At 69.4% G+C, this 55,464-nt stretch carries 49 protein-coding genes and 1 pseudogene (2 of these 50 only partly in view); 19 read left to right on the forward strand and 31 right to left on the reverse strand.

Annotated elements, in window-relative coordinates:
• Together R1Z03_RS13500 and R1Z03_RS13505 are read left to right on the forward strand one after the other, a co-directional pair.
• Window positions 1–54: the 3' portion of a MurR/RpiR family transcriptional regulator gene (locus tag R1Z03_RS13500; protein WP_284405827.1), read on the forward strand. The gene continues 852 nt to the left of window position 1, outside the view; 54 of the gene's 906 nt are visible here — the last part of the coding sequence; its start codon lies beyond the left edge, outside the window; it ends in the stop codon at window positions 52–54.
• A gap of 54 nt (window positions 55–108) precedes the next feature.
• Window positions 109–2,571 carry a UvrD-helicase domain-containing protein gene (locus tag R1Z03_RS13505; RefSeq protein WP_317351679.1) on the forward strand — a complete coding sequence of 821 codons (2,463 nt, stop codon included), beginning with the start codon at window positions 109–111 and terminating at the stop codon, window positions 2,569–2,571.
• A gap of 46 nt (window positions 2,572–2,617) precedes the next feature.
• On the opposite strand, the gene R1Z03_RS13510 is transcribed toward R1Z03_RS13505, so the two are convergent.
• From R1Z03_RS13510 to R1Z03_RS13570, 13 genes are all read right to left on the reverse strand, one after another.
• Window positions 2,618–3,148, reverse strand: a complete 531-nt coding sequence (locus R1Z03_RS13510; protein WP_317351680.1) for a tail fiber protein — start codon at window positions 3,146–3,148, stop codon at window positions 2,618–2,620.
• Window positions 3,149–3,160: 12 nt separating this feature from the next.
• A complete protein-coding gene (locus R1Z03_RS13515) occupies window positions 3,161–4,414 on the reverse strand; it encodes an ABC transporter substrate-binding protein (RefSeq protein WP_317351683.1) in 1,254 nt (417 codons plus the stop codon).
• Window positions 4,415–4,421: 7 nt separating this feature from the next.
• Entirely contained in the window at window positions 4,422–5,471 is a 1,050-nt protein-coding gene (locus tag R1Z03_RS13520; protein WP_317351686.1) for a sulfotransferase family protein, read from the reverse strand.
• On the reverse strand, window positions 5,459–6,304 hold the full coding sequence (locus R1Z03_RS13525; protein ID WP_317351689.1) for an aspartyl/asparaginyl beta-hydroxylase domain-containing protein: 846 nt from the start codon (window positions 6,302–6,304) through the stop codon (window positions 5,459–5,461). The genes R1Z03_RS13520 and R1Z03_RS13525 overlap by 13 nt, the downstream gene beginning before the upstream one ends.
• A gap of 34 nt (window positions 6,305–6,338) precedes the next feature.
• The gene (locus R1Z03_RS13530) at window positions 6,339–7,154 is read right to left on the reverse strand and encodes a hypothetical protein (RefSeq protein WP_284429049.1); all 816 of its coding nucleotides are present in this window, start codon (window positions 7,152–7,154) and stop codon (window positions 6,339–6,341) included.
• A gap of 127 nt (window positions 7,155–7,281) precedes the next feature.
• Window positions 7,282–8,484 (reverse strand): DUF1513 domain-containing protein, encoded by a 1,203-nt coding sequence (locus tag R1Z03_RS13535; RefSeq protein WP_317351692.1) that lies wholly within the window; start codon window positions 8,482–8,484, stop codon window positions 7,282–7,284.
• A 4-nt stretch (window positions 8,485–8,488) separates the two neighbouring features.
• Window positions 8,489–9,595 (reverse strand): imelysin family protein, encoded by a 1,107-nt coding sequence (locus tag R1Z03_RS13540; protein WP_317351695.1) that lies wholly within the window; start codon window positions 9,593–9,595, stop codon window positions 8,489–8,491.
• Complete coding sequence (locus R1Z03_RS13545) at window positions 9,592–11,061, reverse strand: di-heme oxidoredictase family protein (RefSeq protein ID WP_317351698.1); 1,470 nt, start codon at window positions 11,059–11,061, stop codon at window positions 9,592–9,594. Before R1Z03_RS13545 ends, R1Z03_RS13540 begins: the two co-directional genes overlap by 4 nt.
• Window positions 11,062–11,068: 7 nt before the next feature.
• On the reverse strand, window positions 11,069–12,268 hold the full coding sequence (locus tag R1Z03_RS13550) for an imelysin family protein (RefSeq protein ID WP_317351700.1): 1,200 nt from the start codon (window positions 12,266–12,268) through the stop codon (window positions 11,069–11,071).
• 496 nt (window positions 12,269–12,764) lie between these two features.
• Window positions 12,765–14,708, reverse strand: a complete 1,944-nt coding sequence (locus R1Z03_RS13555) for a PhoX family phosphatase (RefSeq protein WP_272564549.1) — start codon at window positions 14,706–14,708, stop codon at window positions 12,765–12,767.
• A gap of 324 nt (window positions 14,709–15,032) precedes the next feature.
• Window positions 15,033–15,866: a BPSS1780 family membrane protein gene (locus R1Z03_RS13560; protein WP_284429044.1), complete on the reverse strand. Its 834-nt coding sequence runs from the start codon at window positions 15,864–15,866 to the stop codon at window positions 15,033–15,035.
• Window positions 15,867–15,944: 78 nt separating this feature from the next.
• Complete coding sequence (locus R1Z03_RS13565) at window positions 15,945–16,895, reverse strand: homoserine kinase (protein ID WP_284429043.1); 951 nt, start codon at window positions 16,893–16,895, stop codon at window positions 15,945–15,947.
• A gap of 134 nt (window positions 16,896–17,029) precedes the next feature.
• Complete coding sequence (locus tag R1Z03_RS13570; protein WP_284395038.1) at window positions 17,030–17,383, reverse strand: hypothetical protein; 354 nt, start codon at window positions 17,381–17,383, stop codon at window positions 17,030–17,032.
• Between the two features lie 60 nt (window positions 17,384–17,443).
• On the opposite strand from R1Z03_RS13570, the gene polA reads away from it, so the two are divergent.
• A complete protein-coding gene (polA, locus tag R1Z03_RS13575; protein ID WP_317351706.1) occupies window positions 17,444–20,254 on the forward strand; it encodes a DNA polymerase I in 2,811 nt (936 codons plus the stop codon).
• A 43-nt stretch (window positions 20,255–20,297) separates the two neighbouring features.
• Here polA and R1Z03_RS13580 read toward each other — a convergent pair whose 3' ends face one another.
• The 3 genes from R1Z03_RS13580 to R1Z03_RS13590 form a co-directional block, all read right to left on the reverse strand.
• Complete coding sequence (locus R1Z03_RS13580) at window positions 20,298–20,618, reverse strand: hypothetical protein (RefSeq protein ID WP_317351708.1); 321 nt, start codon at window positions 20,616–20,618, stop codon at window positions 20,298–20,300.
• Window positions 20,619–20,775: 157 nt separating this feature from the next.
• Entirely contained in the window at window positions 20,776–21,399 is a 624-nt protein-coding gene (locus R1Z03_RS13585) for a hypothetical protein (protein ID WP_317351710.1), read from the reverse strand.
• A gap of 22 nt (window positions 21,400–21,421) precedes the next feature.
• A complete protein-coding gene (locus tag R1Z03_RS13590) occupies window positions 21,422–21,964 on the reverse strand; it encodes a hypothetical protein (protein WP_272564540.1) in 543 nt (180 codons plus the stop codon).
• Window positions 21,965–22,229: 265 nt separating this feature from the next.
• Between R1Z03_RS13590 and R1Z03_RS13595 the strand changes: the two genes are divergently transcribed.
• Window positions 22,230–23,156 (forward strand): LysR substrate-binding domain-containing protein, encoded by a 927-nt coding sequence (locus R1Z03_RS13595; protein WP_317351714.1) that lies wholly within the window; start codon window positions 22,230–22,232, stop codon window positions 23,154–23,156.
• Window positions 23,157–23,204: 48 nt separating this feature from the next.
• Here R1Z03_RS13595 and R1Z03_RS13600 read toward each other — a convergent pair whose 3' ends face one another.
• The gene (locus tag R1Z03_RS13600; RefSeq protein ID WP_317351717.1) at window positions 23,205–24,428 is read right to left on the reverse strand and encodes a D-amino acid dehydrogenase; all 1,224 of its coding nucleotides are present in this window, start codon (window positions 24,426–24,428) and stop codon (window positions 23,205–23,207) included.
• Window positions 24,429–24,702: 274 nt separating this feature from the next.
• On the opposite strand from R1Z03_RS13600, the gene R1Z03_RS13605 reads away from it, so the two are divergent.
• Complete coding sequence (locus R1Z03_RS13605; RefSeq protein WP_317351720.1) at window positions 24,703–25,590, forward strand: amino acid ABC transporter substrate-binding protein; 888 nt, start codon at window positions 24,703–24,705, stop codon at window positions 25,588–25,590.
• 35 nt (window positions 25,591–25,625) lie between these two features.
• The gene (locus R1Z03_RS13610) at window positions 25,626–26,426 is read left to right on the forward strand and encodes an amino acid racemase (RefSeq protein ID WP_317351722.1); all 801 of its coding nucleotides are present in this window, start codon (window positions 25,626–25,628) and stop codon (window positions 26,424–26,426) included.
• A 7-nt stretch (window positions 26,427–26,433) separates the two neighbouring features.
• Here R1Z03_RS13610 and R1Z03_RS13615 read toward each other — a convergent pair whose 3' ends face one another.
• Genes R1Z03_RS13615 through R1Z03_RS13635 form a run of 5 tightly spaced genes read right to left on the reverse strand, consistent with a single transcriptional unit; the run spans window position 26,434 to window position 29,282 of the window.
• A complete protein-coding gene (locus tag R1Z03_RS13615) occupies window positions 26,434–26,910 on the reverse strand; it encodes a DUF2269 domain-containing protein (protein WP_317351724.1) in 477 nt (158 codons plus the stop codon).
• The gene (locus tag R1Z03_RS13620; protein ID WP_317351727.1) at window positions 26,907–27,275 is read right to left on the reverse strand and encodes a DoxX-like family protein; all 369 of its coding nucleotides are present in this window, start codon (window positions 27,273–27,275) and stop codon (window positions 26,907–26,909) included. The genes R1Z03_RS13615 and R1Z03_RS13620 overlap by 4 nt, the downstream gene beginning before the upstream one ends.
• The gene (locus R1Z03_RS13625) at window positions 27,272–28,174 is read right to left on the reverse strand and encodes an NAD-dependent epimerase/dehydratase family protein (protein WP_317351730.1); all 903 of its coding nucleotides are present in this window, start codon (window positions 28,172–28,174) and stop codon (window positions 27,272–27,274) included. Before R1Z03_RS13625 ends, R1Z03_RS13620 begins: the two co-directional genes overlap by 4 nt.
• A 33-nt stretch (window positions 28,175–28,207) precedes the next feature.
• Window positions 28,208–28,675 carry a DUF393 domain-containing protein gene (locus tag R1Z03_RS13630; RefSeq protein ID WP_317351732.1) on the reverse strand — a complete coding sequence of 156 codons (468 nt, stop codon included), beginning with the start codon at window positions 28,673–28,675 and terminating at the stop codon, window positions 28,208–28,210.
• A 58-nt stretch (window positions 28,676–28,733) separates the two neighbouring features.
• The gene (locus tag R1Z03_RS13635) at window positions 28,734–29,282 is read right to left on the reverse strand and encodes a GbsR/MarR family transcriptional regulator (protein ID WP_284405848.1); all 549 of its coding nucleotides are present in this window, start codon (window positions 29,280–29,282) and stop codon (window positions 28,734–28,736) included.
• A gap of 189 nt (window positions 29,283–29,471) precedes the next feature.
• On the opposite strand from R1Z03_RS13635, the gene R1Z03_RS13640 reads away from it, so the two are divergent.
• A complete protein-coding gene (locus R1Z03_RS13640; RefSeq protein WP_272564527.1) occupies window positions 29,472–30,380 on the forward strand; it encodes a dienelactone hydrolase family protein in 909 nt (302 codons plus the stop codon).
• 133 nt (window positions 30,381–30,513) lie between these two features.
• Window positions 30,514–31,392: a ZIP family metal transporter gene (locus tag R1Z03_RS13645; RefSeq protein ID WP_317351736.1), complete on the forward strand. Its 879-nt coding sequence runs from the start codon at window positions 30,514–30,516 to the stop codon at window positions 31,390–31,392.
• Between the two features lie 111 nt (window positions 31,393–31,503).
• Here the strand turns inward: R1Z03_RS13645 and R1Z03_RS13650 are convergent, their stop codons facing one another.
• Both R1Z03_RS13650 and R1Z03_RS13655 read right to left on the reverse strand, forming a co-directional pair.
• Window positions 31,504–32,250 (reverse strand): LytTR family DNA-binding domain-containing protein, encoded by a 747-nt coding sequence (locus tag R1Z03_RS13650; RefSeq protein WP_317351738.1) that lies wholly within the window; start codon window positions 32,248–32,250, stop codon window positions 31,504–31,506.
• 23 nt (window positions 32,251–32,273) lie between these two features.
• Window positions 32,274–33,335, reverse strand: a complete 1,062-nt coding sequence (locus tag R1Z03_RS13655; protein WP_317351740.1) for a histidine kinase — start codon at window positions 33,333–33,335, stop codon at window positions 32,274–32,276.
• A gap of 50 nt (window positions 33,336–33,385) precedes the next feature.
• Here R1Z03_RS13655 and argH point away from each other — a divergent pair, with 50 nt between their 5' ends.
• The 3 genes from argH to R1Z03_RS13670 all read left to right on the forward strand — a co-directional run bounded on the left by argH (window position 33,386) and on the right by R1Z03_RS13670 (window position 37,464).
• Window positions 33,386–34,855 (forward strand): argininosuccinate lyase, encoded by a 1,470-nt coding sequence (gene argH / locus R1Z03_RS13660; protein ID WP_284395004.1) that lies wholly within the window; start codon window positions 33,386–33,388, stop codon window positions 34,853–34,855.
• 84 nt (window positions 34,856–34,939) lie between these two features.
• Window positions 34,940–35,905: a Bug family tripartite tricarboxylate transporter substrate binding protein gene (locus R1Z03_RS13665; RefSeq protein WP_372588277.1), complete on the forward strand. Its 966-nt coding sequence runs from the start codon at window positions 34,940–34,942 to the stop codon at window positions 35,903–35,905.
• 83 nt (window positions 35,906–35,988) lie between these two features.
• Window positions 35,989–37,464, forward strand: a complete 1,476-nt coding sequence (locus tag R1Z03_RS13670) for a rhomboid family intramembrane serine protease (protein ID WP_317351745.1) — start codon at window positions 35,989–35,991, stop codon at window positions 37,462–37,464.
• 118 nt (window positions 37,465–37,582) lie between these two features.
• On the opposite strand, the gene R1Z03_RS13675 is transcribed toward R1Z03_RS13670, so the two are convergent.
• A complete protein-coding gene (locus tag R1Z03_RS13675) occupies window positions 37,583–38,923 on the reverse strand; it encodes a hypothetical protein (protein WP_317351747.1) in 1,341 nt (446 codons plus the stop codon).
• 113 nt (window positions 38,924–39,036) lie between these two features.
• Between R1Z03_RS13675 and R1Z03_RS13680 the strand changes: the two genes are divergently transcribed.
• Entirely contained in the window at window positions 39,037–39,867 is an 831-nt protein-coding gene (locus tag R1Z03_RS13680; protein ID WP_317351749.1) for an SGNH/GDSL hydrolase family protein, read from the forward strand.
• Between the two features lie 77 nt (window positions 39,868–39,944).
• On the opposite strand, the pseudogene R1Z03_RS13685 reads toward R1Z03_RS13680, so the two are convergent.
• A pseudogene (locus R1Z03_RS13685) lies at window positions 39,945–41,087 on the reverse strand (OpgC domain-containing protein); the annotation flags it as partial.
• A gap of 176 nt (window positions 41,088–41,263) precedes the next feature.
• Here R1Z03_RS13685 and R1Z03_RS13690 point away from each other — a divergent pair.
• The 3 genes from R1Z03_RS13690 (at window position 41,264) to R1Z03_RS13700 (ending at window position 48,863) form a co-directional block, all read left to right on the forward strand.
• A complete protein-coding gene (locus R1Z03_RS13690; RefSeq protein WP_317351751.1) occupies window positions 41,264–47,245 on the forward strand; it encodes an MG2 domain-containing protein in 5,982 nt (1,993 codons plus the stop codon).
• A gap of 30 nt (window positions 47,246–47,275) precedes the next feature.
• Entirely contained in the window at window positions 47,276–47,623 is a 348-nt protein-coding gene (locus R1Z03_RS13695; protein ID WP_317351753.1) for an STY0301 family protein, read from the forward strand.
• A gap of 265 nt (window positions 47,624–47,888) precedes the next feature.
• Window positions 47,889–48,863, forward strand: a complete 975-nt coding sequence (locus tag R1Z03_RS13700) for a TRAP transporter substrate-binding protein (RefSeq protein ID WP_317351755.1) — start codon at window positions 47,889–47,891, stop codon at window positions 48,861–48,863.
• A 49-nt stretch (window positions 48,864–48,912) separates the two neighbouring features.
• Here the strand turns inward: R1Z03_RS13700 and R1Z03_RS13705 are convergent, their stop codons facing one another.
• Complete coding sequence (locus tag R1Z03_RS13705) at window positions 48,913–49,323, reverse strand: hypothetical protein (protein WP_317351757.1); 411 nt, start codon at window positions 49,321–49,323, stop codon at window positions 48,913–48,915.
• A 108-nt stretch (window positions 49,324–49,431) separates the two neighbouring features.
• Here R1Z03_RS13705 and R1Z03_RS13710 point away from each other — a divergent pair, with 108 nt between their 5' ends.
• The gene (locus R1Z03_RS13710; RefSeq protein WP_284429025.1) at window positions 49,432–50,325 is read left to right on the forward strand and encodes a LysR substrate-binding domain-containing protein; all 894 of its coding nucleotides are present in this window, start codon (window positions 49,432–49,434) and stop codon (window positions 50,323–50,325) included.
• Between the two features lie 28 nt (window positions 50,326–50,353).
• Here the strand turns inward: R1Z03_RS13710 and R1Z03_RS13715 are convergent, their stop codons facing one another.
• Entirely contained in the window at window positions 50,354–50,785 is a 432-nt protein-coding gene (locus tag R1Z03_RS13715) for a TerB family tellurite resistance protein (RefSeq protein WP_284408449.1), read from the reverse strand.
• 58 nt (window positions 50,786–50,843) lie between these two features.
• A complete protein-coding gene (locus R1Z03_RS13720; RefSeq protein ID WP_284429024.1) occupies window positions 50,844–51,020 on the reverse strand; it encodes a hypothetical protein in 177 nt (58 codons plus the stop codon).
• 230 nt (window positions 51,021–51,250) lie between these two features.
• Between R1Z03_RS13720 and R1Z03_RS13725 the strand changes: the two genes are divergently transcribed.
• Entirely contained in the window at window positions 51,251–51,592 is a 342-nt protein-coding gene (locus R1Z03_RS13725; RefSeq protein ID WP_317351761.1) for an HPF/RaiA family ribosome-associated protein, read from the forward strand.
• A 172-nt stretch (window positions 51,593–51,764) separates the two neighbouring features.
• The gene (locus R1Z03_RS13730) at window positions 51,765–52,253 is read left to right on the forward strand and encodes a nuclear transport factor 2 family protein (RefSeq protein ID WP_272564504.1); all 489 of its coding nucleotides are present in this window, start codon (window positions 51,765–51,767) and stop codon (window positions 52,251–52,253) included.
• A gap of 69 nt (window positions 52,254–52,322) precedes the next feature.
• On the opposite strand, the gene R1Z03_RS13735 is transcribed toward R1Z03_RS13730, so the two are convergent.
• Window positions 52,323–52,817: a T6SS effector amidase Tae4 family protein gene (locus R1Z03_RS13735; RefSeq protein WP_284429022.1), complete on the reverse strand. Its 495-nt coding sequence runs from the start codon at window positions 52,815–52,817 to the stop codon at window positions 52,323–52,325.
• Window positions 52,814–53,185 carry a Rap1a/Tai family immunity protein gene (locus R1Z03_RS13740; RefSeq protein WP_284408452.1) on the reverse strand — a complete coding sequence of 124 codons (372 nt, stop codon included), beginning with the start codon at window positions 53,183–53,185 and terminating at the stop codon, window positions 52,814–52,816. Before R1Z03_RS13740 ends, R1Z03_RS13735 begins: the two co-directional genes overlap by 4 nt.
• Window positions 53,186–53,809: 624 nt before the next feature.
• Between R1Z03_RS13740 and pbpC the strand changes: the two genes are divergently transcribed.
• Window positions 53,810–55,464 carry the 5' portion of a penicillin-binding protein 1C gene (gene pbpC / locus R1Z03_RS13745; protein ID WP_317360369.1) on the forward strand. It continues 655 nt past the right edge of the window, so 1,655 of the gene's 2,310 nt are visible here — the first part of the coding sequence; the start codon lies at window positions 53,810–53,812; its stop codon lies beyond the right edge, outside the window.

A 55,464-nucleotide genomic window follows, 5' to 3' on the forward strand; every position in this document is an offset into this window, starting at 1 on the left:
GACGGCCTGCGCCGCATGCCCCCGCTGCCGGCCCGCCCGCGCAGTGGGGGGTAGCGCCGAGCAGCCCCACGGCGGAGGGCGGCCGGTGGAGGTTCCTACAATGGCGCCATGCTCCCACACGACCTGTTTTCCGGCGCGCCAGCGCCTTTCGGTGCTGGCGACGCCGGCCCCGCGCCCCAGTCCGATGCCGCCTCGCCCCTGCTGCAGAACCTGAACGACGAGCAACTGGCCGCGGTCACGCTGCCGGCTGGGCACGCCCTGATCCTCGCGGGCGCGGGCTCGGGCAAGACCCGGGTGCTCACCACCCGCATCGCCTGGCTGCTGCAAAACGGCTACGCCACGCCCGGCGGCATCCTGGCCGTCACCTTCACCAACAAGGCCGCCAAGGAGATGGTCCTGCGCCTGTCGGCCATGCTGCCGGTGAACGTGCGCGGCATGTGGATCGGCACCTTCCACGGGCTGTGCAACCGCCTGCTGCGGGCGCACTACAAGCTGGCCGGCCTGCCTCAGGCCTTCCAGATCCTGGACACGCAGGACCAGCTTTCGGCCGTCAAGCGGCTGTGCAAGCAGTTCAACATCGACGAGGAGCGCTTTCCCCCGAAGCAGGTGCAGTACTTCATCAGCGGCTGCAAGGAAGAGGGCCTGCGCCCGGGCGACGTGGACGCACGCGATGCCGATGCCCGCAAGAAGGTCGAGCTGTACCAGCTGTACGAAGAGCAGTGCCAGCGCGAGGGCGTGGTCGATTTCGGCGAACTGATGCTGCGCAGCTACGAATTGCTGCGCGACAACGACCCGGTGCGCGCGCATTACCAGCGGCGCTTTCAGCACATCCTGGTGGACGAGTTCCAAGACACCAACAAGCTGCAGTACGCTTGGCTCAAGCAGCTCGCGGGTGACGTGGCGGACGGCCAGTTCCAGGCGCGCGGCAGCGTGATCGCCGTGGGCGACGACGACCAGAGCATCTATGCCTTTCGCGGTGCGCGCGTGGGCAACATGGCCGACTTCGTGCGCGAGTTCGACGTGCAGCGCCAGATCAAGCTGGAGCAGAACTACCGCAGTTACAGCAACATCCTCGATTCGGCCAACGCCCTCATCAGCCACAACAGCAAGCGCCTGGGCAAGAACCTGCGCACCACGCAGGGCCCTGGCGAGCCGGTGCGCGTGTTCGAGGCCACCACCGACCTGGCCGAGGCGCAGTGGATGGTGGAGGAGATCCGCCAGCTCGTGCGCAGCGACGGTTTCGAGCGCAAGGAAGTGGCCGTGCTCTACCGCAGCAATGCGCAGAGCCGGGTGATCGAGTCGGCCCTGTTCAATGCCGCGGTGCCTTACCGCGTGTATGGCGGCCTGCGCTTCTTCGAGCGGGCCGAAATCAAGCACGCGCTGGCCTACCTGCGCGTGCTGGAGAACCCGCACGACGACACGAGCTTTCTGCGCGTGGTCAATTTCCCGCCGCGCGGCATCGGCGCGCGCACGGTCGAGGTGCTGCAGGACGCGGCGCGCAGCGCGGGCTGCTCGCTGCACGATGCCGTCACCGCGGTGCCGGGCAAGGCCGGCGCCAACCTGGGCAGCTTCGTCGCCCTGGTCGACGTGCTGCGCGAGCAGACGCAGGGCATGACCCTGCGCGGCATCATCGAGCAGATGCTGGAGTCGAGCGGCCTGCTGGAGCACTTCCGCTCTGAAAAGGAAGGCGCCGACCGCATCGAGAACCTGCAGGAGCTGGTGAACGCGGCCGAGAGCTTCGTCACGCAGGAAGGCTTCGGGCGCGACGCCATCGCGCTGCCGGTGGATGAGCACGGCACGCCGCTCACGCAAAGCCCGGCGAGCCAGGGCCTGGACCCGTCGCTGCCCACGACCGACGAGCCGCTGCCCGGCGGCGTGGCGGGCATCGTGGACACCGATACCGGCGAGACACTCTCGCCCCTGGCCGCCTTCCTGACCCATGCGGCGCTGGAGGCGGGCGACAACCAGGCGCAGGCCGGGCAGGATGCCGTGCAGCTCATGACCGTGCACGCCTCCAAGGGCCTGGAATTCGACGCCGTGTTCATCGGCGGCATGGAAGAGGGCCTGTTCCCCCACGAGAACGCGATGAGCGACCGCGAAGGGCTGGAGGAAGAGCGCCGCCTGATGTACGTGGCCATCACCCGCGCGCGAAAGCGCCTGTACCTGAGCCATTCGCAGACCCGGCTGCTGCACGGCCAGACGCGCTACAACATCAAGAGCCGGTTCTTCGACGAACTGCCTGAAGCCGCGTTGAAATGGATCACGCCCAAGCAGCAGGGGTTCGGCACGTTCGCTCCTAATTCAGGAGCGGGCGGTGCATATGGATCTAGCGCGAGAGGCGGATTCGGGTCCAGGTCGGAATCGTTCGCCAGCCCGCCGGTTCCGGTGCAGAAGGCCGCCCCATCGCACGGGTTGCGCGTGGGACTGGGCGTGTTCCACACCAAATTCGGCGAGGGCAAGGTGCTGGCGCTGGAGGGCACCGGCGACGATGCGCGCGCACAGGTGAACTTTCCCCGGCATGGCACCAAATGGCTGGCGCTGTCGGTGGCCAAGCTGACCGTGGTGGACTGATTGGACACCGCGGGGCGGGGTGGCATGCGCCGCCCCGCGGCGTGCCTCAATTTCGGGACGGAAAGGTCCCTGCGAGCGCGATGATGAAGTTGAGGGAGAGATAGGGCTGCATGTTGTCGTGTGGCTGGCTGCTCCCGGCCAGCCCCGTCGTGACGCCGGCCAGGTTGCCGTCGGGGGCCTGGTTGGTGTATTGGTTATCGCGCCGGTCGGAAGCGGCCAGGTAGCGGCCGTTGGGCGCTGCCGAGTTGCCCGCGCCGCTGCTCACCGCCACGGAAGTGGTGTGGTTGTGCATCGGCATGTTGTTGATGTTGAGCGTGACGCTTTCCTGTCCAGCCATCTGCCCCAGCACGTAATTGCTTCCGCCGGGCGACATTCCCATGCCCAGCGGTACACGGCCGCGCAGATCGGGCAGCGCGAAGGTGGTCTGGCCATTGCCTCCGTAGGTGGTGCCCAGCAACGAGAACAAGGCGGCATTACTGGAAATCGCCATCAATTGGCCCCAGCAAAAAGCCCAGTTTCGGGGCGCGTAGTTGCCTGCGAACACAGAGATTTCACCGATGAATGGGTCTGCAGCCATGATGTTCTTCCATTAAGTCACGAGATAAGGGGTGGTCCAGCCGCTGCAGCCGGGGGCTCCGAGCGGCGCACCGGGGCCGCGCGTGGCCCATGCCATTTCGGTGCTCCCCCCCGTTGCGGGTGTGCCGGCGCGAAGCCAGTGGGTGCCGTTGCGATCGCCGCTCGCCAAGCCATGGGGCGGGTTTCCACGGGGGCCGCTCTCCGAAGGCGTTCGCAGGATGGCCAGTTGCTCGAACCCCGCGCCGTTGCTTTGCCACTGCGCGAAGCGCTGCCCGGCCTCGAAGCCGAGCAGGGCCGGGCCGCTCAGCTCCGCCAGCGAATCCGAGCCCCGAAGCGCGCAACGGGCGGCGATCGACCGGCAGGCGTCGGACCCGGCGTTCCAGGAGGCCACGCTGGTCCAGCCTCTCGGCCGCGACCCGACGGCTTCCGCCGGCCCCCGCGAAAAGAGGGTGCCCACCACGGGGGTCTGGCTGTGCGGCTGCAATTGGCCCCACTGCCGCTGAAAGCGCAAGGCCTGCGCGCCGGAATACAGGGCCACCACGAAGTCTGCGCGGGCGGCATGCCAGGCCGAACGCAAGCCGGCGAACTCGTCGGAGCCGTCGGGCAGGCCGGAGATGTGCATTGCCGACACCGTGCCGCCTGCGGCCTCGAACGCGCGGCGAAATTCATGCGGAAAGTCGTAGCCGCTTTCCAGAAAGCCCATGCACAGCAACGCGCGTGTGCCCCAGCGCCGTGGCGCTTCCCGCCCCAGGACCGCGCAGGACTGCCACAGATCCAGCGAGTGGGCAATCAGCCAGGGCGAACGGTCGGCCAGGCGCGTGGGCAACTGGTCGGCCCCCGTGTCGCTGGCCAGAAAAGGGATCTGGTTCGCTTCCAGGAGCGGCACCAGGTCGCGGGCCGACTGCATCGGCAGCCATCCTGCCAGCGCGTCGACCGCGCCGGAGCCGACGGCGGCACGCGCCTGCCGCAACGCGGCCTGGGGACTGCGCCCGTAGGGCAGCGGCAGCCAACGCGGGGGGTGTTCCGAGGCCTCGGCGCCCACTTGCAGGCCGGCCAGGAATTCGGCGGAGAGGGTGGGGTAGCGTGACGATTCCGGCAGCAGCACGCCGACCGTCCGCGGGGTGTCATGTCGCGCCGGGCCCTGCCGGTCCGTCGGCGCTGCCAGGGCCGGCGCAGCGGCGCAGGCCATGGTCGCTGCCGTGGACACGGAGGCGCCCAGGAAGCCGCGTCGGCCGAGTCGCGCAGGAGAAGGGAGCGAAGAAGTCATTGCGTGGTCAACCGGCTTCAAGGGCTTCGGAAGGGGTTCCGCCGGCGTGCATGGAGGCCTTGCCTGCCGCCGCGCGCATGGCTTCCAGGGCGCGGTAGTGGGGATCGATCCATTGCATGGCCAGTTCGTGCAGGCGAGGCGAAGCCTGGCTGCGCTTGCGCTGCGCGTCGGGAGCGAACGGGTGGTTGGGGTGCTTCGCATGGACAGCGAAGGTGAGTTCGGCCTGCTCGGTGGCCGCAGCGTCGAGCGCCATGCCGAAATGCGGCACGACCTCCGTGAGGATGGCAGATGGAAGCTGCCGGTAGTCGAGCAGCCGCGTGCGCTCCGGCCGGAACTGCTGCACCATGCTTTCGTAGAGGGCGCCCAGGCTGCGGGCGCAATAGGCTTCGAGGCCCATCTGCAGCGCATCGTCGAACGCGATGCCAGCCAGGTTGACCCCCAGAGGCCCGCCGGGGATCAGGTAGGCCGCGCGCTGCTGCCACTGGGACACCAGCACTTCCAGCGGGTCCCGGTACAGGAAAAGCCACGGGGTGTCGGGCCAGGCTTGCGCGATCTGGTCCGCATAGCCTGTGGCCCAGCAATCGCATTTGATGACGAGGTGGCTGCGCCTTGCCCCGTGGCCCGGCCGCAGCGGTTGCGACCATGCGCTGGCCACCGCCCTGGCCGCGGGAACCGCCAGTGCCCGATCCATGCCGGGCAGCCGGGCGTTCGCGCGCATCAGATCGTCCAGCAGCGGAGGCTCCGAGAGGGTGACGTGGCTGTCCAGCGCCGCGAAGGCCTGCGTCACGAGCGTCGAGCCGCAGCGCGACACGTGAAAGACGATGCCCGATGGCGCCAGGCCCGGCGAGTCCTGCGCCCAGTCGAGCAGATCGGACAGCGGCGTCTGCCGGCGAAACCCCTGGTGGAAGGGGCGATGCATCGCATCCTGCACCCCGTCCGAAAAGAACGGTGCGCGCGTGACCTCGGGCGGCGCGCGCATCCAGTCCACCAGCGTCTCGCCGCCAGCCCCGGAATAGATGCGGATGGGCGACCAGCCCTCGAAATTCAGACGACCCATTGCTGCATCCATGCCTGCCGCCCCGAGGCCATGGCGGACAGGACTTCCGCCTCGGTGAAGGCCCATCCGCGGGCTTGGCCCATTTCCATGCAGGCCTGCGCGAATGCCTCCCGCGAGTGGATGCCCAGCAGGCGGTCCTGCAGCGCCGGTTCGTCGAAGACTTGGTCCCGAAACCGCGCGAACCGCCACTGCGGGTCCTGTTCGGGCGGGTAGGGTCGCCCGGCATCGCCCGCAGCGATGGCCTGGCGCAGGCGGGGCGTCGCCTCGCAATCCACCACCAGGTGCAGCCGCTCGACCGTGCCCCGGTTGCAAACCCGGTGCGGCAGGGAGAAATCGGCATACCACCACTCGCCCGTGCGCATGGGCACCCGCTGGCCATCCACATGGAAAAAGACTTCGTCATGCGTCTGCAGCGGCAGGTGCAGGCGCACCTCGCCATTCCGCAGGCCCACGCCAGCATCGGCGTGTTCCAGGATGGCGCCACCGGGCGCGAGACGCAGCACGCGCACCGATTTGAGCGGTGCCCCTTCCGTGATGTTGGCCACCAGGGTCCGAATGGCGGGGCATTGCGCCATCGTGGCTTCGTCCTGGAAGAAGTCCGCGGCGAACTCGCCTGGCGCGGCAGGCAGCGGCGAGCGGGACGTGCTGCGCAGGGCCGCCACGTGCCAGCCGCCGTTGTGCTTCGCCAGGTTGAAATGCGGGCCCCAGAGGCCGTCCGGCAACGCATGGACCTCTTGCAGCGCCGCAGCCACTTCGGCCATGCCGTGCGCCAGCCGCCGCATGGGCGGGAAGTCGTTGGGCGCAAGGGGTGCCACGGTGGGCTGGGCGGTCATGGGGCGATGCGGGCCGTGGGTGAAGCCAGCGCCGTTACTGGGCGCAGATCGCGTAGGCCGTGCAGCTTTGCAGGTCCGAGCGATAGGAGTTCAGGGCGCGGATCGTCCAACCGAAGGTGCCCGCATTGCCGCCGCAATTGGCCACCGGGCGGCTCTCGCCCAGGTAGACGCCAATGTCTTCGGGCGATGTCTGTCCGGTGCTTGCGGAATGGCCACCGCCCAGCACCTTCTCGCCCGCATTGCAGCAGGAGGTGACGGCGCAGGCCTGTGCATTCACCGGTTGCAGCGTGATCTCGCGCACGGTGACTCCCGTGCTCACCGAGCCTGCCGCGCCGGTCGGGCCCGCAGGGCCGGTGCCACCGGTGGAGCCGGTCGCGCCCGTGGCACCGGTCGCACCCGTGGGGCCCGCGGGTCCGGCCACGCCCGCGCTCCCCGTGGCCCCGGTGGCGCCGGATGGGCCGGTGGTCCCCGTCGGGCCGGCGATGCCCGTGGGGCCGGTCGGGCCCGCGTTGCCGGTCGCACCGGTGGCGCCGGCCGGGCCCGTAGCGCCCGTGGCACCTGTCGCGCCGGTGGCCCCCACCACGCCCGCACAGTTGCCGAGGGCGCCCCCGGGGCCATGGCACACCGGCGTCGCCTGCGATGGCGCAGACGCCAGTCCGGGCACCGTGACGGCGCCTGACGCCTCGTCCACGCGCAGGCGGATCTGGGTTTTGTCGGTGTTGGTCACCGTGAAGCCGCCATTGGGCGGCGGTGCGAGCACGATGTCCGCCGCCATCACTGCATGGCAGTGCAGGGCCCCAGCCACCAGGGCCGCGATCAGGTGTTTGCGTTGCGGAGGAAGAAAGGACATGGGCACCCCGTGATAACCGGCGGAGTGTAAGGAAAAGTCCTAAATTTTTGCCGTTTTGTAATGACTCCGATAGTTTTTATTTTGGTGTTCCGCGATGCAACATCTTTTAAGGGGGGTGGCACAGGGTTTACCCGGTGACGTACCAGTGATTGTCCACACGCGCCTTGGCCAGGCCGCTGCGGTGGAGATGGGGCTGCGGTGCGGCGCCGCGGGCGTTTTCTAGGGTGTGGTCCAGCCCGGCAGCCCACAGTGCGGTGCCGTTCACGGCGAGTGCGCAGACCTCGGGCAGCGCCACCAGGCGCTGCCAGTCCCCCTGGGGGCTGAAGGTGGCGATGCCCTGGGCGCGCGGGCAACTCACGGCCCATCCCTCGGGGGTGGCGGCGATGCTGCCGCCATACCCCCGCAAACCGCCTTGCAAACCGCCCTGTGGGCCGCCGGGCCCCTGCGCGGGGACGGGCGCGGCGGCCCGCAGCGCCTTGCCATCGAAGAGCGCCAGCACGGGGGCCGCCTCCCGGTCCTGCTGGCCGTCGTGCTCGGCTTGCAGGGCGACGCCCAGCACCCGGCCGTCTGCGCTCCAGGCCAGGTGCCGAAGGCTCAGCCGCCGGTCGCCCAGCCGCCATTGGCCCAGCACGCCACCGGTGCGGCCATGCAGCCGCACGACGGACGAGTCCATGGTCTCCAGCGCGCGTTTCACGCGGCCGGTCTCCGGTGCGGTGGGCACGCCGCCATTGGCGACAATCAAGGTGGGCGCGCCATCGGCGAGCGTGTGGCGGTCCCAGAGGAGTTCGTGCGCGTCGATGCCCTGGGTGGGCCATTCGCTCACCGCCTCCAGCCGCTCGGCGCTGCGCTGCACGACGAGGCTCTGGCCGGTGTCGGCATCGGTCTCGGTGGTGTAGAGCAGGCGTCCGTCCGGCGATGCGATCACGTGGCCGTTGAACGAGCGGGTGCCGTCCGTCCACTGCCAGACGGGTTCGCGCGGGGTGCCTGGCCACCAGCGCACCAGCCAGTCGCCGGGCCGGCGCGACGCCGCCACGATGCTGCCGTCCGGCAGGGGACACAGGCCGTGGGCACGGGTGGGAATGTCCAGGGTGTGCATTGCGCGCAGCGGTGCGTCCTGGCCGGGCCGGGCCTGCAGCACGCCGATGCGGTAGGTGCCGTCTTCCTGCTGCCATGCCGCTGCCAGGCGCAGCGAGCCCGCGGCGGCGGCCGGGCCGGCCCAGGCGGCGGCCAGCGGCACGGCCAGCCCCAGGCCTGCGCCGAGCCGCAGCGCCTGCCGGCGCGACAGTGGTGCCGAGGCGGCAGGGATGCCTTCCGGTCGCTTGGTTGGCATGGCGTCAGTCCCCATCGGCATCCGAAAACCCGATGCTCACCTGCAATGCTGGCGCGATCTCGGCCTCGGCCAGGCGCTTGAGCGCGGTCAGCTCCTTGGCCGCCTGCAGCACTTGCGGCCCGGTGTTCTTTCCGGGCTGCGCCAGGGCGGCAAAGGCGGTGTCGATGCGCTGCGTGGCCTGCAGCAACTGGTCGGCCAGGGGGTTCAGGCCGCGGCCGCGCAGGTAGGTTTCCAGCGGCACGAGGGCCTCGCCCGGCTTGGGCAGCGCGGCGCCTTGCGGCAGCACGGCCAGCGTGCGCAAGGCCTGCCATTCGGCGGCCCAGGCTTCGGGGGTGAGGCCGCTGGCGGCGCGTGGGTAGTCCGGCGTGCGGCTGCCCTGGGCTGCGCGCAGCGGCTTTTCCATGTGGGCCCAGCGCAGGCGTTCGATGCCGCCCACCCACTGGTTGATGAACTCGCCCATGGCCTGGCTGGAGCGCTCCTGCTCGTCCTCGGCGGCCCAGTCGGTGGTGGCGGCACCGTCGAACGCCGCCTTGAGCGCTACCGCCTCGCGCTCCACGTCCAGCGCCGCCTCCACCGCATACCGGCAGGCCGGCGTGGCGGGCGCGGCAGGCTGCGTCCACAGCAGCCATTCGAGGGCGGGCAGGCCCTTGGCGGGCGTGCCCACGCGCTCGAACGCCTTGGCACCCTGCGGCTGGGCCTTGATGGCGCGCTCGATGAGCGGGGGCCGGGTGGGTGCGAAGTCGATCTGGCGCTGCGTGCGCCGGGCGATCACCGGGCCCACGGCCACGGCGCCCAGGCTCTCCCACGCGAGCATGGTGCTGCGCCAGGCGCCGCGGGCGGCGTCCAGCGCCGCGCCGGCCTGTGCCGGCGGCGCATCGCACAGGGCCCGCAGCGCGGGCGGCAGGGCCTGCGCCGCGGTGGCGAAGTCGCCCGCGCGGGGCAGGGCCCAATGGCCGTAGAGGCTTTGCAGGGCGTGCGTGGTGTCGTAGAACGGCACGGCGTCGTGCCGCCAGTTGGTCTGCGCGGTGGCGGTGGCCGCGGCGCCGGCCAGGGCGCACAGCGCCACCGCGGCCAGGCGGGGCAGGGGGCGCTGGGCAGGGAATTTCGTCATAGCGACTCCACGAATTGCACGAGCGCATCGCGCTCGGCCTTGTTCATCTTGAGCACGTTCTGCTTGGCTTCCTCGGCCTCGCCGCCGTGCCACAGGATGGCTTCGAGCACGCCGCGCGCGCGGCCGTCGTGCAGCAGGCGGGTGTGGCCATTCACGTCCTGGATCAGGCCCGTGCCCCACAGCGGGGGCGTCTTCCACTGCCGGCCGTTGGCCGCGAAGTCGGGCCGGTGGTCGGCCAGGGCTTCGCCCATGTCGTGCAGCAGCATGTCGGTGTAGGGCCAGATGCGCTGGCCCGAGACGGCCTTGCTGGTCAGGCGCGGGAACGGCCCTTCTTTGGTGACGTAGCTGGGGCGGTGGCAGGCGGCGCACTGGGCCTGCGCGAAGAGCGCCTGGCCGCGCTGCACCTGCACGTCGTTCACCTTGCGGCGGGCGGGCGGGGCGAGCGTGGCCTGGTAGAACACCACGTCGTCAAAGGTCTTGTCGTCGATCTCCACGCCCTGCTGGCCCTGGCGGCCCGCGCTCTTGCCGCTGGGCGCGGCCAGGCAGTCCTTTTGCGCGGGCGTGCAGGCCTCGTGCGGGAAGTGGCGCGAGGTGATGCCCATGTCGCCCACGAAGGCGCCGCCGGTCTGGTGCGCGATGGTGGCCACGTTGCCCTTCCAGCCGAAGCGGCCGATCATCATCCGGGCCGATGGCGCATCCCACACGCGGTTGGGCACGCCCTTGATGGGGCCGGGCGCCTTGGCCTGGTCGGCGGCATTGGCGAGGATGTCGGCCTCGTCGATGGCCTCCAGCAGGCCCACGCCGATGATCTGTGGTGCGATGCGCGGGCTGACCATCACGTCCGGGTGCATCGGCCCGTACCCTAGGTCGGCAAAGCCGTATTTCGGGTCGAGCAGGGTGTAGGGCGTGCCATCGGCGAACTGGCCCTGGATGGTCTGGTAGCGCAGGGTGACGCGGCCCTCGGGCTTCACGCCGGTGATGCCCGCGTTGTTGAACTGGTCGCCGTACACGGGCTCGTGCAGCGGTCCGCCGTGGCCGTCGGCACCGGGGATGGACAGGCGGATCAGCAGCGCCACCGTGGGGTCCTTGGTCTCGCCCAGGCGGTTGAAGATCTCGGGCGGCGCCCCCCGGCCGTCCTGCACATGGCAGCCGCCGCACGAGCGCGCGATGAAGTGCGGCCCCAGGCCGTCGCGCGCCTTGGTCGAGGCGGGTGCCTCCACCCAGTTGCGGCGAAAGAACGAGTTGCCGATGACGAAGCGCGTGCGCTCGTCGTCCGGCAGGTTGGCCGCGGGGAACGAGAAGGCGTTGCGCCCGGTGGCGAACACGGTGGTGTCGCCGCCGGGCTTCTCGCCCAGCGGGTCCGGGTGGCCGCTGGCCACGAGGCCCGTGGCGGCCGCCGCCAGGCCTGCGCTGGCGGTCGCGAGGCGCCAGGTGCGGCGGCGGTGGAAGGCTTTCAGGAAACGCATCGCGGGATCAGGGTTGCACGAGGGTCAGCCGGGTGATGCCGATGGCGTTGGCGGCGGCGACCAGGTCCTTGGACTGCGCGCTCAGGCTGTCGATGGTTTTCTGGATGCGCTGGCGGCCCGGCGCGTCCTTCTCGCCGATGATCTCGCGGTCGAACGGCGCCTGGATCGCCTCGGCCGCCTTCACCGACGCGGCGATCTGCTGCGTGGTCTTCTCGGCCAGAGCCGCGTCCTTGGCGGCCACCAGGTCGCGCAGCGAGGGGCCCTGCACCTGGCTGCCGTCGGCGCGCCGGTACTGGCCCAGCCACACGTTCTGGATGCCCTGGGCATTGGTCACCGCGTCGCGGTGCGTGTTGTCGGAAAAGCAGGAGTGCTCGTCTTCCTGGTCCTGGCTGTTGAGCGCGACCTCCAGCCGCTCGCCGGCCAGTTCACCGCGCGAGAGCGAGCCCAGGCCCACCAGCATCTTGCGCACCGATTCCTGCCCGCCCTTGGCGAACTTGGCGCGGTAGTTGTTCTTGGCCTTCGGGTCCCAGGCCTTGACGAGGAAGGTGAGGTCGTCGATCAGCAGGTCGGTGACCACCGTCAGGTACTGGCGGCGGCGGTCGGCGTTCTTGCCCTTGCCATCGACGAAGTCCTCGAAGTTGCGGTCGCCCGGGCCGGTTTCCGAGAGGTCCTGGCCCCACAGGAAGAACTCGATGGCGTGCCAGCCGGTGGCGATGTTCTCCTCGCCGCCGCGCTCGTTCTGCGCGGCGAGGTTCTTCTTGGTGATGGCGAATTGGCGGTTGTTCACCAGGCCGGCGTCGGGCTTGCCTTCGACGCTGTCCACGTACGACTCGTCCATGGGCCAGGCGTTGATCTGGCCTTCGGGGCCCTTGTCGTCGTCGATCGGGCCGCCGTAGAAGCGGAACGCCTCGGTCTGGCCATAGAACTCGCGCGCGGCCAGCCAGGTCTTGCGGGCCTCGGCCAGCGTCTCCACCGACGGCTTGGCCGTGAAGGCCTTGATGGCGGCGTGCATGGCCTTGGCTGCGTTCAGCGTGTCTTCGTAGTTGGCGTGCACCAGCGTGGCGTAGTGGGCAGCCACGGCATTGGCGGTTGCGGGCTGGGAGGCCTGGACGGCGGTGCCTTGTGCCTGGGCCACGCCCACGGCGCCGAGCGGACTGGCGGCCAGCAGGGCGGCGAGGGCGGCGGTTCTGAACAAGGGGGTCGTCATGGGCATCTCCAGGTTGGGTAAAAACGGACCGGGCGGACGCTTTCCGGCCTGCCGGAGGCAGGGCGCCGGGCCGCGTGCCGCCGGGCTCGGGCCCGGGGCAGCGGCCGGTGGAAGCGGCAGCGGGAACAGGCGGCAAGGTGGGGGCATCCGGCCGCCGGTCGGCAGCACGGCGCCCGGGGTGCGCCTGAGTGAGCGGGCATTATAAGAATGCGATTTATTATCATTTGAAGACAACCCTTCGCCCCGTACCGCCATGCGCGGAGCGGCCGGGAAGGGCGGGTCTCCATGGGAGAGGCTATTTGCTATTATTTTTGTAGCTTCATGCCTTAGAAGAATATGTGCTGGAGCCGGTTTTTGCTCCAATCTTCTGTGGTGGTGCGCCATGGGCGCTGCCATGTGCCCATCCCATGAAAAAAGCGAGGCCAGGGCCTCGCTTTTGGGTGGGCACCGGCCGTGCCGCGCTGGCACGGCTCCGATGCCGGGAGAGCGGCTGCGCTCAGCTCAGCTTCATCTGCGACGGCGTGCCGGTCAGGTAGCCCACGGCCGAGCCGAACTTGTCCTTGTAGTTGGCGCGCACCAGCGGGTCCAGCGTGTCCTTGACCTTGCTGTGGATGCTGCCCCAGTCGCCGGCGTGCTGGAAGTTGCTCATGATGTAGGTGAAGCCGTTGATCTCGTCCACCGCATGCAGGCCGGTGGATTCGCCGCCCGCGGGCACCGACATCAGGCGCGACAGCTGCTTCGTGTCCACGTTGTACGCCCACAGGAAGTTGTTGACGTGCTGGCTGCTGTCCTCGCCGATGAACAGCGTGCGCAGCTTTTCGGAGAACTTGAGGTTGTCCGGGTTGGCGATGTTGTTCGGGTTGGCGGTGTTGCCCAGGGCGTCGGCCGTGATGTCTTCGCCGGCCAGCAGGGCCTTGGTGTCCACGGGCATCCAGTCGCTGTTGATCGCGGCGCCGGTGGTGTCCTTCTGGCCGCCGCGCAGGTTCAGTGCCATCACGGCACCGGCCACGAGCTGCTTGGGCACCGAGATGCCGTTGCCCGGCACGTTGGCCGCGTTGCCCGCCACCATCGAGGTCTGGATGTTCTGCAGTGCCGAGTAGGCGATCTTGTCCTTGGCGTTGACCGTGGTGCCTTCCATCTTGGTGAAGCCCAGGCTGGCGCCCAGCAGGGCGGCGTAGCGGTGGGTTTCCAGGAAGGCGGCGGCCTTTTCCATGCCGGCGTTCAGCTTGATCCACTCGGTCTTGCCGTTGGCGACGATCTTGGTGAAGGTCGTGTCCTTGGGGTCGGCGCTGGCCACGGTCATGATGTCCGTGGGCTTGAGCTTGCCGGCCAGGGCCTCGATCTCGGCGCTGGTGGCGGAGCCCAGCTTGATCCAGGTGAGCGGCGCGGCGGTGGTGGCGGCGGGGTCGATGGAGAAGCCCGCGCCGACCTTGGCGGCGTACAGCGTGCCGGAGGACAGGTCCTTTTCCTTGTCGGCCACGAAGACGAAGTAGGCGCTGTTGGTGGCGTCGTCACCCATGAGCGCGGTGCGCTGGTCGGGCATGACCTGCACCAGCTCGTGCGAGATGCGGCCCATGCAGAAGTGCTTCTTGATGCTGGCCGTGCCGTCGGCGTTCACCGTCACTTCGGGCATGTGGCCGTAGTGGTAGGGGTTGGCCGCCGTCTCGCTGCCGTACAGGTTCTTGCTGTAGGCCTTGAACTGCGCGTTGGAGGCGATGGTGAAGGCGTCCGGCTCGTACTCTTCGCTGGACAGGTGGGTGCCCCAGGGCGACAGGCTCGCGCCGCAGGTGATCCACAGGCCGTGCACCTTGGAGGTGTCCACGTTGTGGTACTTGACCAGCGACAGCTTGCCCGTGGCGGGGTCCTGGTCCAGGCTCAGCACGGCGATGGGGGAGGGCAGCTTGCCGTACATGTCGGTCTTGCCGTCCTGCGCCCAGGTGGTGTATTCGAACTGCACCACGGCGAACACGGGGTTGCCCTTCACGCCGTCCACCTTGGCATTGGCCACGGTCAGCAGCGAGGTGCCGTCCGGCGAGTCGGAGAAGAACTGGCGTTCCTTGCCGGCCACGGTGGTGTCGGTGATGGCCTTGTTGTTGATGTCCACATAGCCGCCCGCCAGGATCTTGCCGCCCTTGCCGTCGGACACCATGTCGCCCGTCACGAAGAAGGGCTGGTAGGCCAGCTGGTAGTTCTGCACCGAGTTGTCGCTGAACTTCACGCTCATCGTGGAGCCCACGGACGTGGTCGCCATGGCAGCCGGGTTGGACAGCGTGGGCGCGGCCATCGAGCTGAAGCTGGCCGATGCGAACGTGGCGCCATCGCTGCCGCCGCCGCAGGCGGTCAGGAAGGATGCGGAGGCGCTGGCGCCCAGCGGCAGCATGGGCACGCCGGCGAGGAATTGCAGGGCCTTGCGGCGGGTGGGCATCGGGGTGTGGGACATCGTTTTGTTCCGGAAAGGAGAGGGGTGCGATACGCCGCCGGCAACGGCCGTGGGGAGCGGCAGGCCGGCGAGCCAAACGCGGAAACGACGCAATGCCGCTTCCACTGCCCGGATGCTAGGAATCGCCCGTGACAGCGATTTGAAGGAATGGTGACAGCCGCGTGACGCGTGCGGCCGCATCAACCGCTGCCTCGGGCCCCATGCAGGGGATTGGAGCGATCGACGGGCGGGTGCGGGCCCGTCGGCCGGACCGGACTGCGCTCTTCCGGTCGGCGGTGGCCCGGGGGCTTTGGCCCCGTGGCCTGGCCCCGAAGGGCATGCGCGTCAGAGTGGGCCGGGCGGCTCGGCGGCGGCCTCGGACGGAGGCGGGACCAGGCGCCGCTCCGGTGGCTCGAAGCAGTCGCGGAACGAAAACACCACCGAGGTGAAGAACATCGCCGCCAGCATGAGCGCCGTCGCCACCATGATGCCGCCCGCCACGCCGCTGCCCAGGCCCAGGAGCGCCAGCAGCGTGACGCCGATGCTGACCACGATGCCCGCGCCCAGGAACACGCCCGTCCACACCAGGCCATAAACGGTGAAGGCGCTGAAGTTGCGCAGGCACGCCACCATGCTGAAGAACAATGCCTTCACGGGCGGCACGCCGTGCCAGTGCACCAGGCCCGGCGCATGCCAGAACAGCAGCGACAGCGGCACGTACAGCGCCAGGGCCAGCCACATGGCGGCCTGGAAATCCCCCGCCTCGGCCACCTCGCGCGTGAGCTGCTCGCCGCCCAGGTACACGCGCGCGAACTGCCCGTCGTCCACGAGGGCCGAAATCGCCATCACCGCCAGAAAGCCCACGGCGTACAGGGCGCCCAGGATGAGCATGTCGCGCAGCCGCTGGCGCCCGGTGCGAAACGCCACCAGCAGCAGCGCCGGCGTGGGAAAGCGCCCCTGCGTGGCCTCGCCCGCGGCCACCATCATGGCCAGCGTGGCCGAGGGCAGCAGGGCCAGCGCGACGGCCGGGCCGATCAGGGGTAGCAGGGTGGCCAGCGACATCGCGGCCATGGTCATGAAGAACAGGGCCGCCAGCGCCATCGGCTGGCGCCAGAAGACGCGGATGCCGAGCCGGACCCAGTCAAGGCCGGCACGGGCGGGAACGATGTGGAGTTTCATGGGTGGATTGTGGTGGAGGGGCCCCAAGCCGTGCACGGGCCAGGGACATGCGGCCGGCGGCGGGCCGCCCGCGTCCGTTCAGGCATGCACGGGGTGTGCCAGGCGTTCGCGCAGCACGCGCTCGAAGTGCGTGGGGTCGTGCGGCGTCAGCAGCGAGGCCTCGCGCGGCAGGTAGAAATCCCACAGCCGCGAGATCCAGAAACGCAGCGCGCCGGAGCGCAGCATGGCGGGCAGCAGGGTGCGCTCGTCGGCGGTCAGCGGGCGCACGCCTTGGTAGGCGTCCAGCATCGCGCGGGCCCGCGCGTCGTCGTGCGCGCCCGTGGGCAGGTCGATGCACCAGTCGTTCAGGCACACGGCCAGATCGAACAGGAAGGTGTCCACGCCCGCGAAGTAGAAGTCGAAGAAGCCAGTCAGCTCTTCGCCGTCGAACATCACGTTGTCGCGGAACAGGTCGGCATGCACCGGCCCGCGGGGCAGCGCGGCATAGCCGGCGGAGGCCGCCACGTGGTTCTGGTAGGCCAGTTCGGAGCGCAGCAGCGCGGCCTGTTCCTCGCCCACGTGGGGCAGCACGGCGGGAACGGTCTCGTTCCACCAGGCCAGCCCGCGCAGATTGGGCTGACGGCGTTCGTAACCGTGCCCGGCCCGATGCATGCGCGCCAGCGTGGCGCCCACGGCGGCGCAGTGCGAGGCTTCGGGCGCCAGCTGGCTCTTGCCGCGCAGCTTGCTCACCACCGCGGCCGGCTTGCCGGCGACGCTGTGCAGGATGTCGCCGTGCTTGTCGGCCCGCGGGTCGGGCACGGGAATGCCGGCGTGCGCCAGGTGCTTCATCAGGTGCAGGTAGAACGGCAACTGCTCGGCGGTGAGCCGCTCGAACAGCGTGAGCACGTACTCGCCCTGGTCGCTGGTGAGAAAGTAGTTGGTGTTCTCGATCCCGCCCTCGATCCCGCGCAGCGATACCAGCGTGCCCAGTTGCAAACGGCGCAGCAGGTCGCGCGCCTCTTTCTTGGAGACTTCGGTGAAGACGGCCATCGCTCAGCGCAAACGAAGAAAGGGAAAAGGGAAGAAAGGGGAAAAAGGCACGGAAGTGCGAATGCAGGGAAGGCAGCCGAAGCCGCCGCGCGCCGGATCGCCCGGTGGCCGCGCCGTGGGGGGCGGCCGGGGGCTCAGAACTTCATCACGTTCCACACGCGCGGGGCGGTGTTGGTTTCGGCGCCGTTGCGTGGGCGGGTGCGGGCGCCCTCGCCGGGCTGCACTTCGTATTCGGGCATGCTGCCGGTCTTGGGCTGCACGGTGATGCTCTGCGTCTGGCCGCCCACCCGCAGCTCGTTCACGCGGCTGCCTTCGTCTTCGACCTGGATGCGCTCGACGCGCTGGTTCTGGCGGCCTGCCGATTGCTCCTGATTTGGTAGCTGCTCTCGCTGATCAGTCGTGCGCTGGGCCGCGTTTTGATCGGGGGTCTGGGCCAGGGCGGGGCCGGCGATGAGGGCCAGCAGGAGGAGGGTGTGGGCAGCGCGCATGGGGCGGATTGTAGAGCGCAGCACCTGGGTGGCGCGCAGCGCGGGGCACAATCTGCGGCTATGAGCAAACCCAAGACCCTGGTGCTGGTGGACGGCTCCAGCTATCTGTACCGCGCCTACCATGCCATGCCCGACCTGCGGGCCGTGCCGGGCGACCCCGCCAGCCCGGCCACGGGCGCCATTCGCGGCATGGTCAACATGATGCAGGCCCTGCGCCGCGAAGTGCGCGCCGACTATGCGGCCTGTGTGTTCGACGCCTCGGGCAAGACCTTCCGCGACGACATCTACCCCGAATACAAGGCGCAGCGCGCGCCCATGCCCGACGACCTGCGCAGCCAGATCCCGGCGATCCACGAGGTCGTGCGCCTGCTGGGCTGGGCCGTGCTCGACGTGCCGGGCGTGGAGGCCGACGACGTGATCGGCACGCTCGCCGTCACCGCGGCGCGGCAGGGCGTGGAGGTGATCGTCTCCAGCGGCGACAAGGACATGAGCCAGCTGGTGGATGCGCACATCACCATCATCGACACCATGAGCGGCAAGAAGCGCGACATCGCCGGCGTGACGGCCGAGTTCGGCGTGCCACCGCACCTGATGGTGGACTACCAGACCCTGGTGGGCGACACCGTGGACAACGTGCCCGGCGTGCCCAAGGTGGGCCCGAAGACGGCCGCCAAATGGCTCATGGAATACGGCTCGCTCGATGCGCTGATGGAGCGCGCCACCGAGATCAAGGGCGTGGCCGGCGAGAACCTGCGCAACGCGCGCGACTGGCTGCCCACCGGGCGCCAGCTGGTCACCATCCGCACCGACTGCGACCTAGAAGGGCATGTGGCCGGCCTGCCATCGCTGGACGCGCTGACCACCGGCGCGCAGGACGCCGCGGCCCTCAAGGCCTTCTACGAACAGTACGGATTCAAGGGCCTGGCCCGGGCCATCGACATCCAGGAAACCGCCCCCGAACTGCTGGAGGAGGGGGCCGCCAAGGCGTCCAGAGGACGTGGCGCCGCCATGGACCCCAGCCCCGGCCTGTTCGACGAGCCCGCCGAAGTGGCCGCGGCCAAGGTGAGCAACCTTCAGTACGACACCGTGCTCACCTGGGAGGCGTTCGATGCCTGGTTCGCGCGCCTGCAGGCGGCCGAACTGGTGGCGATCGACACGGAGACCACCTCGCTCGACGAGATGCGCGCCGAGATCGTCGGCATCAGCTGGAGCGTGGAGGCCGGCACGGCCGCCTACGTGCCGCTCATGCACGACTACCCCGACGCCCCGGCGCAACTGCCCCGCGACGAAGTGCTGGCGCGACTCAAGCCCTGGCTGGAGGACGGCACCCGCAAGAAGCTCGGCCAGCACGTCAAATACGACCGCCACGTGCTGGCCAACCACGGCATCGAAGTGCAGGGCTACGCCCACGACACCATGCTGCAGAGCTACGTGCTCGAAGTGCACCGGCCGCACGGCCTGGGCAGCCTGGCGGAGCGGCACCTGGGCCGCAGCGGCATCCATTACGAAGACCTGTGCGGCAAGGGCGCCAAGCAGATTCCTTTCAGCCAGGTATCGATCGAACTGGCGGCCGAGTATTCGTGCGAAGACTCCGACCAGACACTGGACGTGCACCGTGTGCTGTGGCCCCAGTTGCAGGCCGACGACAAGCTGCGCGGCATCTACGAACTGGAGATGGCCAGCAGCGAGGCGCTCTACCGCATCGAGCGCAACGGCGTGCTGGTGGACGCGCCCATCCTCGCGCAGCAAAGCCATGAGCTGGGCCAGCGCATCCTGCAACTGGAGACCGAGGCCTACGAGATCGCGGGCCAGCCCTTCAACCTGGGCAGCCCCAAGCAACTGGGCGAGATCTTCTTCGACAAGCTGGGCATGCCGGTGGTCAAGAAGACCGCCACCGGCGCGCGCAGCACCGACGAAGAGGTGCTGGAAAAGCTGGCCGAGGACTACCCGCTGCCCGCCAAGCTGCTGGAGCACCGCAGCCTGTCCAAGCTCAAGGGCACCTACACCGACAAGCTGGCGCAACTGGCCCATCCCTCGACCGGCCGCGTGCACACGCACTACGCCCAGGCCGTGGCGGTGACGGGGCGCCTGTCCAGCAACGACCCCAACCTGCAGAACATTCCCATCCGCACGGCGGAAGGCCGGCGCGTGCGCGAAGCCTTCGTGGCGCCGCCCGGGCGTGTGATCGCCAGCGCCGACTACAGCCAGATCGAGCTGCGCATCATGGCCCACCTGAGCGGCGACGCCTCTCTGCTGCATGCCTTCACCGAAGGGCTGGACGTGCACCGCGCCACGGCGGCCGAGGTGTTCGGCGTCGAGGTTGGCCAGGTCAGCAGCGAGCAGCGGCGCTACGCCAAGGTCATCAACTTCGGGCTCATCTACGGCATGAGCAGCTTCGGCCTGGCCAAGAACCTGGGCATCGAGACCAAGGCCGCCGCGGCCTACATCGACCGCTATTTCCAGCGCTATCCCGGCGTGAAGCAGTACATGGACGACACCAAGGCCCTGGCCAAGACCAAGGGCTACGTGGAGACCGTGTTCGGCCGGCGCCTGTACCTGCCCGAGATCAACTCGCCCAACGGCCCGCGGCGCAGCGGCGCCGAACGCGCCGCCATCAACGCGCCGATGCAGGGCACCGCCGCCGACCTCATCAAGAAGGCCATGGTCGCCGTGCAGGACGTGCTGGACGCCGAAAAGCCGGGCGTGCTCATGATCATGCAGGTGCACGACGAACTGGTGTTCGAGCTGCCCGAGAGCGAAGTGGACTGGGTGCGCCGCGAGATCCCCCGGTTGATGGCGGGCGTGGCGGACCTGAAGGTCCCGCTGCTGGCCGAAGTCGGCGTGGGGCCGAACTGGGACAAGGCGCACTGAGGCGGGCGGGCTGGGGCCGGTCAGGGCCGGCCCGACTCCGGCTTTACTGCCCCATCAACGCAGGCAGCGCCTTTTCGCACGCGGCCTGGCAGAGAAACCGCTGCGTCTGGCCGGTGGCCTCGGCCGTCAGGTAACCCGCTCCGGCTGCGTGGATGCGCCACGCGTATTTCGCCCCGCCTTTCATGAGCGTGCCGGAGAAGCTGCACGGAAGGATGATCGATTCGGCATGGAATGTCGCGGCAGAGACTTCCGTGGCGGTCGAGAAATAGGTGGCTACGTCTTTTGGCGTGAGGGACAGCGTTTCGCAGCCCAGGGTGTCGGCTGCTCCACTGTCCTCATGACGCTGAATGCCTTCAGTGTCCACGTGTAGCGGCTGCGCACGGGGGCTCGGCAAAGCCGCCCAGAGCGCGCCCAAACCGACGGCCACACAGACGAGCATGCCAATGGCGCTGAGCCCTGATGCGTTTAAAGGCAAAGTGCGACTCGGAGCGTTCCTTTTCGATGCCAGGTCGAAAGCCGCTTCACGAGGCTGGACAGTCCGGCGTCACGTCCGCTCCCAGCGGAAGGTAGTAATGCGCCTTCGGCACCCATTGCCCCTTGGCGCCGCTCTCTGCGACCTTCACGTGCATGCCTTCGCTGGACAGGCAGTGGTCCACGCGCAGGCGGGCCTTGCGGTCCGGCCATCGCAGCACCAAGCGGTGGGCATGGGTGCGCGAGACCACGGCGTTCTTCGCCAGCAGCAGGCCCACGAAGCCTTCTTCGGGCGCTTTCTGGAATTTCGCATCCCGTTCATCCGCAGGGACCGCGTCTTCACCGCGGTATTGCAGGATGGAGGCGTCCTGCACCGCCGCGCCCGCCTGAACGCAGCACTCCGGCTTCTTGTCCATGGGCGGAGACAGCCGAAGGTAGTGAAGTGCCTCGCCTTCAGGCTGGGGCTGGCCCAGCACCAGCCGGGGCGCGTCGGGCCGGCGGGCGTCGAGAAGGCCCACGCGCGATGACACGGGCGATGCCGAAGGCACGGGCTGCGCGGTGTCGGCCTGCGCGCAGGTGCCGCCGAGGAACAGCCCCGCCAGCGCCAGAAGGACCGAGGCCGTGGACCGGCTGAAAAAACGGCCGTCGGGCATCTGGCCTGCCGTACCGCTCAAGGGGCGGCGGGGGAGGATGCGCTCAGTGGCCATCATCGGACCAGTGCGGCGGGTCGGACGTGAGCTTGTAGACCCCGTAGGTCGCGCCCAGGGCATGCAGTTGCGCAGCGGTGGTGACAGTGGTGCTGGTGCCTGTGGCATCTTTGAAGGCCTTCCCTGAATAGTTGGTGATCGTCATGTCGATGGCGCGCCCCTCGGAATGGCGCGAGGTCAGGGCGGGCGCATACACGATGCCATAGCCTGCCACCATCTGGTTGGCCGCGACCCGGGCGGCACCTGCATTGACCGCGCCCGTGGCACCGCGGTGGACCCATTCGATGTCCACGCCCGCCATCGCGGGCACCGTGGCGGCGTCCGCGTTTTCGCGGGCGATGCGCCAGGCGTGATGCATGAGGTAGGCACGCTCCGGCGGGCGCAGCGTGGCGGAGATGGAGACCGAGGCGCCCCCGGCTTCCAGCGCGGCGATGAACGTGTCCACCTTGGTGCGGAAACTGGCGATCAGATCGCTGGTGGAGGTACTGGTCGGGAACCGGGCAACCCACGCGCTGCCACTTGAATCTGCCATGTGCCTTGTCTCTTTCTGAAGGAAGGGAAGCGGGCTGGATGGAATCCAGGGGAATGGGCAACGCGGCGCGCCGACGGGGTCGAGAGACGGCAGGCCTCCCAGGGCCACCGGGGCCGTGGGTTGTCACGCACCGCGGCGAGCCTATCCGCACCCCATGACCGCACCGCGACATTTGTTTCCAATTGCGTCCTGCGCACAGCGGATGCAGATGCTTTTTGATGCAATATGGTCAGATGCCCTTCTCTCGAAAAAGCCTGCCTTTGCCATGCGCCTGCGCCACATCGAAGTCTTCAATGCGGTGATGCTCACCGGCAGCGTGAGCGCGGCCGCGCGGCTCATCAACGTCACCCAGCCGGCCGTGAGCCGCATCCTCGCGCATGCCGAACTGCAGCTGGGGTTCGCGCTGTTCCACCGCATGAAGGGGCGGCTCGTGCCCACGCGCGAGGCGCAGACCCTGTACCCGCACATCGAGCGGCTGTTCAACCAGCTCGACGACGTGCAGCGCCTGGCCAACAGCCTGCGCGGCCAGCAGCGCGAAGGCGAATTGCATGTGCTGAGCGTGCTGGCACTGAGCCACGAGGTGATGCCGCGCGCGCTGCAGGCCTTCCGTGCGCAGCACCCGGACGTGGTGGTGCGCATCGATGCGTTGCACTCGCCGCAGATCGTCTCGGCCCTGGTGCTGCAGGAGGCCGACATCGGCTTCGTGTTCAGTGCGCTGGTGCACCCCTCGCTGGTGCAGGAGACGCTGGCGGAAGGGCGCGTGGTGTGCATCGCGCCCAAGGGCACGCTGGATGCGGACGTGGTGCAGGCCGGCGTGGTGCACCTGGCCGATCTGGCCCACACGCCGGTGATCCGCCTGGAGGCGAACGATCCGCTCGGCACGATGGTGAACCACGCCAGCCGCGAGGCCGACGTGGGCCTGCAGGCGGCCTTCACGGTGCAGACCTACCACGCGGCGCTCGCGCTCGCGCACCACGGGTTGGGCGTGGCGCTGGTGGATGTGTGCACCGCAGCGTCGGCCGACCGCACGCGGGTTGACGTGCTGGCGCTCGCGCCGCGCATCGCGGTGCCCGTGAAGGCGCTGCGCATGGTGAACCGGCCCGCATCACTCCTGGCGGACACCATGGTGCGCTGCATGCGCGACGCGGTGGCGCAGACGCTGGCGTCGGCCGGCCTGGCGGAGAGCGACTGACAAGCCGAGTGCGGCGGCGAACGCGCGCCGGCCTTCCCCCGCCGTGACTCAGGCGGGTGCGCAGGCCTGCAGCATCTGCTCGGCCACGATGGCCGCGGTACCGAACGCCAAGGTGAAGCCCAGTGCCCCGTGCCCCGTGTTGATCCACAGGTTGTCGGCCTCGGCGGCGCGGCCAGCGATGGGCAGGCCCGTGGGCGTGGCGGGGCGCATGCCCGTCCAGGGGTGCAGCGATGCGGCGGGCGCTTCGTGCCCCAGCACGGTGCGCACCGTGGCGCGCAGGCTGTCGATGCGTTCGGGGCGGATGCGGCGGTCGTTGCCCACCAGCTCTGCCATGCCGGCCACGCGCAGGCGCTGGCCCAGGCGGGCGAACACGACCTTGCGACCCGCGTGCGTCACGTTCATGCGGGGCGCCCAGGGGGCATCGGCCGGGGCGTCGAGGGTGATGCTGTAGCCCTTGATCGGATAGACGGGCAGGTGCACGCCCACCATCCGGGCCACCGCCACGCTGCCGCTGCCCAGCGCCATCACGAAACGGTCGGCCTCGATGGTGCCGGCGCTGGTGCGCACCGCCGCGATGCGCCCCTGTGCCCGGTCGAACCCCTGTACCTGCGCACCCCGTTCGAAGCGCACTCCGCGCTGGGCCAGCAGGGCATGCAGCCCATCACACACCTTCTGGCAATCGGCCGCGCACTCGCTGGGCGTGTGGATCGCGCCGGCAATGTGGGGCGCGTGGTGGGCGAGCGCGGGTTCCAGCTCCACGCAGCGCTGGGCGGACACCGATGCCTGTTCGCTGCCCCAGGCCCGCTGCAGTTCCATCTGCCGTTCGGCCGCGGCCAGGCCGTCGCGCGTGCCGTACAGCACGAGCTTGCCGGTGCTGGAGAAGTCGCATTCCAGCGCCTCGCGGGCGCGCATGGCTTCGAACCCGGCGCGGCTGCGGGCCGCCAGCGCGAGCAGTTGCGCCGTGGTGCGGCGCGAGGTGGCGCCGTTGCAGGCCGCCAGAAACTGCAGGGCCCAGCGCCACTGGTGCGGGTCCCGCTGCAGCCGCACCTGCAGCGGCGATTCGCGCGACAGCAGCAGCTTGGGCAGTTGCGCCCACAGGCCGGGGTCGGCCAGGGGCTGCACGTAGCTGTAGCTCAGCTGTGCGCCATTGCCGCCGCTGGCGCCGCCGCCCACCGGGCCCTGGTCGATCACCGTGACGCGCATCCCCTGGCGCTGCAGCGCGTAGGCCGTGGCCAGGCCCACGATGCCCGCACCCATCACACATGCATCCATATCGCTCGATTCCCGTTGGTTGTCCGTCCTGGGCACTCTAGGGACGCGCGCGGCCTTTGAACAATGCCAAACCGCGGGGCAGGCATGCCGGGAAGTTATGCGCCGGCGCCGGGCGCGAAGATTGCATGGGGACCCTCTGGCCGATGCGGATGGCATAACTTTTCGTCATGGCCCATGCTGCCGAATGAATTGTTCAAAGCCGCACCGAGTTCCTAAAGTGCCTGGGCACCTGCACCGTTCCATTCCCCTTTTTGTTCCCGTCAAGGAGTTCCCCATGAAGCCATTCCTGTCTGCCGCCGTCCTCGCTTGCGGCGCGTGCGCTGCGGCCACCGCGGCCCACGCCGACACCCTGCAGAAGATCGCCGACTCGGGAAAGATCACGCTGGCCTACCGTGAATCGTCGGTGCCCTTCAGCTACCTGGCGGGCCCGGGCGAGCCGATCGGCTTCTCGGTGGACATCTCCAACGCGGTGGTGAATGCGGTGCGCGCCAAGCTCAAGAACCCGGCGATCAAGGTGGAGCTGCAGGCTGTCACGTCGCAGAACCGCATTCCGCTCATCACCAACGGCACGGTGGACCTCGAATGCGGCTCCACTACCAACAACTCCGCGCGCGGCAAGGATGTGCAGTTCGCCGTGAACTATTTCTACACCGGCACCCGACTGCTCACCAAGAAGACCTCGGGCGTGCAGAACTATGCCGACCTGGCCAAGAAGAAGGTCGCCAGCACCAGCGGCACGACCAATGCGCAGGTGATCCGCAAGTACAGCCGCGAGAACAACCTCGAGATGGACATCGTGCTCGGCAAGGACCACGACGATTCCATGCTGCTCGTCGATTCGGGCCGTGCTGAGGCGTTCGCCATGGACGACATTTTGCTGTTCGGCCTGAAGGGCAATGCGCGCAACCCCGCGGACTGGGTGGTGGTGGGCGATTCGCTGCAGGTCGAGCCCTATGCCTGCATGCTGCGCAAGGACGATCCGCAGTTCCAGGCACTGGTGAACGGCGTGATCGGCGGGATGATGAAGTCCGGCGAGTTCGAGAAGCTCTACACCAAGTGGTTCATGTCGCCCGTGCCGCCCAAGGGCCAGAACCTGGGCCTGCCCATGTCCAAGGAACTGCGCGACAACCTGGTGGCGCAGAGCGACAAGCCCGCCAACTGATCGCCCTCTGCGCCAGCGCTTTCCGGAAATTGTCCATGACGCCGTCAGTCCCCGCGATCTTCCCGGTGCCTCGCATGGTGGGCATCCTGGGCGGCATGGGGCCGGCCGCCGGGGCCGACTTCGTGCGGCTCTTCGTGGAGGCGTGCACACGGCGCATGGCCGCGCTCGGCATTCCCGTGCGGGACCAGGCCTATCCGGAGCACTGGCTGGCGCAGGTGCCCATTCCCGATCGCACGGCGGCCCTGGGCGACCGCACGTCCGGCGCCCACCAGCCGGCAGAGCCGATGGCGCAGGCCACGGGCCGGCTGGTGGCGCTGGGGGTGCAGGCCGTGGCGATCGCATGCAACACGGCCCATGCCTGGCATGGGGAGCTGCAGCAGCGGTTTCCGCAGCTGCAGGTGCTGCACGGCATGCGCGAAGTGGCGGCCGGGCTCGCGGCCGCACAGGTTCCGCGCGTGGCGCTGCTGGCCACGCAAGGGTCGTACGACAGCGGGCTGTACCAGGCCGAACTGCAGCGCCACGGGGTGGCCTGCGTGCTGCCGCAGCCCGGTGAGCGCGAGCAGCTCATGCAGGGCATCTACGACGGCGTGAAGGCCGGCGACTATGCGCTGGCCCGCCACCGTTTCGCGGCGGTGGCACAGGCGCTGCGCGAACGCGATGGGGTGTCGACCCTCATCATGGGCTGCACCGAAATCCCGCTGGCCCTGGACGAGGCCGCGGCGGGCGCCCGCCTGGTCAACCCGTCGCAGGTGCTGGCCGAGGCACTGGCGCGCTGCGCCTATGCCGGGATCGGGCCGCGAACGCCCGCGCGTGCGGGCGCCGACGCCATCGCCTGAACGGCCATCAGCCCCACAGCGCGGGCTTGTGCACCATCAGGAAGAACACGGCCAGCATGGCCACGAAAGCCGGGTAGCCCAGCGCCTCCCACCAGCGTGCGTAGCGGGTGTAGAGCGCCGGCATCGGCGTGCCTTGCGCGGCGGCGTCCCGTGCCATGGCAGCCATGCGCCACTGCAGCCACAGCACCGGCAGCCAGCACAGGCCGGCTATTACATACAGCGCGATCGAGGTGGCCAGCCATGGCGTGGACAGCGGCCAGCCGGCCATCATCGCCATGGCGGCGCCGGTGACCGGCTGCACGATGCCGGCCGGCGTGGTGAACCACGTGTCGGCCCGCACCACCAGCCGCGACACCACGGCCTGGGCGGCCACGCTGCCGCTGCGGTTGGCGAAGAACAAATAGAACGCCGAGCCGAAGCCGGTGCCCACCAGCAGTACGCTGGACAGGATGTGGACCCATTTGAGTGCGAGATAGGTGTTCATGCGCGTGGTGCTTTCAGGAGGACGACGAGGATGGCGGCGATGGGGAGGTTCTTGAGCAGCGGTCCCAGCGGGTCCAGCCACAGCGCGGGCAGCAGCACCGTGGCGACCACCGTCATCACGCCCATCAAGGCCAGTGCCAGGGCATCGGTGGCCCGGCCGGGGCGCAGCCACAGCGCGAGCCCGATGGCCGTGTCGGCGGCGATGCCGCCCCACACCAGCGCCTGGATCCAGGCTTCGCTCTGCAGCCCGCCACGCACCAGCAGATCGCGGCCCTGGCCTTGCGATTCGATGGCACTGGCCAGTGCGGTGCCCAGCCACACCAGGACGAGGCTGCCGCGCAGCCAGCGGGTGGTTTCGGCTTTCATCGTGCGGACGGCGCCCAGGCGCTTTCGACCAGATGGCGGTAGTGCGTCGCTTCATGGCCCAGCAGGCGCCGCAGCGCGGCCGGGTCTGCCGTGTTGTCGCTGCCCAGCAAGGCGAGCGTTTCGCTGCACCAGGGCAGGGCCGGCACCTGGTCGCCCAGGCGGGCGCTCAGGTGGCTGAGCGCATCCGGCAGGCGCAGCACGCGGGCGGGCCCGTGGCCCGATTGCTGGCGCAGGCTGGCGATCAGTTCGGCCATGGGCACCGCCTCGGGCCCGCTGCATTCGATGAGGCCGGTGGTGTCCAGCGCGGGGCCCATCAGCGCGGCCACCGCATCGGCCAGATCGTGCACCGCCACGGGCTGCACGCGGGCCTGCAGCACCGGCCCGGGCAGCACCAGCACCGGCAGGCGTGCCAGGTTCATGAAGAGCGCGCTGCTGGCGCCACCCCGGCCGAACACGATGCTGGGCCGCAGCACCACGCCCGACACGGCCCCTTGTGCGGTCAGACCGAGCAGGTGGGTGTCGGCCGCGCGTTTGGTGGTGGCGTAGCGTGTGGCGCTGCCGGCAATGCCCAGTGCCGAGATCTGCACGATGCGCCGCACGCCGGCCTGGGCGCAGGCGTCGAACAAGGCCACCGGCGTGTGCTGGTGCAAGGCGTCGATGGGGCGTGCGCGGGTGTCGCGCAGCACGCCGACGGCATTCACCACCGCGTCGATGCCTGCCAGGCGCTGCAGCCATGCGGCGGGCGCCGTGTCGTGCGCGAAATCCATGGCGACCTGGCCGGGGCGGCCTGCCGCGCGGCGCGGCGAGACGCCGCCGTGCACGGTGTGGCCCGCGCGTTCGAGCGCGCGTTGCACCGCGCGGCCGATGAATCCGGTGGAACCGGTGAGAAGGATGTGCATGGAACTGCTCCGTGAAAGGTGTAAAGGGCGTCGTCAGAGCCGGCACTGGTCGTCGCCCGGCCCGCAGCGGCGGGCAGCGGCCCGGCGGGCGGCCGCGCCGCTGGCCTTCTCGAACAGGCCGTGCACCAGCCACTGCGGCAGGCGGTAGCGGTTGCGTGCCAGCACCGGGTACACCCGGTCGGCCAGCGGCCCGATGATCGGCCAGCGGGTGGCGGCGGTCAGCCAGCCCAGACCCACGGCCTCGTAGGCCGCGCGGAACACCGCGACGCCGCGCAGCAGCCGGCCGTCGGCCTGGCGCGCATGGATCAGGGTGAGCAGGTCGTCCCGGGTGGTGCCTGCCGGTGGGCCTTCGAAGTCCGGCGCCCACACGTCGGCAAAGCGCAGCAGGCCGCCGGTATTGCGCAGCATCAGGTTGCCCATCTCGGCGGCGCACAGGCGGCAGCGCGAGTCGAAGTAGAGGGTGAGGGGATAGATGGCGGGGTTGGGGGGTGGCTGCGGCATTCATGTTCAATCCTTCCGAAATTTCATTCAAAACAGAAACATCAGGGCAAAAAAAGGCCTAGCCCGGGGATGCCTTGTCGGCCGCTCCGCCGCGCACGAACTTCTGCACGCTGGCCCCCAGGCGCAGCACCTTGTCGAGCGTGGCGGGGGACAGGCGCAGCATTTCGTCGGCCCACACCCCCAGCGAATCCATGAGGTGCAGCGTCTCGCGCACGCGGTCCTGGGCATCGGCGGTTTCGCTGGCGAAGTCGGGGCGGGCCACCAGTTCGCGCAGCATGCGCACGGTGGGGTCGAACTCGCGCTCCTTGCGTTCGCGCACCACGGTGCGAAACAGCTCCCACACGTCGGTGGAGGTTTCGAAATAGTCGCGCCGGTCGCCCAGCACGTGGGTGGTGCGGATCAGGTTCCAGTTGAGCAGCTCCTTGAGGCTGTTGCTGGCGTTGGAACGGGCCACGCCCAGCGTCTCGCAGATTTCCTCGGCGTGCAGCGGGCGGCCATGGAAGAAGAGCAGCGCGTGGATCTGGGCCACGGTGCGGTTCACGCCCCAGGCGGTCCCCATCTCTCCCCAATGGACCACGAAGCGTTGGGCGATGTCGGTCAGTTGCATGGGGGTAGTTTAGTTTTTCTTTTATTTCTGTCAATACAGAAATAAGAGCCGCGCCATCACTGCACTTTTGTTGCACCGGCCCTGGGCGGACGGCGGCAAACCCGTTCAGCCCTGCGGGTCATGCCGCCGCGCGCCGCAGGCCCTAGACTCTTGCGCTGCCGATCCTTTCACCCAACCAGGAGCCAGACCATGCTGCGTGATGACCTCAAGACCGATTTCGACGCCCTCTTGCCGGGCCAGAGCACCGAGGCGGGAGCCACCCGCCGAACCGCGATGCGTGTCGCCCTGGGTGCCGGTTTCGGCGTGGGCTATGCCGCCGCGGCCATGCCCGTGATGGCGCAGACCGCGATCCAGACGCCCGCGGACGGGCTCACGGCGGGCAAGGTCAGCATCGAGGTCAACGGCTTCAAGGTGCCGGCCTACCGCGCCGCGCCCGCCGGCAAGACCGACCTGCCGGTGGTGCTGGTGATCCAGGAGATCTTCGGCGTGCATGAATACATCGCCGACACCTGCCGCCGTTTCGCCAAGGCCGGCTACCTGGCCATCGCCCCCGAGCTGTATGCCCGCCAGGGCGATCCGCTCCAGTACACCGAAGCCGCCAAGCTGATGAGCGAGCTGGTCTCCAAGGTGCCCGACGCGCAGGTGCTGGCCGATCTGGACGGCACCGTGAAGTGGGCGGGCGAGAACGGCGGCGACCTGAAGAAGGTCGGCATCACCGGTTTTTGCTGGGGTGGCCGCATCACCTGGCTGTACGCCGCCCACGGCCCCGTCAAGGCGGGCGTGGCCTGGTACGGCCGGCTGGTGGGGCAGGCCAGCGAGCTCACGCCCAAGCACCCGGTGGACATCGCCCCGATCCTCAAGGCGCCGGTGCTGGGCCTGTACGGCGAAAAAGACAGCGGCATCCCCCTTGACACGATTGATAAGATGAAAGCGGCTCTCCAGACCGGCTCCGCCGCCGCCAAGGCGTCGCAGTTCGTCGTGTACCCCGACGCGCCCCATGCCTTCCATGCCGACTACCGGCCCAGCTTCCGCAAGGAAGCGGCCGAGGACGGGTGGAAGCGGGCGCTGCAGTGGTTCAAGACACACGGCGTGGCCTGAGAGACCATCGCCGGCGGCGTTCCTGCCCCAGCGGTCCCGCCAAAGCCCTTCGGGGCTTTTTTTGCGCGCCGGGCGCGCCGAATCGATTCGATACAAAAGGCCGACAGGCCTTGCAGGGAAAGCACGAGAAGCCATGACTTTGGTAGCAATCATCCTGGCCACGTTGGCGGCCGGCATCGGCAGCGTGTGGGTGGCCGCCCTGTTGATGCGCGCGGGGCTGGGCGACGGCCGGCGCGGCGTGGGGCCGCAGCACCTGCTGAGCCTGGCGGCTGGCGCGCTGCTGGCCACGGCCTTCATGCACCTGCTGCCCGAGGCGTTCGAGAGCCAGGCCGGCGCGCACGACCTGTTCGCCACGCTGCTGGTGGGGCTGGTGTTCTTCTTTCTGCTCGACAAGGCCGAGCTGTGGCACCACGGGCACGAGCATGGTCACGGACACGGCCATGCGCATTCGCACGGGCATACCCATGGCCATACCCATGGCCATACGCAGGGGCACGGCCACGCCCATGACCACGCCAACGGTGATGCGCACGCCCACGGCGAAGGCGAAGCGCGCCGCGGTGGCGGCGGCTGGGCACTGCTCACGGGCGACAGCGTGCACTGCTTCGGCGACGGCATCCTGATCGCCTCGGCTTTCATGGCCGACCTGCGCCTGGGCGTGGTGGCGGCGCTGTCGGTGCTGGCGCACGAGGTGCCGCACCACATGGGCGACCTGGTGGTGCTGCGCCAGGCCAGCGCCAATCGCCGCATGGCGCTGCTGAAGGTGTCGCTGGCCGGCGCGGTGACCGCCCTGGGCGGGGTGGTGGGGTACTTCCTGGTCGGCGAGCTGCAGGACTGGCTGCCTTACTTCCTGGCCATCGCCTCCAGCAGCTTCATCTACGTGGCGCTGGCCGACCTGATCCCGCAGCTGCAAAAGCGCCTGAGCGCGGGCCAGACGGTGGCGCAGATCGCCTGGCTGGTGGCGGGGATGACGGTGGTCACGCTGGTGAGCGGCATGGCCCACGCGCACTGACCGGCTGTGGGGCCCCGGTGCGGCGGCGCGTCAGGGCCTGAGTTTGCTATTCAATCAATAGCGGTATGCCGGCGGTTTGATTGTGCTGGCGGCCCAAAACACCCTCGGTCTTCAGCCGGCCAGCTCTTCGCGCACGGCCGCCACCTGCCGGCGCGACACGGCCAGCAATTCGGTCAGCCCGTGCAGCCGCACGGCCCAGCCTTCGCCCTCCTCGGGGTCGTAGTGCTTTTCCAGCGCCCGCACCGCGCGGCGGGCCACCAGCGCGTTGCGGTGGATGCGCAGGAAGCGGTCGCCGTGGCGCGCCTCCAGCTCGCTCAGCGAGCCGTCCAGGATGTAGCTGCGCACGGCGGTGCGCACCGTCAGGTACTTCTGCTCGGCCTTGAAGTACAGCACCTCGGCCAGCGGCACGCGCTCGGTGCGGCCCCGGTCCTGGATCAGCAGGGTCTCGCCATCGGGAAGGGGCGCCGTGGGCGCGGGCGTGGCGCCCGGGTGCCGGGCGCGCAGGGCCTTGCCCAGGGCTTTTTCCAGCCGCTCGCGCCGCACGGGCTTGGTGAGGTAGTCCACCGCGTCCAGCTCGAACGCGCTCACGGCGTGGTCCGCATGGGCCGTCACGAACACGATGGCCGGCGGGTAGGGCAGGGTGCGCATGGCATGGGCCAGGGCCAGGCCGTCCTGCCCGGGCATGTGGATGTCCAGCAGCACGGTGTCGAAGGCGCGGCCGCCCGAGGGCTGCAGCTGCGCCAGCGCGTCGGCGGCGTTGGCGGCCTCGGCGGCGGTGTGCCGCGCGTCGCAGTCGGCCAGCAGGGTGCGCAGGCGGCTGCGGGCCAGGGCTTCGTCGTCAACGATCAGGATGTGCATGGCAGGAGGCGAAGGGGGAAAGGTCAGGACCGCGCGGGCAGCGAAATGCGCACCTGGTAGCGGCCATTTTGCATGCCGGCGCTGAACTCGCACTGCACGTCGTGCAGCAGCCGCAGGCGGTCGCGCACGTTGGCCAGCGCAATGCCGTGGCCGCGCGGCCTGCCGCCCTCGCGCTGCGGCGCGGCGGGCACGGTGTTGGTGATGACCACGATCACGCGGCTGCCGCGCAGCTCGGTCACGATGCGCAGCCGCCCGCCCGTGGCGCTCGGCTCCACGCCGTGCTTGACCGCGTTTTCCACCAGCGGCTGCAGCAGCAGCGGGGGCAGGCGGGCGCCGTCGGCGCGGGCGTCCAGCGACCACTGCACGCGCAGCCGTTCCTCGAAGCGCACCTGCTCGATGTCCAGGTAGCGGCGCGCCAGGGTGATCTCTTCGCCCAGCGTGGCCGACTCGCCCTGGTCCACCAGCGCGTGGCGGAACAGATCGCTCAGGTCCTCCAGCAGCGCCTCGGCCTTGGCCGGCTCCGCCCGCACCAGGGCGATGGCGCTGTTGAGTGTGTTGAACAGAAAATGCGGACGAATGCGCGACTGCAGCTCCGACAGCCGCGCCGTGGTGGCCGCGGGCGTGCGGGCGCGGGCGCGCAGCACCAGCGCCGCCACCAGCGCTGCCGACAGCAGCGCGCCGCTGGCGGCACTGGCCAGCCAGGGCGGGTCGGCTGCCACGCCCACCAGCGCGAGCATGCCGCAGGCATACAGCCCGGACAGCGTGCCCAGCGCCACGCCCGCCGCGTATTGCAAGGCCACCGGCAGGCGCTGCAGCACGGTCTTCAGGCTGCAGGCGGTGACCAGCCAGGCCAGCGTGGCGGGCAGGGCGCCGCCCGTCAGCAGCGACAGCCGGCCGAGCCATTCCAGGGGCGTGGCGGTGTTGAAGAGGGCGCCCACGCCCAGCACCGCCTCCACGAAAAGCACCGCGCGCAGGATCACCCCGACATGGCAGGCGTCGAACACCAGCACCCGCCGGCCCAGGGGCTGGCGGGGGTCTTCGGTCAGGGCCTGCGGCTGGGTCGATAAAATTTGCGTCTCTTGCATTGCGGCATCCGGGTGTTCCGGGTGTCTGAACCACCGGATTATTGCCCTCCATGTCCACCAGCCCCGCCTCCAGCCCAGCGTCCGCCCCCTCCCACAACCAGCTCGACACCAAGGCACAGGCCTGGTCGGCGCTGTTTTCCGAGCCCATGAGCGACCTGGTCAAGCGCTACACGTCGAGCGTGTTCTTCGACAAGCGCCTGTGGCAGGCCGACATCGCCGGCAGCTTGGCGCACGCCGACATGCTCGCCGCGCAGGGCATCATCTCGGCCGCCGACCACGCCTCCATCCAGCGCGGCATGGCGCAGATCAAGGAGGAGATCGAATCCGGCGCCTTCGAGTGGAAGCTCGACCTGGAAGACGTGCACCTGAACATCGAGGCGCGTCTCACGCAACTGGTGGGCGACGCCGGCAAGCGCCTGCACACCGGCCGCAGCCGCAACGACCAGGTGGCCACCGACGTGCGCCTGTGGCTGCGCGGCGAGATCGACCTGATCGCCGATCTGCTCAAGGAACTGCAGGTGTCGCTGGTGGATGTGGCCGAGCAGAACGTGGAGGTGATCCTGCCCGGCTTCACCCACCTGCAGGTGGCGCAGCCGGTGAGCTTCGGCCACCACATGCTGGCCTACGTGGAGATGTTCGCGCGCGATGCCGACCGCATGCAGGACGTGCGCCGCCGCGTCAATGTGCTGCCCCTGGGCGCCGCCGCCCTGGCCGGCACGACCTACCCGCTGGACCGCGAGCGCGTGGCGAAAACCCTGGGCATGGACGGCGTGTGCCAGAACAGCCTGGACGCCGTGAGCGACCGCGACTTCGCCATCGAGTTCACCGCCGCCGCCAGCCTGTGCATGGTGCACGTGAGCCGCCTGTCGGAAGAACTCATCATCTGGATGAGCCAGAACTTCGGTTTCATCAAGATCGCCGACCGCTTCACGACCGGCTCGTCGATCATGCCGCAGAAGAAGAACCCCGACGTGCCCGAACTGGCGCGCGGCAAGACCGGCCGCGTGGTCGGCCACCTGATGGGCCTGATCACCCTGATGAAGGGCCAGCCCCTGGCCTACAACAAGGACAACCAGGAAGACAAGGAACCGCTGTTTGATACCGTGGACACGCTGAAGGACACGCTGCGCATCTTCGCCGAGATGGTCGGCGGCCAGCCGAACCCGGCCACGGGCAAGAAGGAAGGCGGCATCACCGTCAACGCGCCTGCCATGGAGCAGGCCGCGCTCAAGGGCTACGCCACCGCCACCGACCTGGCCGACTACCTCGTCAAGAAGGGCCTGCCGTTCCGCGATGCGCACGAGACCGTGGCCCATGCCGTGAAGGCCGCCGTGTCGCACAACGTGGACCTGTCGGAGCTGCCCCTGGCCGTGCTGCAGGGCTTTCACCCGCAGATCGAAAAGGACGTGTTCGACGCCCTCAGCCTGCGCGGCTCGCTCAACGCCCGCAACACGCTGGGCGGCACCGCGCCGGCCCAGGTGCGCGCCCAGCTGGCCCGCCACCGCGCCCGCCTGGCCTGATCGCTGTTCACCTCCCCCCGTCCGCACACTTTCACGGAGCCCACCATGCATCGTTCTTCCTCGCGCCGCCACTGGGTCTTGCGCATGGCCCGCGCCGCGGTCTGGGTGGGCGCCACGGCGGTCGCCGCCGTGGCCTCGGCCCAGACGCCGCCGGCCGGCCCGCCGATCCGCATCCTGGTGGGCTTTCCGCCGGGCGGGGGCACCGACGCGATCGCGCGGCTGCTGTCTGACAAGCTCAAGGACGAGCTGGGCGCCCCGGTGGTGGTGGACAACCGCCCCGGCGCGGGCGGGCAGATCGCCGCCCAGGCCCTCAAGGCCGCGCCGGCCGACGGGCACACCGTGTTCCTGTCGCACGACCACACCATCTCCATCCTGCCGCAGGTGGTCAAGCACCCGGGCTACGACCCGGTGCACGACTTCGTGCCGGTCGGCGGCGTGGCCACCTTCGTGAATGCCTTCGCCGTGTCCGGCGCGTCGCCGGCCAGGTCGTTCAACGACTACGTGCAGTGGGTCACCACCCAGGGCGGGGGCAAGGGCGCGGTGGGCATCCCGGCCCCGGCCTCCACGCCGGAGTTTCTGGTCAAGCTCATCGGCGAGAAGTACCGCATCGATCTGGTGGCGGCGCCATACCGCGGCAGCGCGCCCATGATCGCCGACATGCTGGGCAACCAGATCCCCGCCGGGGTGGCTTCGGTGCAGGACTTCATCGAAAACCACAAGGGTGGCAAGGTGCGCGTGCTGGCCGTGCTGGGCACCCAGCGCCAGGCCGCGCTGCCGGACGTGCCCACGTTCGACGAGCTGGGGCTGAAAGGCTTCGAGGACCTGCCTTACTACGGCTTCTACGCGCCCACCGGTACGCCGGCCGCGTTCGTCACCCGCTTCTCGAAGGCGCTGGCCAAGGTGGTCGCCCAACCCGACGTGAACCGGCAGCTCACGGCCCTGGGGCTCACGGTGGCGTCGATGACGCCCCAGCAGCTGGCGGCGCGCCAGCAGGCCTACACCCAGGCCTGGACGCGCATCATCCAGCGCAGCGGCTTCGTGCCCCAGTGAGGGCTGCGTGCTTTCCTGCCGCGGCGCCGCAGGCCGGCCCGCGGGGCCCGGCGTTGCCCGCCTTGAGGTGACGCAGGCCCGCCATGTTCTATGCCATCCCGCTGGACAACCGCCCCACCTGGCGCAACCCGCCATGGATGACGGTGCTGATCATCCTGGTCAACCTGCTGGTCTTCTGGGGCCCGCAGCGCTGGGAGGCCAAGGCCGTGGACCGGGCGGCGCAGGTCTATCTGGACAGTCCCTTGCCCGGCATCGAACTGCCGCCTTTCGTGCAGTGGCTGAAGGACTCCGGCCACCGCGATGCCGAGCGCGCGCAGCGCATGCTGGCGGCGCACCGGGAGCACGCGCTGCTGCGGTGGATGGAGCACGAGGACGGCTTTCAAAAGCGCCTGCACGCCGGCCTGGTCGTGCGCGCGGACGACCCGCAGTACGCCGACTGGAAGGCCGCCCGCGCCCGGTATGAGGCGGCGCTGCCCGAGCCTTTCACCCGCCTCTGGGCGCAGAGCTACGAAAAGGACGCGCCCCTGCGGCCCGTGACCTGGATCACCGCCGCTTTCCTGCATGCCAGCACGGGCCACCTGCTGGGCAACATGGTGTTCTTGTTCCTCTTCGGCTTTTCGGTCGAGCTGGCCCTGGGGCGGTGGCGGTACCTGGCCTTCTACCTGCTGGGGGCTGTGGGCGGGTCGCTGATGGCCGGGTGGGCCTATGCAGGCCAAGGCAGCTACGGCCTGGGGGCGTCCGGTGCGGTGTCGGCCCTCATGGGCATGTACGCGGTGCTGTACCGACTGCGCCGCGTGCGGTTTTTCTACCAGCTGTTCTTTTATTTCAACTACGTCACCGCGCCCGCGCTGCTGCTGTTGCCGGCGTGGATCGCCAACGAGTTGCTGCAGCACTGGCTCAGCGGCCGGGGCGTGGCCTACATGGCCCACCTGGGCGGGCTGCTGACGGGCGCCGCGCTGATGTGGGGCGCCGGTCTGGTGCGGCGCAAGGCGATCGAGGCACCGCCGCCCGAGGCAGCCGCCGCGCCGGACGACGGCTTCGATGCCCACGTGGCCCAGGCCCGGCAGTCGGCCCAGGCGATGCAGTTCGAGCGGGCCCTGGTGCAGTGGCGGGCGGCGGCGCAGTTGCGCCCGCGCGATGTGCCGGTGCTGAGCGCATGGTTCAAGACCGCCAGCCTGTGGCCGGCGGGCGAGGATTTCCATCGCGCCGCCCGCCGCATCTTCCGGCTGCCGGGGCAGGACGCCGCCACGCTGGATTTCCAGCACGCCAGCTACCGCACCTACCTGGACCACGCCCGGCCCAGCGCCCGCCTGGTGCCCGACGACATGGCGGGCCTGGCGCGCCGCTTCGTGCGCGCGGGCCAGTGGGGCGACGCCGAGAAGCTGCTCACGGCCCTGCACCGCACCGCGCCGCAGCATGCGGCGCTGGGCGAACTGGTGGGCATGCTGGTCACGGCGCTGCTGCAGTCCGGGCGGCGCGAGCAGGCCATGGCCTGGCTGCCGCAGTTGCATCAACTGGCACCCGGCAGCGCGCCGCTGCGGCTGCTCGAAGGCCGGTAGGGCGGGCCGCCTGCCAGGCAACCCTGGCCTTGAAGCAAAAACCCGTTCCAGCGCAATCAGTACTAGGGCATATTGCTATTAATTTAGTAGCAAATCGATGGCGCCTGCCTGCGTCGCCTCAAGGCGTGGAGGGCGCTTGGCCGCCTGCCGCCGCCGGCTGCGGCAAATGGGCGCGCAGCAGCCATTGCACTTCCGCCACCGAAGGGCTGTCCGCATGCCGCGCCTGCAGGGTGGCGAGCACCTTGAGGGCCATGTCGGGGCGGTTCATGCCCTGCAGCAGCACGCGGGCGACCAGTTCGTAGGCCTTGGGCACCAGCGCATGCCCCTTGAAGCGCCGGTCGAACCCGCCCAGCAGCGCGATGGCCTGCCTGGCATCGCCGCCGTTCCACGCCGTGTTGGCCAGGGCCAGGGTGTGGCCCGCGTCGGCGATCACGAACTGGGCGTCGCGCTCGCGGCAGGTGACGAACGCCTTGAGCGCCTCGGTCGTCTGGCCCGCGTTCAGCAGCAGCGGGATGAAGCGCTGGGCATGCAGCAGCAGGGTGTCGGTCTTGTCGGTCAGCGCCAGCACGCGGTGGTAGCGGCGCTGGGCGGGCAATTCATCCCCATGCAGGCGCTGGTCTTCGTAGGCCGTGCCCAGGGCGCCGGCCAGGTCGCCGTCGGTGATCTGCTGGGCCACCAGCGCGTCGGTCGCCTCCTGCGCGATCTGCCGGGGCGTGCGCCGGTCTGGCGGGGCATCGTCGTCCAGCCCGCCGCCGGGCAGCAGGTCGATGCCGAAGGCCTCGTGGTTCTGGTACATGGCGTAGCCCAGCAGGCTGCACATCACCCAGCCGAAATAGATGAACAGCCAGTTGCCCAGCGGCAGCAGCAGCCAGCCCTTGAACAGCGGCATTAGCAGCGCCAGCGCGATGGCCGCGCCCTGGCTGAGCAAAAACAGGAAAAAGCACAGCAGACCATAGGGCCAGCCGATGATCCGCACCACGCCCCAGGCGGCGGCAGGGTTCAGCGACGCGAACAGGCTGCCCGTCTGCACCAGCAGGATCATGGTGGCCGGCAGCAGGAAGCTCACGGCCAGCCAGGCGAGTTCCGCCAGGCCCGTGCTGACCCGCTGCAGCCAGCCCACCACGATGCCCTGCACGAGCAGGATGCCGAACAGCTTCCAGGGCAGGGCGGTCCATTCGTCGTCCAGCCGGTCGGGGAAATCCTCGGCGCGCTGCAGGCCGCGCGAGCCCATCGCCACCACCTTGAAGCCGTAGCGCGACGCGGCCAGCAGGATGCCGACCTCGATCAGCAGCACGGCCAGCACATCCGGCAGGAAGAACAGCACGCCGTACAGCATGCTGCACACGGCCAGCACGGTGCTGTAGAACAGCGGCTTGCGCTGCAGGGGGAAAGCGAAGAACTGGTTGAGCCGGTGCCAGAACGGCACGGGGCCCGCTGGGGCCTGGGAAGCGGAAGGCATGTCGATGGAAACCCGGCGGCCGGTGTTGGTGTAAATTTGTAAAAATTGTATGCTTGCGGAACGCAGGCCAGCACAATCGCTCACACGCCGCTGCAGTCCTTTTTGGAGTCGCCATGCATTCTCTTCGGGCTTTCCCGACGCGTTCCCTTGTGACCCTGGCCCTGGCCTGTGCGGGATTCGCCGCGCAGGCGACCCCCGCCGACTCTACCGCGCCGTCGGCTGCCTCCACGTCGCACTCGGCCTATGCGCGCTGGCAGTCCAGCATGGATGCCTTCGCCGCAGCCGACAAGGAACGGCTCCCGCAGGCCGGCGGCGTCCTCTTCGTCGGCAGCTCGACCATCCGTTTCTGGACCGACGTGGCGGAGGACTTCCGCCAGTTGCCCGTGGTGATCAACCGCGGCTTCGGCGGCTCCACCATGGCGGACTGCAACCATTTCGTGAAAAACCTGGTGCTCCAGTACCGCCCGCGCCATGTGATGGTCTATGCCGGCGACAACGATCTGGCCGAGGGCCGCACGCCCGAGCAGATCCTGGAGAGCTTCCGCTCCTTCGTGCAGACCGTGCGCGCCGAACTCCCCGACACCCGCATCAGCTACATCTCCATCAAGCCCAGCCCTTCGCGCGTGGCGCTGATGCCCCAGATGCAGCAGGCCAACGCCCTGCTGGCGCAGTACGTGCGCACGGTGCCCAACAGCGATTACATCGACGTCTTCTCGGCCATGCTCGATGCCTCCGGCCAGCCGCGCGCGGAGCTGTTCGGCCCCGACCGCCTGCACATGAACGATGCCGGCTACGACCTGTGGCGCACGGTGATCGGCGCATTCGTGGCGCCGGCCCCCGCGATGCAGGCGGGCGGCGCTTCGCCCACCGCCACGGCCGCCATGCCTGCCGCCACGGTGGCCACCGGCAACCCCGCGCTGGTGCGGGTGAGCGCCGGGCGCTGAGCCGCATTCAGGTCGTCCTGGCCGGCGGCACTGGCACCGCTGGCTGCCGCGGCTGAGGGCGCGCCGCCTGCATCGGGCGCTGGCTGCACCGGGCGGCCGTCGTCGTTGGGCGGCTTGTCCACCCACAGGCTCACGCGGGCCACGGCATAGAGGGTGGCAAAACAGGCGATCAGCAGGGCGATGTCCTGCGGCCAGGGCCGCTCGTAGTCCGCTCCCATGAACACCAGGGTGAGCAGCACCACCACCAGGTGGGCGCAGAACACCGGCAGCGAGGCCGCGCCCAGGGTTTCCAGCCAGTGCTGGCGCGGCAGCTTCGCGGCCAGCGCCGGCCCGAAGCGGATGGTCAGCGCCGTGAGGGCCATCAGATCGATCAGGCGCAGCGGGCCCAGGGCCCATTTGTCGAACAGCAGGTTGAGTTGCGGGTTGGCGTCTCCGAACGGCACCTGGCCGACCACATGCCGCCACACCATGCACACCACGGCGATGGCGCCGGCCACCCACAGCGACCAGCGCGGGAACTCGAACGGCGGCGCCTCGGGGTCGTTGCGGCTCGCGCCCATCCACAGGCCCAGCACCCACAGGAACTGCCAGCTCCACATCACGAAGGCGCCGGTTTCGGTGAAGGGGATCGGCATGGGCAGCACCGCCGCGAAGCCGTCATAGAACCAGCGCGACAGCCCGAACTGCGCCAGCAGCCACAGCAGCACGCTGCCGGCCATGATCGGCGCCCAGCCGCGGCGCAGCGCGAACGCCATCAGCCAGGGGCTGGCCAGCATGAACAGCACGTACAGCGGCAGGATGTCCAGCAGCGGCGGTTCGTACACCAGCAGCAGCCCGCCCACCAGGGCCTCCAGCGGGTGCAGCAGGTAGAAGGTCATCATGCCCTTGATGGCGGGCTCGTCCACGCGGATGCCGATGAAGGCGATCACCGTGAACAGGAACAGCAGCGTGGCCGCCTGGCAGCCATAGATCTTGAGGGCGCGGCGCCAGAAGGCCTGGCGCATGTCCGCCACGGTCTTGCGCCAGGCGAGCCGGCCGTAGACCATGCCGGCCATGTACGCCGAGAGCAGCACGAAGCCCTCGGCCGCCGAGACGAAGCCGAACGGCTGCCCCAGCGGCTGCGTGAGCCGGGTGGGCAGGTGCGTGACGGTCATCAGGGCGAGCATCAGGCCCCGGACGGCATCGATTTCCCAGCGGCGGGTGGAGGAGGGGGGTGGCATGGGCGCGCCCGGGGTGGAATTGAAACCATTCTCACGGAGGGAGCGGGCTGGGCGGTGTAGGCCATTTACAACTGCGTCACTGCGCTGGTGGTTCGCCGCCTGCCGATGGGCTACGCTGCCGGGTTCGAACGGGTACCGGTCCGGTGGGTCGGCCCGTCGCCGTTTTTGCAAAAGCCATGACAACAACAACGCATTCCTTCCGCGCCCTGGCGCTGGCCGTGGCCCTCGGCGCGGCCGCGCAGGCCCACGCGCTGTCCATCATCAGCTTCTCGCCCCAGGGCGAGGTGTCCCGCGTCCGGCAGGCGGTGGCCAAGTTCGACGGCCCGGCGGTCAATTTCGGCGACCCCAAGGCCCCGGCCCCGCTCTCCGTGAGCTGCTCCGACGCCGAAGCCGGCCAGGGCACGGGCCGCTGGACCAGCGAGCGCGAATGGGTCTACGACTTCAAGGGCGACCTGCCGCCCGGCGTGCGCTGCACGGCCCAGGTGAAGTCGGGGTTCAAATCGGCCGCCGGCGCCGAGCTGTCGGGCGCGAAGAGCTATGCATTCAATACCGGCGGCCCGTACGTCCAGAACATCCGCCCCGGCACCTACCAGCCCATCGACGAAGAGCAGTTCTTCATGCTGCAGTTGAACGGCCCGGCGACCCTGGCCAGCGTGCAGGCCAACGTCTGGTGCGTGGCCGATGGCGTGGGCGAGCGGGTTCCGGTGCGCCTGATCGAAGGCGCCCAGCGCGAGGGGCTGCTGGCCTCCCAGGGCCTGGACAAGACAGCCGCCAAGGAGCCGCTCAAATACGTCACCCTGGCCTGCAACCGGCGGTTGACCTCGGGCGGGCGGGTGCAACTCGTCTTCGGCAAGGGCGTGGCCACGCCGAGCGGCGTCGGCAACACCATCGAAAAGCGCTACGAGTACAAGGTCCGTGAGCCCTTCGCCGCCGATTTCCGCTGCGAGCGCGAGAACGCCCAGTCGGCCTGCCTGCCGATCCGCCCGATGTTCCTGTCGTTCAACGCACCCGTGCCGCGCAAGCTGGCCGAGGCGGTGCGCCTGCGCTCGGACAAGGAAACGCTCAAGCCCCGGATCGACGGTGAGGGCGATGGCGACACCGTGGTGAACGGCGTGCGCTTCGACCCGCCCTTCACGGCGCAGACGGCCTTCACAGTGCAATTGCCCAAGGACTTCAAGGACGCCTCGGGCCGCACGCTGCGCAATGCCGACAGCTTCCCGCTCAAGGTGGGAACGGGGGCCATGCCGCCCCTGGCCAAGTTCGCTGCCTCGCCATTCGGCGTGGTGGAGCGCTATGCGGAGGGCCCCAAGGAGCCCGCCTTGCTGCCCGTGACCTTGCGCAACGTCGAGGCCGCGCTCAAGGTCCAGGGCCTGGAGGCCGGCAAGCCCGCCGATGGCGCGGCGCCCGCCAAGGTGAGCACCCTGCAGCCCGGCAGCGACGCCGACATCATTGCCTGGTACCGCAAGGTGCGCCGCTACGACGGCTACCTCGTGAGCCGCAAGAGCGTCCGCCGCGACGTGAAGGGCGCGCTGCCCGCTGCGCTGGAGAGCGACAGCAGCGAGTACGTGCAGTCGCGCATGGTCTCGCTGCTGTCCGGCCAGGGCGGCGTGAAGACGCTGGACCTGCCCAAGCCGGTCAACAACGACCCGCGGCCCTTCGAGGTGGTGGGCATTCCGCTGCCCACGGGCTTCCATGTGGTGGAGATCGCCTCGCCGCTGCTCGGCAAGTCGCTGCTGGACGAACGCCACGGCGAAGGCCGCACCATGTACGTGCGCACTTCGGCGCTGGTGACCAACCTGGGCGTGCATTTCAAGCTCGGCCGGGAGAATTCGGCCGCCTGGGTGACCACGCTGGACAAAGGCCAGGTGGTGGCGGGTGCCAAGGTGCGCGTGTCCGACTGCAACGGCCGCGAACTGGCCACGGGCACCACCAACGCGCAGGGCGTGGCGCTGTTCGAGGGCCTCTCGCCCGAGCCTCCATCGTGCCAGGGTGACGATGGCGGCGAGCAGGCCTACTTCGTGAGTGCGCGCGCTCCGGGCGCCGATGGCGCGCAGGACATGGCCTTCACCTGGAGCGACTGGCAGCGCGGCATCGAGCCCTGGCGCTTCAACCTGCCCACCAGCATGGAACCCCGCCCCGACGAGCGGGCCCACACCGTGTTCGACCGCACGCTGCTGCGTGCCGGCGAAACCGTGTCGATGAAGCACCTGCTGCGCACCGAGAACCGCAAGGGCTTCGGCCTGCCGGACGAGCAGCCCGACACCCTGGTCATCACCCACGTGGGCAGCGGCCAGCAATACACGCAGGACCTCACCTGGCGCAAGACCGCCACGGGTGGCCTGAGCGCCGAGAACACCTTCGCCGTGCCCCCCGCCGCCAAGCTCGGCGTATACCAGGTGCAGCTGCAGGGTGGCTCGCACAGCCGCAACAGCTTCGAATCGGGCCAGTTCCGGGTCGAGGAGTTCCGCCTGCCGGTGCTGGAAGGCCGCATCACGCCCACCGACAAGAAGCCCCTGGTGCGCGTGCGCTCGGTGCCCACCGACGTGCAGGTGAACTACGTGGCCGGTGGCGGCGCCGCCAACCTGCCCGTGCGCGTGTCGGCGCTGGTGCGCGGGAAATCCGCCCAGTGGAGCGATTTCGACGCCTTCAGCTTCATGCCCCCCAACCAGCGCGGCACGCAGTCGCAAAGCCACAGCGACGACGAAGAGGCGGCCGCCGGCCAGGACGCCCGCGTCATCGCCGACAAGCTCGCGCTGACGCTGGACAAGAACGGGGCCGGCAAGCTGGCCATCGACAACGTGCCCCTGGCGCGCCGGCCACAGGAGCTGGTGCTGGAGGCCACCTACGCCGACCCGAGCGGCGAGGTGCAGACGCTGCGCAGCACGCAGACCCTGTGGCCCGCCGCCGTGGTGGCCGGCATCAAGACCGAAGGCTGGGTCTCCGCCGCGCAGAAGATCCGCTTCCAGGCGCTCGCGCTGGGGCTGGACGGCAAGGTGCAGGAGGGCGTTCCACTGCAGGTGCAGGCCATCGCCCGCATCACCACCACCAGCCGCAAGCGCATGGTGGGCGGCTTCTACAGCTACGACAACAAGACCGAAACCAAAGACCTGGGCACCGTCTGCACGGGCAAGAGCGATTCGCGCGGCCTGCTGCTGTGCGAGACCAAGCTCGAAGAAGCCGGTGAAGTGGAGCTGGTGGCCACCGCGCGCGACAAGGACGGCAACACGTCCGAGGCAGCCTCGTCCGTCTGGGTCACGCGCCAGGGCGAGATCTGGTTCGGCGGCGAAGACCACGACCGCATCGACCTGCTGCCCGAAAAGAAAACCTACCAGCCCGGCGAGACCGCTAAGCTGCAGGTGCGCATGCCGTTTCGCCAGGCCACGGCGCTGGTGAGCGTGGAGCGCGAAGGCATCATCGACACGCGCGTGGTGCAGCTTAACGGCCAGGACCCGACCGTGCAGGTCAAGATCGAGGAGGGCTGGGGCCCCAACGTCTATGTGAGCGTGCTGGCCCTGCGCGGCCGCCTGCGCGAGGTGCCGTGGTACAGCTTCTTCACCTGGGGCTTCAAGGCGCCGACCGAGTGGTGGAGCGCCTTCTGGTACGAGGGCAAGGAATACGTCGCGCCCACCGCCATGGTCGATCTGTCCAAGCCGGCCTACCGCCTGGGCGTGGCCGAGATCCGCGTGGGCACGCAGGCCCACCAGATCCAGGTGAAGGTGGTGGCCGACAAGGAAAGCTACCCCGTGCGCGGCAAGGCGCAGGTCACCATCACCGCCACGCTGCCCGGTGGCAAGCCCGCGGCCGGCGCCGAGGTGGCCCTGGCCGCCGTGGACCAGGCGCTGCTGGAGCTGATGCCCAACACCAGCTGGAACCTGCTCGATGCCATGCTGCAGCGCCGCTCCTGGGGCGTTCAGACCTCCACCGCGCAGATGGAAATCATCGGCCGGCGCCATTACGGCCGCAAGGCCGTGCCAGCGGGCGGCGGGGGCGGCCACAGCCAGGCGCGCGAGTTGCTCGACACGCTGCTGCTGTGGCAGCCCGCGATCCAGCTCGATGCCAACGGCCAGGCCAAGGTGACCGTGCCGCTCAACGATGCACTCACCACGTTCAAGATCGTGGCCGTCGCCGATGCCGGCACGGGCCTGTTCGGCACCGGCGCGACCCAGATCCGCGCCACGCAGGACCTGCAGATCATCAGCGGCCTGCCGCCGCTGGTGCGCGAGGACGATCAGTTCCGCGCCCAGATCACCCTGCGCAACACGACCCAGGCCGCGATGAAGGTGGAGGTGGCCGCCCGCGCCACCCTGCTGCAGCTGGACAAGCAGAGCGTGGACATCCCGCCCGGCGAATCCCGCGAGGTGGCCTGGACCGTGACCGCCCCCGCGCAGCTGGCGCAGACGCGCACCGAGGCGATCCTGTGGGAGATCGAAGCCCGTGACACCGCGGGCGCCAACGGCGCGCGCGACGCGCTCAAGGCCACCCAGCGCATCATCCCCGCGGTGCCGCTCACGGTGCAGCAGGCCACGCTGGTGCAGGTGGATGGCAGCTTCAACCTGGACGTGAACCCGCCGGCCGATGCGCTGCCGGGCCGCGGCGGGCTGAAGATGTCGCTGCAGCCCAAGCTGGCCGAAGGCCTGCCCGGCGTGCGCGACTGGTTCGCCAACTACCCCTTCGCCTGCCTGGAGCAAAAGACCAGCAAGGCCGTGGGCCTGCGCGACGGCACGCTGTGGCAGACCGTGGTGGCGCAATTGCCCACCTACCTGGACGCCGATGGCCTGGCCAACTACTTCCCGCCCCAGGCCGGCAGCGCCAACCGGGGCAGCGACACGCTCACGGCCTACCTGCTGTCGGCGGCGCACGAAGCCGCCAACCTGCACCCCGAGTTCGCCCTGCCGGACGAGGCCCGTGCCGCCATGGAGCGCGGTCTGACCGCGTTCGTGGAAGGGCGCATCCAGCGCGACTTCTGGAGTCCGCGCAAGGATCTGGACATGCGCAAGATCGCGGCCATCGAGGCGCTGTCGCGCTACGGCAAGGCCTCCGGCCGCATGCTGGGCAGCGTCACCATCGCGCCCAACCAGTGGCCCACGCACACGGTGATCGACTGGCTGAACATCCTCAAGCGCGTGAACGACGTGCCCCAGCGCGACCAGCGGCTGGCCGAGGCCACGCAGGTGCTGAAGGCCCGCCTGAGCTACCAGGGCACCAAGCTCATCTTCAGCACCGAGCGCGACGACTATTGGTGGTGGCTGATGCAGAACGGTGACGTCAACACCGCCCGCCTCATGCTCGCGGTGATGGACGACCCGGCCTGGAAGGACGACATGGGTCGCCTGGCCAACGGCTTCATCAGCCGCCAGCAGAACGGCGCATGGCACACCACCACCGCCAACCTGTGGGGCGGACTGGCGCTGGAGAAGTTCAGCGCCAAGTTCGAGGCCACGCCCGTCGCGGGCGTCACCCGCGCGGCCCTGGGCAGTGGCAACGCCAGCGTGGACTGGGCGAAGGTCGAGCGCGTGAAGGCGAGCGACGCCACGGGCGCGGCACACCAGACCACCTGGTTCGGCGCACCCGCATCGCCCGGCAACTTCAAGAACAACAGCATGTTCCTGCCCTGGTCGCCCACGGGCGGCAAGGAGAACCTGGCGGTCACCCACCAGGGCACCGGCAAGCCGTGGCTCACGCTGCAGTCGGTCGCGGCCATCCAGCTCAAGGCGCCGTTCGCGGCCGGCTACGCCATCAAGAAGACCATCACCCCGGTCGAGCAGGCCGTGCCCGGCAAGTACACCCGCGGCGACGTGCTGCGCGTGACGCTGGAGGTGAACGCCAGCGCCGACATGACCTGGGTGGCCCTGACCGACCCGATCCCGGGCGGCGCCACCATCCTGGGCAGCGGCCTGGGGCGCGATTCCGAGATCGCCACGCAGGGCGAGAAGCGCTCGGGCAGCGCCTGGGCGGCCTTCGAGGAGCGCAGCTTCGAGGCCTACCGCAGCTACTACGAGTACCTGCCCAAGGGCACCATCAAGGCGGAATACACCGTGCGGCTGAACAACGTGGGCGACTTCGCGCTGCCCCCGAGCCGCGTGGAAGCCATGTACGCGCCCGAGATGTTCGGCGAGACGCCCAACGCCCGGGTGAAGGTGGAAGCCGCCGCCCGCTGAGCGGGCTGTGCGCGCTGCACACGATTGCCCATGCCATGGGCCCGGCCGATCCTGGGTGTGCTGCTGTTCGCCGCAGCCAACGGCGGCGTGCCGACCTCGCAGGCCGCCGGGGTCTGTCCAGCGCAACCCGGCCAGCCCTTGCGGCAGGTCGATGTGTTCGACGGCCCGGTCGAAGATCTGGCGACCCTGGTGCCCGGCGTCGCGAAGGAGCGCGCGGGGCACTGGCAGCTCGGGTACGTGTATGCGGCGGGGCGCACCGTCAACGTGCGCTGCCATTACGCCGATGCGCACACGGTGGATGTTGAATTGACCCAGAAAGTGGAACGCTGCGACTACCGCATCGACGCCCGCAAGACGCTCGATCTGCGCTGCAAGTAAGCCGTTCCATGAAGCCGTTCGAGAAGCCGGCGCGGCAGCGGTCAGCGCCCGGGCTATCACATCCTGCTACGCTCGCCAACTGCCCCTTTCGAGCGGTTGTGGTTTGCCCGTCGCACCTCCCGTGCGAAGCGCTTGCTACGGCTGAGCCCCCCTCGGAGAATGCGCAGGCCATGCCGGCGCGCCCCCAGCGAAATGCGCTGCCAGGGCACGATGCCGTGCTGGCGGACAGGCATTTTTCGAACACTTGGGGGACACGATGCGCAAGATGAATTTTCCGATGCTTGCATCGGCGGCGGTGATGGCCATGGCGGCGTCGGTACCCGCGGGGGCCCAGACGCCGCTGCGGGCCTGGAACACCCACCCCGACGGCTACCCGGTCACCGAGGCGATGAAAAGCTTCATCAGCGAGGTGGAAGCCTCCACCCAGGGCCGCTACACCATCAAGCTGTTTTCCGATGCGGTGCTGGGCGATCAGGGCAAGGCGGTCACGATGATGAAGGCCGGCGAGATCGACCTGGCCGAATTCAACCTGGGCCCGCTGGCCGAGGCCGCACCGGGCCTGCAGGCGTTCAACCTGCCCTTCCTGTTCGGCGATGCCGCCCACATGTTCCGCTACCTCGACGGCGCTATGGGCGAGCGCCTGTCCGAGAAGCTGAAGGCCTCCGGCTTCGTGGTCCTGGGCTGGTACAACGGCGGCGCGCGCTCGTTCTACTGCGCCAACAAGCCGATCACCCGGCGCGAAGACCTGGCCGGCCAGCGGGTGCGCGTGCAGCAGTCGGAAACCTCCATCGAGATGGTGAAGCTGCTCGGCGCCAACCCCGTGGTCGTCCCCTACAAGGAAGTGCTCGACAGCTTTCGCAACGGCACCATCGATTGCGCCGAGGGCAACCTGGTCTCCTACGAATCGACCGGCCACTACAAGCTGGCCAAATACATGCTGCTGGACCAGCACACCATCTCGCCCGAGGCCCTGGTGGTGTCCACCAAGCTCTGGAACCGGCTGAGCGCGCAGGACCAGCAGGCTTTCCAGAAAGCGGGCAAGGCCTCCGCCGTGCTGATGCGCAACCTGTGGGAAAAGCGGGTGGTCTCGGCCCGTGCGAATGTGGCCAGGGAAGGCGTGCAGTTCGTGACTGTGTCCGACTTCTCTCCCTATGTGCGCCGCATGGCGCCGCTGTACAAGAAGTACACCGACAACCCCGACGTCCGGGGCGATCTGCTCACCATCATCTCCAACCAGTGAGCACCGCCCGGCCCCCGGCGCAGGGCGCCCGGGGCCGGGCTCGGGCCTGTTACTGGACGACCGTGGCGCGCGGCGTGCCGTGCACGGTCCGCCGGCCCTTGAGCAGCGCGATCAGAACGTGGACCCCGAGGGCCACCGCCAGCAAGATCAAGGCGCCCAGGCCCCACAAGGCCCAGGCCAGCACGGTCACGGCGCCGGCCAAAGCGGGCACGGTGTCCAGCGCCGCCTGAACCATCGGGCCGGCGGAGGCGATCATGGCCGCCAACTCCCGGGCCAGCTCGGGCGGTATCCAGCCCCTGATCCACTCCGGCAGCACCACGGCATTCATGGCAGACGTGCCTCCGGCCAGCGCGCCTGCGCTGGACACCGCCCAGACCGCCATGGCATGCATGCCCCAGCAGGCCAGCGACCAGAGAGCGAGAAGCGATAGAGAGAGAAACCAGCTGATGGCATAAAACATGGAGGTTGTCCTTTCGAATGGGCGAGCGCCCAGTATGGCTATGGCGGCATTCGATGGACACCAGCTTTTATCGAACATAGCATTCGGTTTTTCCGATCCGGGGGCCGCATGTTGAACTACCGCCATCTCTACTATTTCTGGATGGTCGCCAAGGAAGGCGGCTTCGCCCGCGCCGCGGACCGCCTGGAGATGGCGGTGCAGACCATCAGCGCGCAGGTGCGGGATCTGGAAAAGGACCTGGGCCACCAGTTGCTCAAGCCCTTGGGCCGAGGCATGGTGCTGACCGAGGCGGGCCAAGCAGCCTATGCGCGGGCGGAAGAGATCTTCCAGTTGGGGCAGGGCATTCCCGACGAGGTGCGGGAGGCGGCCAGCGCCAAGGTCGCCCGGCTGTCGGTGGGGTTGTCGGACGGCATTTCCAAGCTGGCGGCGCATGCCCTGCTGGAGCCGGTGCTCGCCACGCCCCACCTTCGCCTGGTGTGCCACGAGGGCGAGTTCGACGAGCTGCTGTCCGAGCTGGCCCTGCACCAGTTGGACGTGGTGCTGGCCGGGCAGGCCGCGCCGCGCAATCCCACCCAGCGCCTGACCAGCGAGCGGATCGCGCGGTCCACGCTGCAGTGGTATGGGCCGGCCTCGCTGGTCAGGAAACACGCGCGCGACCGGTTCCCCCAGTCGCTGCAGGACCTTCCCGTGCTGTTGCCCACGTCCCATTCGCCGTTGCGGTCCACGCTGGACCATTGGTTCGAGGACATTGGCGTGCGGCCCCAGGTGGTGGGTGAGTTCGAAGACAGCGCGCTGCTCGCGGTCTTCGCGGCCCGCGGGCTCGGGGTGTTCCCCGTGAGCCAGCTGGGCGCGCAGGACGTGGGGCTGGTGCGGGGCCTGCGCCTGCTGGGCGATTGCCCTGATATCGGCGAGGAAGTGCACGCCATCTGGTCGCGGCGCGGGCAGCACCATCCGCTGGTGCGCCAGATGGTCGCGGCGGCCCACGCGGTGGCCGCGGCCTAGCCTTCGGCGGGCCCGTGCGCGGCCCGGTTCAAAGGCCGGCTGCGACCGGCGCGGCCTTGGGCGCATCGGATGCCTCGCCCATGCGCCAGTGCTTGAGTGCGGCTTCCATGATCCAGGCCTCGGCGGCCGCCAGGTGGTGGTCCGCGGTCGCCGCCGTGCAGGCGAAGTGCAGCACGCGCTGCTGCAGTTCGGGTTCGGTCACCTCGGCCATCAGGGCGGCCAGGGCCGCTTCGTCGAGGTTGCCGGTCAGCAGGCGGCGCTCGCGCGCCCCCATCAGCAGGTCTTCGCACAGCGCGTGCAGCACCTGGGCGAAGTCGCCGGGCGCCAAGCCGAGTTCGCCTTCGATGTCCAGCCGCTGCAGGGCGTCCGTTTCCGAACGGCTGACGTGGCCGTCCGAGATCAGCAGCAGGCCGACGATCCGGGCCGCTGCTTCGGGGCTGTTGGTGGGGTAGCTGCGCATGGGGGTGTTCCTTTGTGAAGTGTTGTGGGGGCGAACGGTGTTGGGCGAGCAGGCCGCGTCAATCGCGGTAGCGGCGGTGGCGCGTCGGCTGCGCAGGGTGTGCGGCGTCGATCCGCACGGGAACGCGCACCGGTGCACGCAACGCGCCGCTGCCGTGCGACACCTGCTGCAGCCAAAGCAGGGCCCGGGCGCGCAGGGAGGAGAGCAGGTGGGAGACAAGGGGCAATGGCTTCATGGGGCGATTCATCGGGGTTTCCTGTGGTGGTAACAGCCTTGAATGTGCGGCCGGGTGGCCAATGGAAGAAGCAGGTTTTCTGAGATGGCTGCATCGGTTTACCCGAAACCTTGGGACTGACGGGCTCGCTGCAAGGCAGCAGGTTTTTCAGAGGGTGTTGGCAGGGGAAAACTGCTGTGTCCCTGCAGGCGCGCGGGCTAAGGTGACTGCTCCAACGAAGGAGAACGCTGATGCAGATTTTTTTCCAGTCCCGCCATCCCGAAGCCACCGCGATGCGCGATACCGTCGATCGCCGCGTGCGGTTCGTGCTCCGGCGCCTGAGTGCGCAGGTGCCGCGTGCCGACATTCAGCTGGCCGACGTGAACGGTCCCCGGGGCGGGGTGGACAAGCGCTGCCGGATCGAGCTGCGCACCGACGGCGCGGGCCCCGTGGTGGTCTCGTCGGTGGCCAGGGACTGGCGCACCGCGCTCGACGAAGCCCTGGCCCGCGCGGCCCGGCATGTGCTGCGCGTGTGGCGCCGCGCGAACGCGGCCCGCAGGCCGAGCCGGCGCTTGCCTGAGATCGGCCCATGACGGGCTGCCGGAGAGCCTTGGGGCTATACCCTACCGCGCGCCGTTCGGCTCGGGCGCTGAGCAAATTTGAGGATTGAAACATTGCCTCACCACAAAGATCGACAAGCCTGCGCCGCCGGCGCGGCCGACAGATATAAATCCGCCGTGTCCATCGATTCTGAAAGGGAGTTTCATGAAGCAACTATTGGCCCGCTGCGTTCTCGCGGCGGCGATCGTTCTGCCGGTGGCGGCCCACGCCCAGGTGCCGGTGGTGGAGCAGCCGGACCATGAGCAACTGCTCATGAGCCACGACTGGCGGCTGGCGTGGAACAAGCGACTGGTCTACAACTTCTGGCGCGAGGTGTTCGAGGCGGGCCACATGGACCTGGCGCCCAAGTACATGGCCGAAGACTACATCCAGCACAACCCCACGGTGGCCACGGGCCGCGCGGCCTTCATCGCCTTTTTCTCGCAGTTCGTGCCGCCCACGCCCATCGAGCCGCGCGTGAAGGCGCCTTTGGTGGCGATCACGGCCGAAGGCGACAAGGTCATTCTGAGCTTCGTGCGCGAAATGACGGACCCGCAGGACCCGACCAAGAAATACACGACGACCTGGTTCGACATGTTCCGCATCGAGAACGGCAAGATCGCCGAGCACTGGGACGCGGCCACCAAGAACTGACGACGCGGTCGCCACGACGGACCCCGGGCGCGGCACGCGGCCACGCAAAGTGGCCCGCGCTGCCGCCCGTCAGTCCAGCGGCCAGAACCAGATTTCCTTGGAGTCGAAATAGCAGGCCGAGCTGCAGACGGCCGCCGCGTTGGTGGACTCCACCAGATCGATGTGGCCGCCGTTGTAGCTGGCCATCTTCCAGAAGAAGATCACGCCGCGCTTTCCCTGGATCTTTGCCTGCACGTTGTCGGGCGTGAGGATCTGCGGGTAGCCCAGTACGCCGCGCTGCATGAGTTGGTCGGCCAGCAATTTCGCGCCCGGCTCCACGAACCGGCCTTTGAGCGGGCCCTCCTTGATCTTCAGGCGCCCGGTGATGCCGGTGCCCGACTTCAGCAGCGCCAGGCTCATGCGGACCGCGCAGGTGTTTTCGTAGCCGGCGTTCTGCCGCTTCAGCTGGCCCATGTCGTATCCGATCTCGCGGTACACGCTGTCGCCGTCCATGAATCGGGCCGGCTGCATGCGGTCGGAGGAATAGTGGTGGGACTTGAGGTTCTCGAAGATGGGCTTGGTCAACGCGGGCTCCGGCAGGGGAATTGCTTGGACAGGATGGCGACCAGGGTTTTGGAGGCGCGTTGCTGCAGGGCTGGGCCTTCGACCTTCTTCAGCTCGGTGAACAGGCGCTCGTCGATGGTGATGGTCTTGAGCGTGGGGTAGCCGCACCACGCACGCCCCTCGGTGGCGTCGAGCACGCCCGTGAGGTAGAGCTCGGCCTGCTGCCGCACCTGCGGAGTCTGGCTGAGGTAGGCCTGCCGGAAATCGTCCGTCGTGATCTGCGTGTTGTTGATCATCGCGTTCTGCGTGGTGGGCAGCGGGGCCGACAGGCGCGGCGGCATGGCTTGGGCGAACGCGGCGCTGCCGGCCAGGCCGGCGGCGGTTGCCATGGCAGCGGCCAGGAAGCGGGGTGCGGTAAAGCAAGGCAAAGCAGTGGCCTTTCAAAGGGGTGGTGCGCAGGTGCGGGGCGTGTGCCGCACGGTTCAGAAGGGCGCATGGAGGGCCCGCCAGCGCAGCGCGGGCTGCGGCCCGGAGCGTGGCGAACATGAAAGCGGGAGGTCCCCTGGGGCATGGCACCAAGGCCCGCCGGAGAGGACCCGCCAGCTGGCTCCGTGACCAATGCCGGAGCGAAGTGGCGTTGCGCCAAAGGTTACACGAGGGTGCGGCGCGATGCGCGAAAGTCCCCAGGGTCCGTTCGGGTCCTGCGCGGCGCGCGGCGGCTTCTGCGCGAGAATCGGAAGGGCCCGCCCTGCGTCTGCGATCCGGGGTGTGGCCATCGCCCGGTGCAACGCCGGGTGGAACGGCGTCACGGGAGGAGGCGACAATCCCCGGTCGCCGCCGGCCTGCGGGCTGGCCTCTGCTCTCCTGTTCTCCGACCCATCCTCCTTCTTCCCATGCCCATGGACTTTCTCGCGGTAGTGCGCAGCATCGCCACCTGGCGTCGCAATGGGCGGGGCCGCCGCGAGGCCTGCACCGGTATCGGCACCGCCACCGTCCGCCATGGCGCAGTGGCCGTGGGGCGGGTGCTGCTCGCGCTGGGTCTGGCCGGCATCGCCGCCCCGGCCGCCTGGGCCTTGCCCACCTTCAACGAGGTGCGTGCGGACTATCGCCCCTCCGACACGCTGGTGCTCTCGCGCGAGGGCGAGGTGCTGCAGCGCCTGCGCACCGATGCCACCGTGCGGCGCGGCCAGTGGGTGCCGCTGGCCGAGGTGTCGCCCGCGCTGCGCACGGCGCTGCTGCTCAGCGAGGATAAGCGCTTTTACGAGCACAGCGGCGTGGACTGGCGCGCGGTGTCGGCCGCCGCCTGGGGCAACCTGTGGAACCAGCGCACGCGCGGCGCCAGCACGCTCACCATGCAATTGGCCGGCCTGCTCGACGGCGACTGGCGCCAGGGCGCGGGCGGGCGCAGCGTGGTGCAAAAGCTGGGGCAGACCGTGGCTGCCCAGGTGCTGGAGCGGCGCTGGCGCAAGGACCAGGTGCTGGAGGCTTACCTCAACCTGGTGCCGTTTCGCGGCGAGATTGTGGGCATCGACGCGCTCTCGCGCACGCTGTTCGGCAAGGCCGCGCACGGGTTGGACGAGCGCGAGGCCGCGGTGGCCGCCGCGCTGGTGCGCGCCCCCAATGCCCGGCCCGCCCTGGTCGCGCAGCGCGCCTGCGGGGTGCTGCGCGAGATGCAAAAGCCCGTGGTGCCGTCCTGCGATGCGCTGGACCTGTTCACCACCGCCGCGCTGCAGCGCCGGGCCTTCGACGGCGCCGATGGCGTGGCCCCGCACTTCGCGCGCTACCTGCTGCGCCAGCCCGTGGCGGCCCAACCGGTGCCTTCGGACGCCCCGGCCGCGGATGCCGCGCCGGCGCGCCGCGAGCGCGTCACCTCCACCCTGAGCGCACCGCTGCAGCGCTTTGCGGTGCAGACGCTGCACCAGCACCTGCGCGAGCTTCGGGGCCGCAGCGTGGAGGACGGCGCCGTGGTGGTGCTGGACAACGCCACGGGCGAGGTGCTGGCGTGGGTGGGATCGTCCGGCGCTTTGAGCCAGGCCGGCGAGGTGGACGGCGTGCTGGCCCCGCGCCAGCCGGGCTCCACGCTCAAGCCGTTCCTGTACGCGCAGGCGTTCGCCGAGCAGCGCCTGACGGCGGCGTCCCTCGTCGAGGATTCGAGCGCGCACATCCCGACAGCCAGCGGGCTCTACATTCCGCAGAACTACGACCGCCAGTTCAAGGGCTGGGTGTCCGCGCGCACGGCGCTGGCGGCGTCGCTCAACGTGCCGGCGGTGCGCACGCTGGTCATGGTGTCGCCCGATGCCTTCTTTCGCCAGCTGCGCGCGTTGGGGCTGCCGCTGCGCGAGAGCGGCGACTATTTCGGCTACAGCCTGGCCCTGGGCAGCGCCGAGGTGCCGCTGCTGCACCTGGCCAACGCCTACCGGGCGCTGGCCAACGGCGGGCGCTACGGGCCGGTGGCCGTGACGCCCGTGCAGCGGGGCGCCGGTGTACCGCGCGCGGCCACGCCGGCGGCGCCGGCGATGGACCCACGCGCCGCCTTCCTGGTGGGCGACATCCTGTCGGACGGCAATGCCCGCGCGCGCACCTTCGGCACCGACAGCGTGCTGGCCACCCGCTTCTGGACCGCCGTGAAGACCGGCACCAGCAAGGACATGCGCGACAACTGGGCGCT

Source organism: Acidovorax sp. BLS4 (assembly GCF_032929295.1).
In the GTDB taxonomy this organism is placed as follows: Bacteria; Pseudomonadota; Gammaproteobacteria; order Burkholderiales; family Burkholderiaceae_C; genus Paracidovorax.

What these genes read in the sequence shown, in the direction of transcription:
- R1Z03_RS13725 (WP_317351761.1), top strand. Translation starts at nt 51,251, where the DNA reads ATGCAGATTTTTTTCCAGTCCCGCCATCCCGAAGCCACCGCGATGCGC.
- R1Z03_RS13510 (WP_317351680.1), bottom strand. Translation starts at nt 3,148, where the DNA reads ATGGCTGCAGACCCATTCATCGGTGAAATCTCTGTGTTCGCAGGCAAC.
- R1Z03_RS13605 (WP_317351720.1), top strand. Translation starts at nt 24,703, where the DNA reads ATGAAGCCATTCCTGTCTGCCGCCGTCCTCGCTTGCGGCGCGTGCGCT.
- R1Z03_RS13595 (WP_317351714.1), top strand. Translation starts at nt 22,230, where the DNA reads ATGCGCCTGCGCCACATCGAAGTCTTCAATGCGGTGATGCTCACCGGC.
- R1Z03_RS13545 (WP_317351698.1), bottom strand. Translation starts at nt 11,061, where the DNA reads ATGCGTTTCCTGAAAGCCTTCCACCGCCGCCGCACCTGGCGCCTCGCG.
- R1Z03_RS13680 (WP_317351749.1), top strand. Translation starts at nt 39,037, where the DNA reads ATGCATTCTCTTCGGGCTTTCCCGACGCGTTCCCTTGTGACCCTGGCC.
- R1Z03_RS13625 (WP_317351730.1), bottom strand. Translation starts at nt 28,174, where the DNA reads ATGCACATCCTTCTCACCGGTTCCACCGGATTCATCGGCCGCGCGGTG.
- R1Z03_RS13690 (WP_317351751.1), top strand. Translation starts at nt 41,264, where the DNA reads ATGACAACAACAACGCATTCCTTCCGCGCCCTGGCGCTGGCCGTGGCC.
- R1Z03_RS13635 (WP_284405848.1), bottom strand. Translation starts at nt 29,282, where the DNA reads ATGCAACTGACCGACATCGCCCAACGCTTCGTGGTCCATTGGGGAGAG.
- R1Z03_RS13530 (WP_284429049.1), bottom strand. Translation starts at nt 7,154, where the DNA reads ATGTCCTTTCTTCCTCCGCAACGCAAACACCTGATCGCGGCCCTGGTG.
- R1Z03_RS13620 (WP_317351727.1), bottom strand. Translation starts at nt 27,275, where the DNA reads ATGAAAGCCGAAACCACCCGCTGGCTGCGCGGCAGCCTCGTCCTGGTG.
- R1Z03_RS13565 (WP_284429043.1), bottom strand. Translation starts at nt 16,895, where the DNA reads ATGGCCGTCTTCACCGAAGTCTCCAAGAAAGAGGCGCGCGACCTGCTG.
- R1Z03_RS13675 (WP_317351747.1), bottom strand. Translation starts at nt 38,923, where the DNA reads ATGCCTTCCGCTTCCCAGGCCCCAGCGGGCCCCGTGCCGTTCTGGCAC.
- R1Z03_RS13730 (WP_272564504.1), top strand. Translation starts at nt 51,765, where the DNA reads ATGAAGCAACTATTGGCCCGCTGCGTTCTCGCGGCGGCGATCGTTCTG.
- R1Z03_RS13525 (WP_317351689.1), bottom strand. Translation starts at nt 6,304, where the DNA reads ATGACCGCCCAGCCCACCGTGGCACCCCTTGCGCCCAACGACTTCCCG.
- argH (WP_284395004.1), top strand. Translation starts at nt 33,386, where the DNA reads ATGTCCACCAGCCCCGCCTCCAGCCCAGCGTCCGCCCCCTCCCACAAC.
- R1Z03_RS13720 (WP_284429024.1), bottom strand. Translation starts at nt 51,020, where the DNA reads ATGAAGCCATTGCCCCTTGTCTCCCACCTGCTCTCCTCCCTGCGCGCC.
- R1Z03_RS13540 (WP_317351695.1), bottom strand. Translation starts at nt 9,595, where the DNA reads ATGACGAAATTCCCTGCCCAGCGCCCCCTGCCCCGCCTGGCCGCGGTG.
- R1Z03_RS13590 (WP_272564540.1), bottom strand. Translation starts at nt 21,964, where the DNA reads ATGGCAGATTCAAGTGGCAGCGCGTGGGTTGCCCGGTTCCCGACCAGT.
- R1Z03_RS13505 (WP_317351679.1), top strand. Translation starts at nt 109, where the DNA reads ATGCTCCCACACGACCTGTTTTCCGGCGCGCCAGCGCCTTTCGGTGCT.
- R1Z03_RS13695 (WP_317351753.1), top strand. Translation starts at nt 47,276, where the DNA reads ATGCCATGGGCCCGGCCGATCCTGGGTGTGCTGCTGTTCGCCGCAGCC.
- R1Z03_RS13700 (WP_317351755.1), top strand. Translation starts at nt 47,889, where the DNA reads ATGAATTTTCCGATGCTTGCATCGGCGGCGGTGATGGCCATGGCGGCG.
- R1Z03_RS13555 (WP_272564549.1), bottom strand. Translation starts at nt 14,708, where the DNA reads ATGTCCCACACCCCGATGCCCACCCGCCGCAAGGCCCTGCAATTCCTC.
- R1Z03_RS13665 (WP_372588277.1), top strand. Translation starts at nt 34,940, where the DNA reads ATGGCCCGCGCCGCGGTCTGGGTGGGCGCCACGGCGGTCGCCGCCGTG.
- R1Z03_RS13600 (WP_317351717.1), bottom strand. Translation starts at nt 24,428, where the DNA reads ATGGATGCATGTGTGATGGGTGCGGGCATCGTGGGCCTGGCCACGGCC.
- R1Z03_RS13610 (WP_317351722.1), top strand. Translation starts at nt 25,626, where the DNA reads ATGACGCCGTCAGTCCCCGCGATCTTCCCGGTGCCTCGCATGGTGGGC.
- R1Z03_RS13670 (WP_317351745.1), top strand. Translation starts at nt 35,989, where the DNA reads ATGTTCTATGCCATCCCGCTGGACAACCGCCCCACCTGGCGCAACCCG.
- R1Z03_RS13640 (WP_272564527.1), top strand. Translation starts at nt 29,472, where the DNA reads ATGCTGCGTGATGACCTCAAGACCGATTTCGACGCCCTCTTGCCGGGC.
- R1Z03_RS13550 (WP_317351700.1), bottom strand. Translation starts at nt 12,268, where the DNA reads ATGACGACCCCCTTGTTCAGAACCGCCGCCCTCGCCGCCCTGCTGGCC.
- R1Z03_RS13715 (WP_284408449.1), bottom strand. Translation starts at nt 50,785, where the DNA reads ATGCGCAGCTACCCCACCAACAGCCCCGAAGCAGCGGCCCGGATCGTC.
- R1Z03_RS13630 (WP_317351732.1), bottom strand. Translation starts at nt 28,675, where the DNA reads ATGCCGCAGCCACCCCCCAACCCCGCCATCTATCCCCTCACCCTCTAC.
- R1Z03_RS13560 (WP_284429044.1), bottom strand. Translation starts at nt 15,866, where the DNA reads ATGAAACTCCACATCGTTCCCGCCCGTGCCGGCCTTGACTGGGTCCGG.
- R1Z03_RS13645 (WP_317351736.1), top strand. Translation starts at nt 30,514, where the DNA reads ATGACTTTGGTAGCAATCATCCTGGCCACGTTGGCGGCCGGCATCGGC.
- R1Z03_RS13520 (WP_317351686.1), bottom strand. Translation starts at nt 5,471, where the DNA reads ATGGGTCGTCTGAATTTCGAGGGCTGGTCGCCCATCCGCATCTATTCC.
- polA (WP_317351706.1), top strand. Translation starts at nt 17,444, where the DNA reads ATGAGCAAACCCAAGACCCTGGTGCTGGTGGACGGCTCCAGCTATCTG.
- R1Z03_RS13515 (WP_317351683.1), bottom strand. Translation starts at nt 4,414, where the DNA reads ATGACTTCTTCGCTCCCTTCTCCTGCGCGACTCGGCCGACGCGGCTTC.
- R1Z03_RS13740 (WP_284408452.1), bottom strand. Translation starts at nt 53,185, where the DNA reads ATGGCAACCGCCGCCGGCCTGGCCGGCAGCGCCGCGTTCGCCCAAGCC.
- R1Z03_RS13535 (WP_317351692.1), bottom strand. Translation starts at nt 8,484, where the DNA reads ATGCCAACCAAGCGACCGGAAGGCATCCCTGCCGCCTCGGCACCACTG.
- R1Z03_RS13615 (WP_317351724.1), bottom strand. Translation starts at nt 26,910, where the DNA reads ATGAACACCTATCTCGCACTCAAATGGGTCCACATCCTGTCCAGCGTA.
- R1Z03_RS13650 (WP_317351738.1), bottom strand. Translation starts at nt 32,250, where the DNA reads ATGCACATCCTGATCGTTGACGACGAAGCCCTGGCCCGCAGCCGCCTG.
- R1Z03_RS13705 (WP_317351757.1), bottom strand. Translation starts at nt 49,323, where the DNA reads ATGTTTTATGCCATCAGCTGGTTTCTCTCTCTATCGCTTCTCGCTCTC.
- R1Z03_RS13710 (WP_284429025.1), top strand. Translation starts at nt 49,432, where the DNA reads ATGTTGAACTACCGCCATCTCTACTATTTCTGGATGGTCGCCAAGGAA.
- R1Z03_RS13570 (WP_284395038.1), bottom strand. Translation starts at nt 17,383, where the DNA reads ATGCGCGCTGCCCACACCCTCCTCCTGCTGGCCCTCATCGCCGGCCCC.
- R1Z03_RS13655 (WP_317351740.1), bottom strand. Translation starts at nt 33,335, where the DNA reads ATGCAAGAGACGCAAATTTTATCGACCCAGCCGCAGGCCCTGACCGAA.